The sequence below is a fragment of the Pseudoalteromonas sp. APC 3495 genome (genome assembly GCF_030407645.1).
Lineage (GTDB): Bacteria > Pseudomonadota > Gammaproteobacteria > Enterobacterales > Alteromonadaceae > Pseudoalteromonas > Pseudoalteromonas tetraodonis.
Genome location: NZ_JASDDA010000029.1, coordinates 1 through 55930, shown reverse-complemented (window position 1 = coordinate 55930; position 55930 = coordinate 1). Strand labels below are relative to the sequence as shown.

The following is a 55930-nucleotide window of genomic DNA, read 5'->3' as shown; positions in this document are numbered from 1 at the left end:
CTATGATAATTTAAACGAGTCAGGTAAAGTGGCCTGACTTAAACAAACTGGTCTCCGATGAACTCGGGGCGATTCATAGCGATATTCCAATCACTAGTCATGAAATTAGATGTGGTGTTTCATGTGACTTGAACGAGAAATTAAGAGACCATACTAGTATTTATGAGGCCAGAATTGGTGATGAAGTACTTATTAATGAAGAACTCAATAAATATATATCTGAGGGTAAGGGCCAAGGAGTCAAAGAATTCAAAAAAAGTGTAAATATACCTGGCACTAAAGAGTTTACGGTGTCATTTTGTTCTAGAACATTTAAAAAATTGGGGGATACTGAGGTATGGACTACATTAATGCCAACAGAAAATATGGAACTTGAAGTTGGCTTTCCTTCTAGCTTAGAAGTTGGTGCAAAAGCCAATCATCCTAAAAGCTTAATTAATCACCCTAAGAACCCGTATGTAAGTAGAGTTAAATATGAGCTAAAACATGGTGTATTTCCGTATCAAGGTATAACTTTTTGGTGGCATAAAAAACATCAATAGTTTAATGTTGTAAATGTGAGCATAAGCGAGTAAAATTGCCCGGCAGATTTATTGTATATAATCTGAACTTTTCCCTGCTATGCTTGTCTTATAAGATAGCCTTTGCTATAGATGTTATACACAACAGATGGAATGGAGTATAAATTATGAAAATTATACAAGATGTAGGTGTCTGGGACAGTCCCGTAGGTATATGGGATTAACTTAATTCTAAAAAACCCGCTTACGCGGGTTTTATTGTTAATATTAGATAATTTTAATTGAGGTTTGTAACTGAGTACTATCTAACAAGTTTTCTTAACACTGCCTCACTCCAACCCCCGCATGCTTCAGCCCTACAATCTGCCCTTTGCCGTTATGTGCCATGGCCAGCATATCACCGGTGTTTATGCCACTTTCAACCGCGTGTTTAGTTTTTAAATCACTGAGCAGTGACTGCTTAATCTGTACCAGTACCTCGTCATTGCAGCTGGCTATGTACCAGTCGTTGTCGACCTTTACGAGCGTGCCGTATTCTATGTGGTGTTGTTGATGGCGGCGTAAGTCGTTTGTTAATTGGGTGTCGAGCGCGCGTTTTTGTTGCGTTATGGTGCTTGCGTAGCTACCTGTTTGATCTATTTCATGCGTTGTTATAAACGAGTAGTTGTGTATGTCTATGGTGTTTAATACGGTTTTAGGGGCAGTATTTATCACGTTGTTACTGTCGAGCACTATAAAAGCCAGTAAGCCCAATGCGCAGGTAAGGCTTGTGAGTTGCAGGGCAAAGCCAAGCTTTTTAGGTTGTTTTTGGATTACGCTATGTTTTAACGCCTGTTGCTGAGCGTGCGAAAGTCTGGTGCGTGCTTTACGTTCGTTATAATGTTGTGTGAGCTTTTCATTAAACTGCTCATCAGGCTTGTTCATTATAATCTCCTAATAATTGTTTTAGGTTTTGTTTGGCGTAGCGTAGCCTTGTTTTTATGGTTTGGGCGTTGCTTTGCGTTATAAGCTCTATGTCGGCAAGGCTAAAGCCTTCTTGTTGTAAGGTGATGGCTTCGCGCTGCACAAAACTAAGTTGCTTAAGCGCAGCATTAAACGCTTCATAACTTATGTGTGTGTCGCCTATGTGTGAGTCACTACTTGTTAATTCACTTTGATTGTTATTTTGCGCAGGTAGTTGGCTGTTTTCGTCAAGCTCGACAAAGTGTTGCTGTTTGCGGTATTCGTCTATTAGGGTGTTGCGTGCGAGTTTAAATAACCAGGCTTTGGGCGTGGTTTGTGCTTGGTAAAGGTGGCGCTTTTCAATAACCTTTAGCCATGTTTGTTGGCTTACGTCGTATGCTAAATGTGTATTAGACTGGGTAACTAGGTAGTGATATAAATCGTTACTGTATAAGGCAATAAGCTGCTCTAAATGGCGGTTGTCGCCACTTTTTGCATACCGCGCCATGCAGTCTTTGCTTGGCGCTTCAAATAACCATGACTTAATACTCAATAGCATAGGCGCTTATTCCTTTACTGCGAACTGTCTAATTTAAAATCAAGCTGTACGGTTTGACCTGTTTGTAATTGTGCCACACCTTCAATTATTTTTGGACGATATTTCCAGCGTTTAATAGCGCGAAGTGCTTCGCGATCAAATATGCGTTTTGGCTCGGCATTTACTACTGTGGCATCAATCACTTCACCTGTGGGTGAAATATTAAAGCTAAGTTGCACCCAGCCTTCTATACCATCACGTGCTGCGCTAGTTGGGTATTTAGGATTTATACGCACAATGGGTGAAGCATCTCCCGTAGGGCGGGTCAGTGTTTGCTTCATATCGTCATCAAGTCTGTCAATTACTATGGGTGGTGCTGTGCTTATTGCTGTTATTGGCTCATTACTAGGTGTTACACGTGGTGGTGCTTTAGGCGGCATTTTAGGTGTGGGTGGAGGCGGTATTCTTTTAATATGCGTGGTTTGTTTATCTTCTGGTGCTTGAAAAATCTCAACAGTAATATCATCACCCAATTTGATAGGCGCTCTTTGCTCGCCACTAATTAAGTATTGCATAAAGGCAAATGCGATAAAGGTCATCGCAGCACCGCCAATAACAGCTGTTGATGTTTTGAACATGGGGTTTTTAGGGAATTCAAGTGTGTGCATAAGCCGCTCCAAATTAACTTATTATGTTGTTTCAGAGCTATAACGGCTGGCAAATAGAAAAGGGGTTAAATAGTTTTAAAATTTAATTAAAAATACAGGGGTAGTATTTAACCTATGTAAAAGGTCTCTTGATTTTTTTATTTTGGGTTGGCTAAAAGAATGTAGTTATTTTAAGGTTTGCCTGTTATTTTCTATTTTGTTTGCTCTAGGTAGATGAAATGAGAGCTTTAAGTTGCTTACCTGCTGTTGTTAAACTTTCGTTCTCAATAATGGCGGCATTATTCAGGCATGCTCATTAAAAAGGATTTATAAATGAAAAAAGCAATATTTGTTTTTTTATTATTAGTTAGTGCTTGTTCATATTTAGAAAGTGAAACAGAGCAAGCTAATCGTTTATCCAAAACATACCAAGTAGACATTCAAGCTGGTGAACCTCGTTTATTTTTTCCTGAACAATTTGCAGTCAGTGATGGAGAGCCTCCAATTCTTGAAATGGAAATGACTACGCTTGCAGATTCTTCTGAGTCACTTGATGGTATTGAGGCCGCATTAACGACCTATCCTCAAGGGTTTGTTACTGAAGTAATTGACGCTATTTACCTCTCTGGTCCTATGCTTATGGAAGGAGCTGAAGCGGGTGGGACATACTCAAGCAACTCCATAATATTAGTAAATATTTCAGATCAAAATGGCACCAACTTTAACTTCGAAAACTCATTGAAAGGAGTTCACCATGAATTTAGCTCGTTGGTTTATATGCGTTCACCTTTCGTTATATTTGCATGGCAAGCTTTGCTGCCAAAAGAGTGGAAGCCTGTATCCTCGAACTATGAGGCTTTAACGCAAGATAGAAATGTAGGACCTGATTATGAAAATGGGTTTTTATCTAGATATGGTAAAACTAATATTGAGAACGACTTTAATATTTATGCTGAATTTGCCTTTGCAGAACCTGAAAAATTGCGGGAACTTGCCGCTACCTATCCAATAATAGCTAAAAAGCTAAGTTTGTTTATTACCGCGTATACGCAGTTCTCGGCTAAATATCAGCAAGACTTTGAAAATTATTTTGCGAGAACGGGTTTAAGTGATGTTGCTGTACAGCCTGAGAATTTTGAAATGACTATCCATTTAGATTTAAGCGATATTAAGCCACAGATAAGCCAATAAAGTTTTGCTTTTTGAGCTGTTATCTCTGATTAGCATTATGCTAGAATCGGGCTTATCATATAATAAATAAGGATATTTTTGTGGATATTATCATTGGTCAAAATGTGCTGAAGAAAAAAGCGCAGCTAACTCAACTTTCCGAGCGCGCTATTGGGCGAGCTTTTAAAGAGCAAGCCGCTTTGGCAATCCAAATGACGCAGTGCAGCGCAGCGGTTTATCGCCGCTTACAACGCACCTATAAATCTACTGTAACTCCTAGGGATCAAAAGCGTGTTAAAGCCGGTGGCTTAACGACACAATCAGTTGTTTTTTCTACCAGCAATAATAGTCAAAAATCTTTTAATAGCTTACTTCCAGCTATGCGTGGGGGAGCTTCAGCACCTGGTAGTGTTGCAAAAACATCTAACGATGTTGCTATTGCTTCAAATCAGCCCCAAGCAATCAACTTATTAGCTTTATTACACCCAGTGATAAACGAAGATATTATGAAAACAGGTAATAGTGTTGAGAAAGCGGCAACTATTTTAGGCCTTGTTACCACAACAGTTGGTTTTGCTGTTCCTGGTGGCAGCGTTGCTTCTTCAATTGTGAGCTGGGTAGGTAGTGGTGCTACTTATTCAGGGTTTACTATGTCGAGAATTCGCCCTGATGCTCCTGATCGTGCGTATCATCAACTAACAAACTATATTACTTGCTTGGCTGCATGGAATAAAAAGGCATGTGAGTTAATTGATATTGCAGATCCAAATGGCAAGTGGACTTTTCGAGATATTGAAACAGGGTTTGCTTAAAATCTAAAACAATTAAGGGAGTATAATGACTCCCTTAATTGATGTTTGCTTAGCGTGTTTTTTAAAACACTTAAAAGCAGTAAAAATTAATTTTTCACGTCATCTTCGTGAAGATCTTTAAACAGCTCCCCTTGGGGATGTTCAAAAAACTCATCATCTATTTCTTCGTCATCCACAACCAACATTTGATCTTGTGCGGTAGTTTCTTCAATACGGGGATCCATAGTGGCAGCCAGTGGCGAGTTAGTTACATCGGACGTACCGACCACATAATCACTGGGTTCAGGCTGCTCTACTTTTTGTTTAGAATTAATAAACGTGAGTAATAAATACATGGTTACGGTTAATAGCGAAATAGACGCATACAATGCTTGGTGACCAAAGTAGCTCATGATCTGTGCGTTAACTGTTGAGCCTATTGCTGCCCCAGCGCCAAAAGCAACCAATAACGCTGATGACACGCCTACGCGTTCTTCGTCTTCAACTCGCGAATTGGCCAGTGCCGAACAAAGCGGATATAAAGTAAAGGCAAACAAACCAAATATAAAGGTGAGTATGTAAGCAATTAACTGTGAGCTTGGTAATAAAAACAATGCCAAACTCACAATGCCTATGGCTATGGCATTAGTACGAATTAATAAACTACGGCGAATACGGTCAGAAAGCATGCCCATTGGCCACTGTGCTAGCAGGCCGGCTAAAATAGTTAGCGACATAAAAATAGCAATTTCAGCGGCGTTAAAGCCAGATAGCTTAGCAAAAATAGGTGCTAGACCATAAAAGCTACCATTGATAATGCCTGCAAAGTGGACCGCGGTAAGCGATTGTGGCACTTTTTTAGCGTAATCAAATAGGCTCATTTTTATCGGTTTTAAGGGTTTTGGGTGAATTCTACGGGTGATAGAAATAGGAATAATACCGATTGCTAACGCCATGCACACCAAAAATAGCGGCGCATAACCTAGCTCAGGAAATTGTGCGAGCGCTAATTGCCCTAAAATCATCCCCAAGTATGAAGTGATCATATAAAACGAGAATACGCGGCCGCGTGATTCGGGGGCTGACTGTTCATTCAGCCAGCTTTCTAGCACCATGTAATTACACATCATACCTAAGCCAACAAAAAGCCTAAGGCCTAACCATATATAAAGATTATCACTCACGCCGTGAGCAGCCACACAGGCTGTCACTGCAGCAGTACTGGCGGCAAAGGTTCTGATGTGACCTACCGATTTAATAAGATGATAGCCAAGTTTTGAACCCAGTAATAAGCCAAGGTAATAACACGAGGTCATTAAGCCTATCCAAAACGTAGACGTGCCTTGTTTACCTAAATAAAGCGCTAAATAGGTAGTAAGTAAACCGGTACCAATAATTAAAAATAAATTGGCAAAGTACAGTGACGGAAATGATTTCATTAAAATGCAAATTATGAGCTAAGACAACTAGATACTAGAGCAAGCGAGAAGGTTTTCCAAGCTGTAAAAGGGAGTTTTATATGGCGCAACCCTATGCAGGCTTTAAATAGAGGTTAATGAATAAAATAATCATTTAATAATATTTTCATTTCACCGTTTTGCAGATATTCGGTAATTTTTTTGTTTATTTTTTCAAAGTCTTTTTTATAGCTTGGGTGGCAAATAATATTATCGTTAATGCTCACCGGTGAGTAGTTATTACTATAGGGTAGATGGGGGTGTATATTTAACGCTTTATAGGCAAAGTTAATATCGGGGTAAAACGCTAATATTAAGTCTACTCGCCCGAGTAATAAAAGTTGTAAGCTTTCCATTTCGCTATTTACTTCAATTACTATTTTGGCTTTTTCTTTTATTCTATCTAGCTCACGACTACTGGGCACCCCTCGAACAATGCTAATAATATCGCTGTTATTAATTTGGCCTACGTTTGAAATAACTCGCTTTGGGTTATTAGAAACCACTTTGATCAGTGCTTTGTTAAAAGGTGTGCTGTGTAAAATGTTTTTAGGTAATGTAATCCCTTCTGAGCCATCAAAGGTGTCCTCACCTGGTGCATAGCAAGCAACAGTTTGTTTTAAAAACTCAAGCTTAGCGCGTTTCATTGGCATGACTTCAATTATGTATTGATCACTCAGTTTTGTATCTGCGATTGCTTTGGTTAATAACGCATGATAAACCCCTTGGTGTTGATTATTAGCAGCGTGTTGAAACAGTCCACTTAATTCGGCAACAGCAATAATTTGTTTGGCAGCGACCTTTTGATGCACACAAACCATCAATAAAAATAACCAAAAGTACGATGTAGATAAATACTTACTACTGAGCATGACTTTAAACTAATTTATTTTTTGTAGCTTTAATATAGTCTTTGAGGGCTGAAAATACGACTGGTGATTTAATTAACGCCTCAATTTATACCTATATTACTGCAGAGTAAGCGCTACATAATAAAATAATATGACTAAGTGCCATGCTAGAATAGCGGGCTTATTGCGGGTATTATGCAAAGAAGCAATATTTAGCATTATTTATTCCACATTAGGGGAAATTAATGGCAGCAGTAATATTTTTTGGAACTAAAAATGACCAGTAATAATCAAGCTACAAATAAGCGTAAAAAAAATAATCCGCTTATCGAAATAGTCTTTAATATCATCATCCCTTCAGTCATTTTAATGAAGTTTTCTGGCCCTGAATATTTAGGCAGTGTGACTGGTTTAATTGTCGCGCTTATATTCCCTATTAGTTACGGTATTTATGATTTTATAAAAGCGGGCTCATTAAACTTCATCTCGCTTTTAGGCTTTTTAAGTACTTTGCTTACCGGTGGTATTGCCTTGTTTGAGCTAAACGTTGAGTGGTTAGCTATTAAAGAAGCAGCTATTCCGGCAATCATTGGTTTTACCGTGCTGATGTCGGGCTTTTTTGGCAAACCGTTACTAGCCAAACTTTTATTAAACTCACTTTTATTTAAGCTAGATACTATTTACGATGCCTTAGATGCACGAGGCAATACACAAAGCTTTAAACAAAAAATCACCAATGCTAATTACCTCTTAGCGCTGACCTTTGTGTTTTCATCTACGATGAATTACATCCTTGCTAAATGGATTGTTACCAGCCCTGCAGGCTCCGTTGAATTTAACGAACAGCTTGGTGAAATGACGCTATTGAGTTATCCGGTAATTGCTATTCCGTCTATGCTCATGCTCATTGGTATTTTTGTTTATGTAATTAAAGTACTAACTAAATTAACCGGTATGAAGTTTGAAGACATGGTTAATGCTGAATAGGGTTATCCATAATCTATAATAAAAAGCCGTTGTTTAATAACGGCTTTTTTGTTGATGTTTACTTATAAGTATTTATTTGTAATCTGAGTACTTCGTTCTGTGATAAGGAATAAGTTTATAATTTGGTTGTAAAAAGGTCACTAAATCAGTGAGTTCAGAAACGGTCATGGTGTCGTTAAATACCGTCATTTTAGATGCTCCATCGGGGGTTCTAGCATCAGCTCTGTAAGGCCTCGAAAAGCGGTGCGAAGGGTTAATAACCGATGTAACTAACTCAGCATAAGTGACTATTTTGGTTTTATTTCCGCCTAGTCTGATAGAAATATCGTCATGTTTTTTTATACTGTCATCTTCTACACCTGCAAGCGTATGGCATGCCAAACACTCATACTTAATAAAAACGGCTTTACCTTTTTCAGCATTTCCCTCTGGTAAGCTAAACCCCCTTGGAGAATCAACGCCTTTATCGCAACCTGCAAGTGCAATTAAGCATAAAATTATTAATGTATATTTCATGGTAGCTCCTTTGTCTTTCATTGGGTTTAGTGAGCGGCAATTGATAAACCATAGCCATAAACAACTTATGGCTAATTAGCTAAAACTAAAAGCGACCGCATTAGCGACTAAACTATGTATTTACTGCGCTGTATGATATTTGCATCTGGCTATTGTTTGTATTTTTAAGGCTTAGTAAGTAGCAAGAAAAGGTAATAAGGCTACGCTTATTATCAAGTGTTGATTTATTAAAATGCTTGAACACTCTATTGTTTTTATAAAGAGTCATTCACAATAAATGACTCATCTAGGGTCTGTTGACCTTTCAAGGTTAAATTTGCAGCAGTCTGTTTGGTATTTAGGCAAGACAGAGCCTATGTGGTGTGGTTATTCCCCATAAATAGGCGATAACGTAGCATCAATGCCAAACAGGCGCTGCCCGAAGGGTTCTGCCTAGGGACGATTTACTCTTTGTTACTCGGTTTTTACTTAGCCCACTAGGTTACAAACCTCGCGCCGCGATTAAACCGCCCCTAGTTTGAACAAATTTTAATCCACAAAGGTCAACAGACCCTAGTGTAGTTGAGGAAAAATAATAACCCTAATTATTACCTGCATTTATCTCTTCGGAGTTTTGCGATTGAAACATCGTAACCTCGTCGACATGCTGACTGACGCTGTTTTTTTGTAAGGCAATGTATAAGTCTGAATGAATATAAATACCGTCTTTACCTGAGGCGATACCAGCGGTTTTAAACCAAGAAAGTAACTGGCGTTTTCTTCCCGCTAGTTCTAATCGAATACCTCGTTTTTTAAATATCACATCTAGGTCTGCGAGCATGGCCATAACGCTTAAATCAAGATGAGTGAAGCAGGGCACAGCATCAATAATGACACATTGCGTGTCGTCTTTTTGTCTTGCATATTGCTCTAACAAGCGGCGTTTAAAATAACTGGCATTAAAATAGGTTAAAGGAGAATTAAAACGATATATAAAAACCCCTTGTACTGCTTTGGCTTTATCTGTTTCGTCTAAGCTTCTTACTACGCCTTTTATATCCACACCTAAAATGGTGTCTGATGGGCGCATAACAGTTCGAATAAATTGAAATAACCCTAGTAATACAGCAAGGGTAATTCCTGGTATAACACCAATAAACAGCACAGCAAAAAGTGTGGCTGAGGCTAAGTAAAATGCCTGCTTATCTTTAAATTTTAATTGCCAGACTGCCTTTAAATCAAGCAGGTGAACAGAGGCAATTATTAATACAATCCCGAGTGCAGCACTGGGAATAAACTCAAGCGGCGCCGTTAGAAAAAGAGCGATAACGCCAATAATAGCGGCAGCTATAATCGAAACTAATTGGGTTTTTCCGCCAGAGTCGTCGTTTACGGCTGTGCGTGAGTCGGCACCACTAACGGCAAAGCCTTGTGATAATGCTGACGCTAAATTAGCGATGCCCAAGGCTCTAAATTCTTTATCGGCATCGATGTCGTAGCCATTCTTCGCTGCAAAGCTTCGCGCCGTTAGCATCATGCTGACAAAGCTAACTATGGCTAAGTTGAGTGCTGGTACAACAAGTTCTCGAATAATACCCACGTCAAATACTGGAGTGTTAAACACAGGCAAACCACCGGTTACTGTGCCTATGGTTTTTATTTCAAACTGCTCTAAATTAAACAACCAAACGAATACCGCACCTAGTGCAATGGCAAACATAGAGGCTGGCCATGTAGGTTTTAAGCGCTTTAACACAAAGTAAACGCCGAGGGTAAATAAAGCCATTAATAAGGTGGGAATATGAGTTTGCGATAAATACGTAGGAACGCCACCTAAACGCTCAAGCAAGTAGCGCTCATCAAAGGTAAAGCCAAATACTTTAGAAAACTGACCAACAATAATGGTAATAGCAACACCGTTTAGTAACCCCATTAAAATTGGTTTAGATAAAAAGTCGGCTAATACACCTAGCTTAAAGCGGCTGGCAATAAAGCACCAAAAACCGGTCATTGCGGTCATGGTGATCACTAATTGCCAATGTTTAAAGCTATCGCCTGCAGCAAGTGGAGTAACAACGGCTGCAATAACCGCACATGTTGCGGCATCAGGACCAATAATAAGCTGTTTAGAGGTACCAAAAAGTGCATAAAGCATCATAGGTAATACGCAAGAATACAGGCCAACTGCAGCATTAACGCCTGTAAGTTGCGCATAAGCTATAGCAACAGGTAAAGCAACGGCTGCAACTGATAATGCCGCTCTAACATCATCTGCAAACCATTGGCGTTGATAATTAAATAAGGTGTGTAAACCTGGCATAAAGCTATATAGACGCGACAACACTTCAAATTCCCTGCTAATAATTAGGAGTCGATAGTAAGTTCTCTTTAATAATAAGTATAGTAACTAAACGTGTTAGATGCGCTAAATAGGGGGATTTCTAGTGTATTAATAAGAGGAATATAGTTTAAAAATAAAAAAGCCCAGCAAGTTACTGGGCTTTGTAAGTCAAATGACAGCTTTAAAAATTAGCTATTCAATTGACCAGTAGATGATTCTATGTGGGCGCGAACAAACCACTGATATTGCTCAAGCTCTGCAAGTTGCGCAATGATCATATCTTCAGATACCGGATCAAGCTCAGCAAGTGATTCTATGGCTTTACGGTGATCACCGTTAACGCCGTTATATACTTTGTCTAATGCGGCTAAGTGTTCAGTTACTAAGCCTTTACCTATGGCATAATCTTCCCATGTACGACGCTCAACAATCGATTTTGGTGTGCCAACTGGGACGCCGCCTAAAGTGGCTATACGTTCTGCTATGGTGTCGGTCATTTCACGGACGGTTTCTACTTGTGGGTCTAGCATTTCATGTACGCCAATAAAGTTTGGACCTACTACATTCCAATGAATATGTTTTAAAGTTAGCTGTAAATCAATTAGCGCTACCATGCGATTTTCTAGTACAGATATTGCTTTATTTGCTGATTCGTTTTCTACACCGGGAGCGGTAAATTCAGCGACTTTATTTGCATTATTACTGTTACTCATGATTCCTCCTACTATTTCAAAAATAGTGCTCGCTTTACTCTAGTGAGTATTTAAATTGCGATAACGAACACCTCTTGTATTTATAGAAGCAATCGTCATGCCGATAGTGACATAGTTTTAACTAACTGAAAAATAGCAGTTTAATTTTTATTTATAGTACTTGATAAAGCAGTAAGATTAAGTGCATATGAAAAATATGCACTTTTTTGTAAATTCTGCAAAACAGCAGTACTTTAAAGTGTTAGCGAATAGCGTGCCCTTTATAGTGGTTATAATGAAGGTATTATCATTGTTGATTAATGTCCTGTTACATATACTCAACTTAAAGATTCATTAAAGGAGAAGTGTATGTTGAGATTTTTTTCCATCGAGCAAGGAGTGATCAAAGAGTTAGCGCCTTTACCTGATACCCCTGTTGAAGTATCCATAAAGAATGCACATTGGATTGATACTATTAATCCAACACCGCAGGAGCAAAATGCGCTTGCAAAAACGCTCAATATAACTTTTCCAGATTCGGTAGATGTAGAAGAGATTGAAACGTCGTCTAGGTGCTTTATCGATAATGAAGGTTTACATGTGCATGCATTGTTTATGTCACCTAATGAAGGGCGATTTAATACTGTAACGGTAGCTTGTTTGTTGCAAAACAATTGCTTACTTACTATTCGTGATGAGGAATTGGCTGATTTTAGACTACTGCGCTTAAGAGCGCGCAAAGGTCAGGTGGCATGCGATACAGCAAAACAATTATTAATCACTTTATTTGATCAAAAAGTTGAAAACCACGCGGATATGCTCGAAGACATGCATCATCAATTAGAGAAGCTCAGTGCTTATGTACTTGAAGAAGATAACTCAGACTTAGAAGAGGCGGTTGGTCGCATAGCTCGCTTAGAAGATGCTAATGGTAAGGTGCGTTTATGTTTAATGGATACGCGACGCAATATTTCGTTTTTAATACGCCGTATAGGCGCGCAAAATGACGAGCGCGAATCTCTTAGAGAAATTGTACTCGACATAGAAACTTTAATGTCGCACTGTACCTTTTTGTTCGACAAGGTGAACTTTTTGATGGATTCAACACAAGGCTTTATTAATATTGAACAAAATCAAATTATTAAAACCTTTTCTATTGCCTCAGTGGTTTTCTTACCGCCTACAGTAGTGGCTAGTGTTTATGGTATGAATTTTAATATAATGCCTGAGCTACAATGGGAATGGGGTTATCCATTTGCAATTGGCATTATGTTGCTGTCGGGCTTTGCCCCTTATTTATTTTTTAAACATAAAGGGTGGTTATAATACTTTAATATTGCAAGCTGAGCGCTCAAATCATTACCCGGTATATTGATGTGCTTTTAATACTTCAAGGGGAATAATATCTAGCGCTTTTTGGTTTGTTGCTTCAAGTACAACAGGAGGAGCAACATTTGCAGCAATGGCATGATACCAACGAATCGCACATAAGCACCATTTATCGCCAGCTTTTAAGCCTGCAAAATCATATAAAGGATTAGGGCTAATTAAATCGTTACCTTGCGCCTTAGAAAATTGCAAAAATTCGTCGGTCATAATGGCGCACACACTGTGATTACCAAAGTCTGAATCTGGCACATAGCAAAACCCTTCGCGAGTATAGCCGCCATTGCCACAACATAGTTGTAGGCGAGTTCCCAGTACATTTAATTGATTAGCCATATAACAAATTACCTTTTAGTGATAACTGCTGAAAAGAGCTGCTTACCATAACAGGCTGTTAGTGACTTAGCTATATGCGAAGAGGCTTCTGGGTAGGTATTTGTTTATAAAATAGCTGCGCTTTGAGTAAATTCAAAACGCAGGTTTTTTATTGTGCTATTAAGTTAAGATAATAGCGCCGCAGCTAAGCGCACAAAATCAGAAGAGGTTAAAATACCTACCAGCTGACCTTGCTCACTAACCACAGGCATACAGCCATGGCGATTCTCTACAAAAAACTTAACCACATCTGATAATGGCTGGGCTGGAGTAACACTAATAAAGTCACTCACCATAATATCTTCTACTTTTGTGAGTTTTTCTTTGCGTTGTAATGCATTTGCGCCAAAAGTAGCCATGATCCCCATTACTTTGGCAACCATAATTTTTTGCGTAAGCATGCCAACAAATGCGCCATCTTCGTCGATAACGGGAATGTGACGAACATTTTTTTCTTTCATTAAATTATGTGCGTCGTGCAAAGTACTTTTTATATTCACTGAGAATGGGTTAGGTGTCATTAAGTCTGCAACGTTTTGACTCATGTTTATTCCTTTATAAAGCGTGTGGTATAACACATTATATTAGCGCGCTTTTTAAGCTTTGCACCTTATTGAGATCAAGGTTTTTGCAGATTTAATTCACAGGAGGGAAACAGGCATCACTTAATAAAACACCCTAAAGCGTTTTATTAAGTGATAAAAAATGACTATGGGTGAATGTTATTCGTAACCACGTTCTTTTTTAGTTTTAATAACCGCAATGTAACCGTGCCAACTAGCGTAACTAAGTAGTGGCATAATAATAATGAATCCAGCGGCACCCGCAGCAAAGCCCAGTGCCACAAGTACAAATATACAAATAGACCACACCAGCATGGCTGCAAAGTTTTCTTTAACTGCATGTATTGAAGAAACCACGGCAGTCATTATATCAACGCGTCTTTCCATCATAATTTGCGGGGTAAATGCCGAAATTGAAAACACACTAACCAGTAAAATACCGCCAATAATACTGCCTATGGTTAAAAACGCCGAAAGCTCTTCAAATGTTGGGTTTGCATGGCTTGGGTACAATGCATGAACAATTGCAGCTAAGCGCATCCAAATAACCATAATTACCATAAGTAACACGGCAAAACCCCACTCACCTACAGGGTTACGAAACATCGATTTTAATGAATGGCTTAAAGTAGGTTTATGGCCTTTTTCAAGCTCCCAAGCCACATCGTACAAACCAACCGCAAACACAGGACCTATTAAGGCAAATGCAACCGTGGCTGGCAGTATGGCAAGGTGGCTGTCGGTAAGTACAACAGAGTAAACAATCGCTACGGGAATAAGTGTGAAGATTAAACCGTAAATTAAGCTCAGCATGGGCGCGCGCGCCATATCCTTAAACGCTAACGAAAGCCAATGAAAAGCGGCAAATGTATTTACTTTGTTGCACTCTAAACAACGTGCGAATTTGGTGTCTTTTTCTATTGTGTTTGTAGTTGGCATAAAGATGCTCCTTTTTTAGTCACCTTTTAGTTTTAGAACATAGATGTTTTATTTACAACTCATAAACAACTTATACGCAAGATTTAGTTGCATTGTTCATTTGTTAATCATTTTTATTGCGTGTTAGCGATTAGGTATATTTTTGAGCACGTACTTAAAAAAGTGGGTTCGTATTTCTTTTACACAGTGGTAATCTAAACGCTGTAGCTAATTTTAAGAGACCGTAATGAAGGAAAATAAACAACAATATCAAGGAGCTTTACTGAGCAGTAAACGGTTTTTACCTCTGTTTGTGACACAGTTTTTCTCCGCTTTAAATGACAATGTTTACAAGCAATCAATCCTCCTTATTTTAATTTTTCAGGCTGCTACGGTGGCCGATGGTGCTTTTTATTCTAACGTGGCTGCGGGATTATTTATTTTGCCATTCTTTTTATTTTCGGGCATGGCTGGTCAAATTGCAGAAAAGTTGGAAAAATCAAAGTTGATCAGCATCGTAAAGTTTTGCGAAATTCCAATAATGCTGGTGGGCGTGGTATCTATTTTAACCGAGCAGGTTTGGTTAATGTTAGGTACTGTGTTTTTAATGGGTTTACAAAGCACTTTTTTTGGGCCATTAAAATACTCAATTTTACCGCAGCATGTGGCTCCTCATGAATTAACCAAAGCTAATGGGTTAGTTGAATCTGGCACTTTTGTGGCTATTTTATTGGGCACCGTATTTGGCACTTATTATATAACTCAAGCTGCAGGCCCTGTTTATATCAGTATCGCGATAGTGAGCTTGGCGGTTATTGGTTATTTGAGTAGTCGTTTTATACCAAAAAGTGCTGCGAATGATGCTAATTTAAAGGTATCGCTTAACCCTATTTCCTCGACCAAAAGTGTATTTAATGCGCTTAACGCACAAACCGAGTCGGTGGGTAAATCAGTATTGGGGATCAGTTGGTTTTGGCTTATTGGTGCAGTGATATTAACCGCGCTCCCTAACTATGTAAAACATGTAATGGGAGGCGATGAGCTGGTGGTTACCTCAGCTTTAGTGGTGTTTTCGTTGAGTATTGCATTGGGGTCTTTACTTTGTGAGAAGCTATCGCGCTCACGTATTGAGTTAGGCATTGTGCCTTTTGGGGCGCTTTTAATTAGCTTGTTTTTATATTTATTAAGCCAAGAGCCAAGCATTGAGTTTTATCGCCAAACTAATGAATCGCTGCTTACGCTTGAACAAGTGATTAATACCGGCGATATGCTCTGGCACTTTATTTGGATGGCTGGTATTGGTATAGCTGCGGGTTTTTATACGGTGCCACTGTATGCACTTATTCAGCAGCGTACTCACCCAGATAGCCGTTCACGAGTGATTGCTGCCAATAATGTACTAAACGCCTTATTTATGGTGGGCAGCGCTGTTTTAAGTATTGTTACCCTAACGCTTTTACACTGGGAGATTTCACAATTACTGTTGTTATTAGCAGGGCTTAATTTACTGATATCGCTGTACATATATAGCAAAGTGCCTGAGTTTTTCTTACGTTTTATTATTTATATTTTAGCGATTTGCATGTATCGAGTACGCACTAAGGGAACGCTTAATATGCCCGATGATGGGGCTGCCGTGGTGGTGAGTAACCATGTTAGCTTTGTTGATTGGATGTTTATTTTAGCCGCGTCACCTAGGCCAATTCGGTTTGTCGTGTTTGCCCCTATTTATTATTCACCAGCACTTAATTGGTTGTTTAAAATGGCCAAAGCCATTCCAATTGATAGTGAAAAAGCAAATCCTAAGGCGTTTAATAAAGCCTTTGACGATATCGCTCAGGCACTAGAGCGTGGAGAGCTGGTGGGAATTTTTCCTGAAGGCAAGCTCAGTGGAGATGGCGAGGTTGATGTATTTCGCCGTGGCATTGAAAAAATAATTCAGCGCACACCGGTGCCTGTTATTCCTGTCCATTTAGATGGACTATGGGGCAGTATGTTTAGTCGAAAAACAAAGTGGCGATTGCCTAGACCAAAGTGGTCGTTGGTCACTGTCACCATTGGTGAAATGGTGGCTGCACAGAAGGTTAATGCCGATGATTTGCGCGAGCGAGTGGTTGCTTTAAAATAGCTTAATAATAAAAAAGCGCTGCAATTAATTGCAGCGCTATGGTTGTATTACTTAATGGTAATTAACGGTCTAAGTTCATTACTTTAGTCCATGCCGCAACAAAGTCTTCTACAAACTTTTGCTTTGATGTATCAAAGGCATACACCTCAGCAACTGCACGTAGTTCTGAATTTGAACCAAAAATCAGATCAACCGAAGTAGCAGTGTACTTTTGCTCGCCTGATTGACGATCAAAGCCTTGATAAATCCCCGCATCTGATGACTTTTTCCAAACCGTCGACATATCTAATAAATTAACAAAGAAGTCGTTATTTAGAGTGCCTGGCTTGTCAGTAAATACGCCGTAGTCAGTGCCTTTGTAGTTTGCATCAAGCGAACGTAAGCCGCCTACTAACACGGTCATTTCTGGCACGGTTAGGTCAAGCTGATCCGCTTTATCTATTAGCATTTCAGTTGGCGATTTATAGCTTTTTTCTGCATCAAAGTAGTTTCTAAAGCCATCGGCTGGCAGCTCTAATAAACTAAATGCATTAACGTCAGTTTGCGCTTGCGTAGCATCGCCACGGCCAGCATTAAACGGTACATCTACTGTGTAACCTGCATCTTTCGCTGCTTTTTCAATCGCTGCATTACCACCTAACACAATCAGGTCGGCTAGTGACACTTGGCTTTTGCTAAAGAAACTATCATTAAAGTCGGCTTGAATCGCTTTTAATACGTTAAGTACTTTTGCGGTTTCGGCCGGATTATTTACCGCCCAATCCTTTTGTGGAGCAAGCGCAATGCGTGCACCGTTGGCACCGCCTCGCATATCAGAGTCACGGTAACTGGCAGCAGAAGCCCAGGCTACACGTACTAACTCAGGTACACTTAAGTTTGAGTCTAAAATAGCGGCTTTAAGCTTTTTCACAGCACCAGCATCAATGTTTGATTTAGTCTCTGCTGAAATTGGGTCTTGCCAAATTAAGTCTTCTTTAGGAACTTCTTTCCCTAAAAAGTTACGTGGTGGTCCCATATCTCTGTGAGTTAATTTGTACCATGCTTTAGCAAAGGCCAGTTGATACTCTTTAGGGTCATTTAAAAAGCGCTCAGCAATTTTGCGATACTCTGGGTCAAATTTTAATGCTAAGTCGGCCGTAGTCATTACCGGTGCGTTAAACTTACCTTTAATATGAGCGTCAGGTACAGCGTTGTGTAACGATTCATCCGTTGGGATCCACTGAATGGCACCTGTAGGGCTGCGAGTTTGTTTCCACTCAAAGTTAAGTAGGTTGCTTAAGTACAGTGATGACCAGCGGGTAGGTGCTTGTGTCCATGCGCCTTCTAAACCACTAGATACGGTATCTTCAGAGTGGCCTTTACCACATTTGTTTTTCCAGCCTAACCCTTGCTCTTCAATACCGGCTGCAGCAGGCTCTGCACCTACACAGTCTTTAGGTTTGTGCGCACCATGCATTTTACCAAAGGTGTGACCACCGGCGATAAGTGCCAGTGTTTCTTCATCGTTCATCGCCATGCGAGAAAACGCAACTCGAATGTTCTTAGCTGACCCAATTGGATCAGGAACCCCTTTAGGGCCTTCAGGATTTACGTAAATTAAACCCATGTGCGTTGCACCTAATGGGCGTTCTAATTTGCCGCTGGCATCTTCACGGTCGCTGGCAAGCATTTCTACTTCTGGACCCCAGTAAACCATGTCTGGTTCCCAGTCGTCAGTTCGCCCGCCGGCAAAACCATAGGTTTCAAATCCCATGTTTTCTAGAGCAACGTTACCTGCTAATACGATTAAGTCTGACCATGAAAGTGCTTCTCCGTATTTTTGTTTAATTGGCCAAAGTAAACGGCGTGCTTTATCTAGGCTTACGTTGTCTGGCCAGCTGTTAAGCGGTTCAAAACGTTGTTGACCACCGCCTGCGCCACCACGGCCATCAAGCGTACGGTAGGTGCCTGCGCTGTGCCATGTCATACGAATAAAAAATGGGCCATAGTTACCAAAATCCGCTGGCCACCAGTCTTGAGATTGCGTAAGTAGGGCGTCAATATCACTTTTTACTGTGTCTAAATCTAGGCTGTTAAATGCCTCTGCATAATTAAAGTCTGCACCATAAGGGTTAGAACGTAGATCATGATCACGAAGAGGAGATAGGTTTAGTTGATCTGGCCACCAAAATTGGTTTGTTCTGGTTGCGCCCATTTTAGCCTCACCCATGCCAACAGCACCTTGTGGCTTAGACATTTGTGGTTTTTCTTGGCTAAAAGCAGAGCCAGACATAAGTGCCATACTTATAAATCCAACAAGTGCTTTTTTAGTAAATGATCGGTTTTTCATTGTCAGCTTCCTTAAAGTTAACGAATTTCGTTATATACAAAGCGTATTACTATTATTAAAAATAGAATCTAATAATTTAAAAATTAGTGAGCTTTTACTCCATTCAAGTTGTTGTTTACAAAGCTTGAATGACTAAGCAGTGCGAATAGTATAGTAGAGGGGCTAAAAACCGTGTGCGAAATAAACCGATTGATACAATCTATAAAAATGATTTATTAAAGTTAAATGATTAAATAAACAAATCACTAAAGAGCTTTGAAAGTGGCAGACATAAAAAAGCCCAGCGTAGGCTGGGCTATTAGATTAAAATCTGTGTTATTGATTTTTCATTAATTTACTGGTGATCACACCTGAGGTCATAGAGCCCGATACGTTGAGTGCTGTGCGTGCCATATCTATTAAGGGTTCAATAGAAATAAGTAAAGCCACAACCTCTATAGGTAATCCCATGGTAGGCAATACAACCAACGCTGCGAAGGTAGCACCACCACCAACACCTGCAATACCAAACGAGCTAATAACCACAATACCAATTAGCGGTAAAATAAACTCAAATGTAAGTGGGTCTATCCCCACACTTGGCGCAACCATCATTGCGAGCATCGCAGGATAAATACCAGCACAGCCGTTTTGACCAATAGTGGCACCAAAAGAAGCCGATAAGTTTGCAATTGCCGGAGGTACTTTTAACTGGTTAATTTGCACATCGACATTCATAGGAATGGAGGCCGCTGAGCTACGTGAGCTAAATGCAAAGGTCAGTACTGGCCAGATTTTTTCAAAATAATGCTTTGGATTTACACCCACAAAGCTAAGCAATAAGCCATGCACAACAAACATCAATAAAATAGCTACATACGAGGCAAGAATAAAGGCAAGTAAATTTAAAATATCGTTACTGCTAGAGTTTGCCACGACGCTTGCCATTAGGCCCGCAACACCATAAGGCGTTAGTGCAATCACCATGCGAACTAAGCTCATTACCGTAGCTTGTAGGGCGTTTACACCGTTACGAATTGGGCTGGCAAGTTCTGTTTTTTCCAGCATTACTTTACGTGCAGCTATACCAACAAGGACACCAAATATAACCGTGGCAATAATAGAGGTTGAACGTTGATTACTTAAATCAGCAAAGGGGTTTTCAGGAATAAAGCTCAGTAGCATTTGCGGCACGCTTAAGTCGGCTACATTCGCAGCTTTGCTTTGTAGGGTGTCCATTCTAGCGGCTTCTCGAGTACCCGAAACAAGCCCTTCAATACTGAGGTCAAATCCATAGGTGACAGCAATACCCACCAAAGCGGCAATTGCTGTGGTAAAGAGTAAAACAGAAATACTAATAAATGATATTTTACCTAAAGAGCCTTGGTTTTCGAGCTTTACCACTGCGGCAATCATAAAAATTAATACCAATGGCATGATGATCATTTTTAATAAACCGACATAGCCTTTACCCACCACGCTTACCCAGCTGAGTATTTCTTTAATCGTCTCTGGAGAGTGGGCAAATAAAAACTGTAGGGCTAAGCCAAAGGTGCTACCAAGCACTAAGCCAAATAAAACGGTACGAGATAAAGAGCTGCTTTTTTGCGAAAAAAGATAAATCGCGAACAGCAAACCGACAAATAATGCCAACATTAATAATACAGCAAGCGACATAGTACCCTCTTTTATAGCTGTGAATTAGCGCGGCACTTTAACGCTTTGTAAGACGTTAACAAAATACGCTTTCGCTATGGTATAGAATTAAAATGAATATAGTAATAATATTAAAGTATAACGAATGAGCACATTGTTGAAAAAATTAACCCATATGATTGTATTTTCTTTAATTTATGGCGTTTACTAGATGAAAGTAAGATCTTAACTACAGTTAAAATCGTAACCTTAGTACGCGGTAATAAGTTAATTTGTTCACTTTAGTTTTTATTTAAAAGAGGGAGTAGAGGTATGTTAAAGGCAATAATGGCACTGGTGATGGTTTTAGTGGTTAGTGGGTGTTCAACCCAATACCCAAACCAAGCACTACTTGGTAAGCAATTTCCTACTGTGACGGGAGAAAGCTTAGAGCAAAAGTCATTCACCATTCCTGAGGACTTTAACAACCCCAATACGTTGCTGTTAATTGGTTATAAACAAGATAGCCAGTTTGATATTGATCGTTGGCTTATTGGTTTAGATATGAGCGCAGTGAATGTGACCGCTTATGAGTTGCCCACTATTCAGGGTATGGTTCCTCGCATGTTTAGTACCTTAATCGATAGCGGTATGCGCAAAGGGATCCCAAAAGAGTTGTGGGGTGGGGTGATCACAATTTACAAAGATGGCGATAAGGTTCAGGCATTTACTGGTAACGAAAACCCGAATAACAGCCGCGTAATACTGCTTGATGAGAGTGGCAAAATTATTTACTTTTACGACCGTGGCTTTTCGGTCTCCGCGTTAAATAATTTAAAAGCAGTGATTGAAAAGCAATAGTTTGCAGATAAAATTAGTTGCCTTTGGGCACGCTATGACTAAACGTTAGCGTGCCACGTTATAAAAGCATTATTCGCTTACGTTGTTTCTGCCTTTCTTTTTAGCTCTATAAAGCGCTAAATCAGCATTTTTTAGAGCCTCGTCAAAGGTTTGTTTTGCTGTTCTTTGTGCTACGCCAATAGAAACAGTCACGTTCACCGTTTTATTGTCGCTTGGCTGTTTACCTTTGCGAGATTTTTTATCGGTGCGTTTTGGGTTTCTGATCACCATGTCGTAAGTTGCAATATTTTGACGCAGTGTTTCTAGTTCAGGAATTGACTGCTCAGCTGTTTTTCTTGGAAATACAACGGTAAATTCCTCTCCGCCATAGCGGTAAATCTTGCCACCCCCTTTAACGCCACTCATTTTTGCTGCCACTAGCTTAAGTACTTGGTCGCCAATATCATGGCCATAGGTGTCGTTGAATTTTTTAAAGTGGTCAATATCGAGCATAGCAACAGTGTATTTTCGCCCTAATGATAGAGCAAGCTGATTAAGTGCGCGGCGCGTTGGTAAGCTCGTTAAATCGTCTCTGTAAGCTAAATAATAAGAGTCGGTACTCACCGCTAATAAATACAGAGAAGCCATAAATACAGCAATGACAGACCAAGGAAAATCAATAACATGTTGTTGGTTAAGGCACCACACAATAAAAGTGATGAGTAACGCCGTTTGCGTCAGGTTATGTGTTCTTACGCTTTGCCAAATGAGTAAGCTGCCAATGAGCGACAGTGGTAAAGCTATGGGTAAATAAGGAAGCAGTTGAGTATAAACAGAAGGTTGTAATGATAGCCCTTGTAAATGCAGACTCAGTGCCAGCCACGCAAATGCTGCGCCGCCACATAGAATAATTAATAAGGTTCGGGTCGCAGTGTGTATTGATAAAAGTGCGCGATCTTTTATCACGGCTAACAACATTAATAAACTTGCAGCGCATAGTAAAACCCAATCAGATTGCGCTTTAAGCCAACTTGACCAGGGCAAAGCATACTCAAGTGAACATAAATAAAGTAACCAAAACGCGCACAAAATAGCAACTCGACTTCGATTAAACTGAGTGGCAAATATAGCGGTAATAATCAGTAATGGATAAACAAGATTATTAATAAGAGAGAGCTTACTTTGCCATTGGGTTTGAAATTGAGTTAATAACAAAAATAATCCACACACGGCTAAAAGACTCAAAGAAGTTGATTTAACTCCTGCTAATTTTAACAACCCATGCTCCAAAGACCGATGCCTAAAAAAATAAAAGCTTATTGTATTGATATATAAAAAATATTACTACTTTAATGCTTGTTAATTATTTAAACACAATACTTTAAAACTAATTTTAATGTTTTTTATCGACATTTTTTAACCAAATGTATGACATTTTAGTAAATGTAAAAATAGTGAGCAGATTAAATTCAACAAGGTGGGAGACGATGTAAAAAGCGTTTAAACATTGAATAAGGCCATCCATGGCCTATTAATTAATCGTTTTTGTAGTAAGGGTAGTCACTGTAACCTTGCTCAGTCCCGCCATACATAGTGGATGCATCGGCTTCATTTAATGGCCATTGATTTTTTATGCGCGCTGGTAAATCAGGGTTTGCAATAAAAGGGCGACCAAAAGCAAATAAATCACCGTAGCCTTTAGCTAACATCGCCACCGCTTTTTCAACAGTGTACTTACCAGCGTAAATAATACGCCCAGAAAATTCAGCTCTAGCTGCTTGATAAAATTGCTCTGGTAAATCAGGAGCATTGTCCCAATCAGCTTCTGCAATTGAAAGGTAAGCAATACCGGCTTGTTCAAGTACTTTAATCGCTTCAATGTAGGTATGATGCGGGTTTGATTCTACTAACCCTAAATAAACACGGGTTTCATCAGTACTGCTAAATAAGGGCGCAAATCTAACCCCTAAGCGCTCAGGGCCTACTACGTCACTTACTGCCGCGACAATTTCTTTTAAAAAGCGCAGGCGATTAGTAAGAGAGCCGCCGTATTCATCATCTCGTTTATTGGTGTGCTCAGAAATAAACTGATTTACTAAATACCCATTAGCACAATGCAGTTCTACGCCATCAAACCCCGCTTCTAGCGCATTACGGGCAGCTTGTGCATACATGCCAACAAGCTCTTTTACTTCATCGGTTGTCAAAGCTTGTGGTTCACTTGGGTTGGCTAAAGCGCCTTGAGCCGGTCCTGTTTCAATAAAGACTTTAACGCTATCAGCTATTAGAGCTGAGGGGGCAATAGGTTTGGCTTCATTAGGCTGTAAGCTGGTGTGTGAAACGCGGCCAACATGCCAAAGTTGAGCAAAAATAATTCCACCTTCTGCATGTACTGCATCAGTTACTTTTTTCCAACCAGCTATTTGTTGATTAGAATGAATGCCCGGTGTCCAGGCATACCCTTGTCCTCTTGGTTCAATTTGAGTGCCTTCGGTAACCATAAAACCAGCACTAGCACGCTGTGCATAATATGTGGCCATCACATCGTTGGGGATATTGCCAGGAACTGTGCTGCGTGAGCGTGTAAGTGGCGGCATTACAATACGGTTTTTAAGTGTGTATGGGCCTAAATTGATTGATGAAAATAGACTGTCGATATTTTTACTTGGTTGACTCATTTTAATACCTTTTAAATTAATAATGCTGTTTAGCGCCAATTACAATGCTGGTGAGCATAGGGATTAAAAGGTACAATTTGAAACAATGCTTTTTTGTTTAAGATACAATTATGAATGGTATATCTCGGCTTGATATAAAACAATTACGAATATTGAGTGCATTACTTAAACTAAAAAATGTGTCGGATGTGGCCCGCAAAATGGGCTTAACCCAGCAGGCTATTAGTGAGCAGCTGCGAAAATTGCGTGACTTATTTGACGATCGGCTTTTTATTCGCCAAGGCAATACAATGGTTGCAACACCTAAAGCAATTGCACTAGAGAAGCCCATTAATCAAATATTAACTCAGGTAGAAGCGTTATTAATACCTAAACAATTTATCCCAAGTAGCTACAAGGGCGTATTTACAATAAGTGCGACTGATTACGCTATAGCAGCTCTTTTGCCACAATTATTAGAAATAACAAGACGCGAAGCGCCAGGATTAAAGCTGATTATTCGTGACTTTGCCTCTGATAATGTTAATCAATTAATAAGTGCAGGAGAGCTGGATTTATTAATTAGTTTTCCTGAATTTATCCCTGCAAACTTAATCTATGACACATTATTTGAAGAACAACATATTTGTATTGCGGGGAAAAACACGGTGTTTTCTTCATCGACGTTGAGCCTTGCTGAAGTGGCCGCACACCCTCAATTAGTGGTTTCAGCGTCACGTGCTAACTTACGAGGCTCTCACGACCAATGGTTTGCTGATAAGGGTTATGCGCGCAATATTGTTATGTCAGTGCCTGGCTTTTCATTTGTCCCCGATTTGCTTTGCAGTACTGACTTAATTGCTTTTTACCCATCGCGTTTACTGCCAAACGCCAAAGTGAAACAGCTTGAAGTTGAATTATTACCACCGCCATTTAAGGTGATTGCAGCGTGGCATCCACGTTCAAATAACAGCGATATTCACCAGTGGTTAATAGCGCAATTAAAACGGATTTAGTACTATTTAATTAGTTGACGAATATCGTTCCCTGTTGGTGCCTCATGGGCACGTAACGAAAAGGCGGGTAATATCGCTAATATATGGTCAAATATATCTGACTGAATATTTTCATACTCACCCCAATTAGTTGTATTGGTAAATGCATAAATCTCAATGGGTAAGCCATTTTTAGTTGGCTCTAGCTGCCTTACCATCAGTGTCATTCCCTGATGAATATGTGGATGCTGTTTTAATAGCGCGACTAAATAATGACGAAATGTGCCAACATTAGTGAGCCGACGACCATTTAACGTACAGCTCATATCTATTTTTTTCGTGGTATTTTGCTCGTTGATAACCGGTAGGGTAATTTCGAGGTAGTGACTTAATAAATCTGCTTTTTTCAGCGCGGTGATTTCTTGCTCATCTAAAAAGCGCACACTGCTCATTTCTATATGGATACTCCGTTTTATGCGCCGCCCACCGGATTCTGACATACCGCGCCAGTTTTTAAATGAGTCAGAAATTAGCGCATAGGTTGGAATAGTGGTAATGGTTTTGTCCCAATTTCTTACTTTAACTGTGGTCAAGGCTATATCAATCACATCGCCATCTGCGCCGTATTTGGGCATTTCTAACCAATCACCAACCGCAAGCATATTGTTTGCTGAAAGCTGAATACCGGCCACCAGCCCTAAAATAGCGTCTTTAAACACCAGTAGCAGTACAGCCGATAGCGCACCTAAACCACTGAGTAATATTAACGGGGATTTATTCATTAATAATGAAATCGCTAAAATACCGGTTAATACGCTGGCGATCAGTTTAATTGTTTGTAAAAAACCACGTAATGGAAAGTGAGCTGCAATGGGTTGCCTGTCAGATATTGCTTGAAAAATATTGAGCATAGAAAACAGCGAGAGCAGTGCAAATAAAATGATCCACTGATCAGTAAACATCTCAATGATATGTAAAAAAGCCGTTCCTTCTGGAACCCAGAGCCTAGCTTGTATAACAACCACAGCACCTTGTAAAACAAAGGAAATATTACGTGTTAATTTAAGCGCTAAGTCGGCAGGCGTGTGGGTATCGGTTTGAACAACTTTATCACTAAAGCGGCCTTTAAGTAGTCGTTTTGAAACTGACCTTAAGATGAGGTGCAATATGAGCGCAAATAAGCCAACCCAGCACAGTACTAATATGTTGTACCATAAATGCGCACTCCCAGGAAAATAAAGACTAAACCATTGCAGTAAAAATTCTCGCAGCTGCGATCGTATTTCAGTCATTTATATTCCCAAGAGATTTATTTGCGTGAGTTTCATCTATTTAATGAAATCTAGTTAAGCAGATGGGGCGAGAAAAGTCTATTTAAGCCGCGCTTAAATAGACGTTTTAAAAATAATATTTATATTTTATTTTCAGCAAGTTGCAGAGTTAACTCCTCAAAAATACTCGGATCGTCAATGGTTGATGGAATTTGTAGTTCTTCACCATCAATAAGTTGACGTAAGTTTTTGCGTAAAATTTTACCTGAGCGTGTTTTTGGTAAGCGCTCTACACACATAATATTTTTAAGACACGCAATAGCGCCGATTTGATTACGCACGGTTCGCACCAATTGCTGCTCTACTTCTTTATGCGATCCATGAAAATCATTTTTTAACACTACCATGGCCATGGGGTTTTGACCCTTGAGCGCATCATTAACACCAAATACGGCACATTCAGCAACCGCGGGATGAGCGGCTACAATTTCTTCCATTTCACCGGTTGATAAACGATGCCCCGCGACATTAATCACATCATCGGTGCGGCCCATAATAAATAGGTAGCCATCATCATCAATATAACCGCCGTCGCCAGAAAGATAATAGCCTTCATATTCACTTAAATAACCGGCTTTAAAGCGCTCGGTATTTTGCCAAATAGTGGGTAAACATCCTGGCGGTAAGGGCAGTTTAATAACGACTGCACCTTGTTCATTGGGGGCGCATTCGTCACCATTCATATCTAAAATACGTACGTCAAACCCAGGAGTCGCAACCGTTGAACTGCCTGCTTTTGTAGGTAGGTGCTCAATGCCGACAGGATTACAGGCTATCGCCCAACCAGTTTCTGTTTGCCACCAATGATCAAGCACAGGTAGGCCTGTTTTTTCTTTGAGCCAATCGTAGGTGGGAGGATCTAAGCGCTCGCCAGCTAAAAACAAGCGTTTCAGACTTGAAGTATCGTATTGTTTAAACCCATCGGCATTAGGGTCTTCTTTTTTTATCGCTCTAAAGGCTGTCGGTGCGCTAAATAAAGCCGTTACTTTATACTGTTCAACCACTCGCCAAAATGCACTGGCATCTGGGGTTCTAACTGGTTTACCTTCAAATAAAATAGTGGCGCAGCGGTACATAAGCGGGGCATACACAATGTACGAATGGCCTACAACCCAACCAATATCCGAAGCGGCCCAAAACACGTCACCAGGTTTCATACCGTATACGGTTTCCATGCTGTAATGCATGGCCACGGCATGGCCGCCATTTTCACGAACAACCCCCTTGGGAGTACCCGTTGTGCCTGACGTGTATAAAATATAAAGCGGGTGATCGCCACTTACCGGAACGGGATCAACGCCAGTAGCTGTTTGCATTGCAACAGCCCAGTCAATATCACGCTCAGGCATAAGTGGTGCAGTTACTTGCTCACGCTGATAAATTATACAATTTTCTACTTTATACGAGGCTGATTCGAGCGCGTTATCAAGTAACTCTTTGTATTCAATTACGGTATTCACTTCCACACCGCAAGAAGCACTGAGTACTAACTTAGGCTTGGCGTCATCAATTCTTACGGCAAGCTCATGCGCTGCAAACCCGCCAAATACGACCGAATGAATAGCGCCGATGCGGGCGCAGGCTAACATACCAATTACGGCCTCGGGGATCATGGGCATATAAATAACCACGCGGTCGCCTTTTGTTACGCCTAAAGACTGCATTACTCCTGCGAATTTAGCGACTTCTTGTTGCAGTTCAAAGTAGCTGTAGCTGCGCGCGGTATTGGTTACGGGTGAGTCATAAATTAACGCTGTTTCATCACCATGGCCTGCAATAACATGCTGATCTACCGCTAAAAAGCAGCTATTAAGTTGGCCGTCGGCAAACCAGTGATATAAACCGTTTTCATCTTGTGTGTAAGCTGTTTCGGGAGCCTGGTACCAAGGGAGGCGTTTACTTTGCGATAACCAAAACGCTGCCGGGTTTTGTTTAAACTCGTTGTAGTGTTGTTTGTATTCACCTGACATAAAGGCTCCTGAGCAAAATTTAATATAACTTTATTTAAAACTAAGCGCTTTTTATCAGGAGTGATATTCGACTATGGTCGGTTAAATAATGAACGGATTGTGTGGTTTTTAGCTAACGCTATGGTTTATAACGAACTAACGACTAGTTTGATGATTTAAATGAGGTAACATATAAAAATGATGAACTATTTAATGTGGTAATAATGAGTCAAGTTGTCAGAGTAGGCGTTGCAGTGATAGTAATGCATGATAATAAAATTTTACTCGGTGAGCGAATAGGCGCACATGGTGCAAATACCTGGGCAACCCCTGGGGGGCATTTAGAATTTGGTGAAACGGTTGAGCAATGTGCAGTGCGCGAAGTCGCAGAAGAGACAGGGCTTACTGTTACTAATATTCGTAAACTCGATTTTACCAACGATATTTTTAGCGCTGAGAACAAGCACTATATTACCTTATATATGCAGGCAAAGTATCAAGGTGGCGAGCCTGTGAATAAAGAGCCTAACAAATGTTTACAGTGGCGTTGGTGCGATATTAATAACTTACCTTCACCTTTATTTACTTCATTGAAAAATTACTTAACGCAAGGCGTTTTACCTACTCAAGACTAAAGGCGCTTTGGAATAGGGAGCTGCCATTTATTTAAAATTTGTTGGTATTCACCGCTTTCTTTTATCGCGTTTAATCTATCAGTAATGATTTTCGCTGTTTGCGGGTTAAGCTGCTTACTTGCTGCAAAGTGAAGAGAAGAAGGTAGCTCATCTAAATGTATACGCTTAGTAATTAAGCTTGGGTCGAGCCCTGCTCGCTTTAACTCGTTTTCAAGAGTGAGGGTGTTAGTCACCACAAAATCGATACGATTTTTATACAGCATTCTCCATAGCTGCTGGTAGTAACTGACTAAGACTAAATTCTCACTTTCAGTAAAGCCTTGAGCTTCTAAATAAGCCTGCGCAGAATAACCGCGAATAGTGGCTACTTTGTATTCTTTGGCAAAGTTTAAGTGAATCACTTCATCGTTATGACTGCGTAAACTTACTAGGTATGCATCTGCAAAATACACTTTTCCCAGCCACTTAAACTGGCTGTTTCTGTTTGGCGTTTTTAACAGTGACAGCATGATGGCATTAGGATTGGCTTGTTGTTGTTGAAACATACGCGCCATCGGCATTATTTCAAACGTTGCTGTTAAAGCCGTGCCTTTTAATACTGCTTTAGCGATATCTACTAAGGCACCCTGCGCTTCACCTTGAGGGTTTTTAAAATGATAAGGGGGCAAATCTTCAGCGATGAAGGTAACCGGGTTTGCGTGACAGACCGCACTATAAAAAACCAATACAAAAACAGTTAACATCATACGCAAACGCATAAATAATTGTCTTTAAAGCAATACATGAGGCTAGTGTAAATAAAATCAATAAAAAGGTACACGTTAAATGTGTGTTTTAGGTAATCAAATTGTTTAATTATTGTTTTTTATAAATTGACGAGGTGAGCATTGATACCAGCGCTTAAAGGCGCGATTAAAAGAGCTTTGATCATTAAACCCCAACATAGTTGCAATACTGCTTAGCGAATAATGAGGAATATATGTTAACAAACGGCGTTTTTGCTCTCGCTCAAGAAGAGCGGCAAAATTGGTGTTTTCTTGCTTTAGATGACGTTGCACTGTGCGCGGGGTCATATTTAAAGCACTAGCCGTTCTGATCAGTGAACAGTCCTGCAAATCATATTTAGCCATTAAAATATGATTAATTTTTTCTGTTAATAATTGCTGACTTTTAAACTGGGATAGCTGTTGCTCTGACATTTGCTTTAGCACAGCGTTAATCTGGGAGTTATCGGTTTTAAAAGGAAGGGTTAAGTAACTACTTGGAAACTCTACTTGATTAAAGTTAGCGCCAGCTTTTACTGGGCAATTAAACCATTGCGCTAATTGTTGTAACTCACTGTCTGAAAAATGTGCTGTAAAATAAACGCAACTAGGCGAAAGCTGAGGATTAAGCAGTTGGCGTATAACACTTACCCACGCGGTCATATTTCGTAATACGGCCTGTGGGCTGCACTGTGGGTCTGCTAACCAAGTTACCTTGCAAAGTGTTTGTTGCTGTTCAAACTCAGCACGCCCTATGTTAGCCACTAGGCTGTCGTAACTCAGTAGTGCAGTAATGGCACTGGCTAGATTAGTACTCGATTCAATTAAATACCCAAGTACACCAAAATCAGCGGTACGTATTTGTTTTCCTAATTCAAACCCGAATAAGGAGTCATCTAGCGTTTGCTGTGCATAACTAAGCAGCGCATTATAGCTTTTTAAGCTAATACGTGGTGCTAATTGTTGTGTTTGCTTATTTGTATATTCATCAAATTCAATGGCCGTTAGTATCTCTTTGCTATCTAATCCTTTGCTTTGAAGATAATCCAAACAGCTAGAAAAGTAATGATCGGCTAAGGTTTTCATTTGTCGCCTAAAGCTAAAAAACAGTCATCTAATCGCAAGTTTGCCATGCAATATTTTTATATGCTAGAGATCTATAAAAATAATATGGGGCACACAATGATTGAGATAAACGTTAAACATAGTGTGGCAGCAACGCCTGAACAATTACGCACCTTATTATTAGCGCATGCTGATTTGGGGCGCTTTTTTAATGCGCAGTTTGAAGTGTTAACACCGCAAGACTTTGGTGAAATAAGTGGTGGAAAAGGCACCATTAGACAAATAAAAATGCAAGGTACAACATTTAAGGAGCAAATAATAACGGCCGATAATAGCCACATTTGTTACCGCATTTTAGGGGATAAACCCGTTGCACAGCACCGTGGTGATATTTACTTAAAAGCTAATAATACTCAGCCATCACTCACCGAGATCAGCTACCATATTCGTTGTATTGCGCCTTTGTGGTTACCCGACTTTATACTGGCTTTTTTTATAAAAAAAGATGTTAGCCAAGCACTTAAAAAAATAGCCAGCTATTTTCAGGAGAAACGTCATGAGCATTGAAATTATTTTATTGGCACTGAGCCCTATTTTTTTGCTGTTTGTAGGGGTTGAGTTTATAAAATTTAGACGTTACTACGATATAAAAGACAGCTTAGCCAACGCGTTACTTGCTTTATTACATCAAGGCGCTGATGCCATTGCGTTATTATTATTAATGCCGTTTTTTTATTGGTTGTATCAGTTTCGGCTATTTGATATTGAATTGACGCTATTTACTGTATTAGGCGCTTTTTTACTGCAAGACTTTTTATACTATTGGTTTCATCGTGCATCACATCATATTCATTGGTTATGGGCCGCTCATGTAGTGCATCATAGTTCTACTAAAATGAACTTTACCACGGCATTTAGGCAAAGTTTAATGTATCCGCTGGCGGGAATGTGGCTATTTTGGTTGCCGATGATATTAATAGGCTTTGAGCCTGTGATTGTGTTTGCGGTGGTGGCACTTAATTTGGCTTATCAATTTTTTGTACACACGCAAGTGGTAAAAAAGCTCGGTTGGTTTGAAGCATTATTTAATACCCCATCGCATCATCGGGTGCACCACGCTATAAATAATGGCTACTTAGATAAAAACTTCGCTGGCGTTTTAATTATTTGGGATAAATTATTTGGCACTTATGTAGAAGAGGATGAAAACAAGCCCTGTAAATACGGCATTATTGGTCAATTAAACAGTAATAACCCAATCAAAATCACCTTTCATCAGTGGCAGTATTTATTTAAAAGTACTTACCAAGCTAAAGGGTTAAAAGCCAAGTTAAACGTGTTGTTTGGCTACCCAACAAGCTCTCAAAGTAGTAATAAGTAAGCCCATTTTTATATAAAAAAAGCCAGGAGCAAATAGCATCACTCCTGGCTTATCTCACAGTAAAATTTAGTTATTTGGCCGTTGTGATCACTGTATCAATTAAGTGTACAACGCCATTACTAGTGTAAATATCAGTGGTTGTTACATTGCTGCCAGCTACTTGTAGTGATGTAGCCGGTAAGCTTACTTGCCACCAAATATCGTTCACAGCTTGACCATTATTCTGACCAACTGCCGTATCACCTGAGAAGGTATATAAAGGGCGGCCAAGGTAAGCTACTTGCATGCTGTCATCTGAGCGAGCAATCAATGATAAACCCGGAATATTTTCAATCGATGCCGCAGTGCCTAACACGGGTGGCCACGTTGTTGCACAAGCTGCTTCACATACGCTCATTGCCTCACCTAAGTCGTTATCAAATACATACACGGTTTTACCAGGCATTGCATCGGCCATACCCGTTACTAAACGATTATTTGTTGCATCATAAGCTACGCTGTCTGTTGCTGTATTTTCAGTACTGGTAAAATCTACCACGTTTACGCTTAGCATATTATCAGCAAGTGTAGTGACCATTTTACCATTGGCTGCAAATGCATCGGTACTTCCAACTTGAGCGCCTAATACATGTTGAGTCAAAACATCTGTTAGTGCAGCGGTGTCAGCCAATAAGGCATCTAAATCAGCGGAAGGGATTTTACTAAATGCCGCATTTGTTGGTGCAAATACAGTAAATGATTGAGTGGTATCGTTAAACGTATCAACTAACCCTGCTGCTTGCAGTGCTGTTACTAATGTAGATAATGCAGGCGTTTCTGTGGCAACTGTTGCAATAGTTTTAGTTGGTGTGCCGACTTCAGCCGGTGGCATAATCACTTTATTTAATACATGAATAACGCCGTTGCTAGCGGTTACATTTGCCTCTGTGATTGCCGAATCATTGATAAATAGCGAGCTATTTACATAAGAAATAGCAGCCATGTCGCCATTGGCCATTTCTACTTTGTTACTATTGCTATTAGCAATGGCTACAGCGTCATCAGATAAAACAGTGGCGTCAGGGAATACATGGTAAAGCAAGATATCACGAAGTGTATCTGTATCAGCTAACAGCGCATTAATTGTATCCTGACCGAGCGCTGCAAATGCATCATCCGTAGGAGCAAATACACTAAAAGTGTTATCTGGATCAGCAACTAACGTATCTAAGCCTGTTGCCGTTAGCGCAGCAAGAAGTGTGGTAAAGTTACCATTTGCACTGGCTATATCAGCAATTGTTCCTGCGCTTTGCGGTAAGGTTACATCAGAAATAATAACCGAATCGATTACATGGATAACACCGTTAGAAGTCATAATATCTTTAACAATGATGTTTGCACCGCCAAACGACAACATATTTGTATCTGCGTTTATCGCAATTGGAAGTGTATTGCCTAATAGCGTTTCAGCTGACTGGCCGTTTAAAGACATTGCAGTGACTGAATCAACTGACCCAACAAGTACATGCTGCTTTAAAACATCCGCTAAAACGGTAGGGTTTGCCAGCAGTGTATTTAAAAAACCACTACCAATTGCTTCAAATGCAGCGTCGGTAGGCGCAAAAACGGTGAACTCTTTCGACGTATCCGCCAGTGCCGATGTTAAGCCTGCAGCGTCAAGTGCGGCAAGCAAAGTACTAAAGTTGCCTGCTTGTTGAGCTGTTTCAACAATATTGTTGGTTGGTGGTGTTTCTGAAACCGTTTTTGGTGTAAGTACTGCGTCAATAACATGAATAATACCGTTGTCGGTTTTAATGTCGGTCATTGTTACCGTGCTGGTATTAACTAATAAGCTTTCACCATTTAAAGACAGTGCAATACTTTGTCCGTTTACCGTTTCAACGGTTGACCCAGCTAAACCAATTGCTGCTTGCGCATCTACTCTGCCAGAGATCACATGGTAAGTTAAAATTGAGCTTAAAGTATCAGGATCAGCTAATAAATTATTGATAGTTTCTTCACCTAATAACGCAAATGCATCATCAGTAGGAGCAAAAACGGTATAGCTGTTAGTTAAGTCGTCTAGTGTTTCATCTAGACCTGTTGCTTCTAAAGCTGCAACAAGGGTAGTGAATTCTCCAGAGTCCTGTGCGGCATCAAAAACAGAAACTGCTGGTTGTGGATCTACAGTGACAGGGGCGTTGTTATCGTCGTCGCTACTACAACCTTGAATGAGTAACAAGGGAAGTATGATAGCACCGAGCTTAAATACTTTATTCATAATTTTTCCTTTAATTGAATGTTACAGTGTTACAGCTTTGTGAACTCTACGTAGCCAAACTCTGTATTGATCAAAAAAAGGAGCATTATTTTTGTACGATTTAATAGGTGTAAGATTTAATTGAACTTTTATTCAAGTAAGTCTTAAATTTTAGTTTTTTTACTGCGAGGCGCACCCAGTAAAATAAAAAGGTGGCAAATACACACTGATAAAAATGCACTAATTCCCAAAGCGCCACCAAAGCCATCAAGAATGGGAACCAAATAGGCAAAAAACAATGAAAATATAATTGCTGAACTGGCAAGCGTATAAACACCAAAGCGGTGAGGGGCGCTCATGCCAATAAAGGTGCCGCCAAAAAAAACGATACTATAGAGTTCTGCGTTGAGGCTCAGCTGTGCAAAAATCAAATAGGCAATAATTGAGAGTGCAGCGGAGGCTCTTATGGCATCAAAGCGGTTATGCTTTGCTAAATAAAAGGTAAAAAAAGCACCAGCCAAGGCTAATACTGGGTATGTAATAGTCATATCAGCAATCCTTTAGCTAAAACAAACAGGGCTACACTGGCAAATGCAATACTGCCTAATCGTCCGCCAAATCCTGCAAATACATTAAGTGTTAGTGTATATAAAACAGCGCCAATGGCAGAAATAATAGCGATTTCCCAATAGTTGCTAATTAAGCTGGTGGAACACATACCGGCAAAACTACCTGCATAAATGGAGGCATAAGGGTGGTTTTGATAACGTGCAGGAAACGGAATAAATGAGCCGATAAGGCCTGTTAAAGCAGCAGACACAACAATAGGTAATGCCAATGTGGTATGCATTATAAAGCACGACAAGCAGCCGATAAAAAAGGTGATGAATTTTAAAAGTATGAATTTAGTCATAAGGCGCACATCATAAAGGTTCAGTTTTAGCTTTAATAGTTAAAATCGACGATTTAAGACTAAAAGCGATATATGGCTTCCAAAAGAGCAAATAACCGTGGCTTTAAATTAAATGTACGCAATGAATGACTAAAAATAATGCCGTTAATGTTCTATAAATTACAAATTATGTATAATGCAGCATATTTCATATATTAAAAGTTATAACCTAAGGTAATTTATGTCTAACTGTTTGCATTTGGCTATTCCAGCTGGTGATCTTGAAAAAGCGAAAGCGTTTTATTGTGACGTGCTTGGTTGTAAAACGGGTAATAGTGAAGCTGGGCGATGGGTAGACATTGATTTTTGGGGTAACGAGTTAACGCTTCATCAAAGCACAGAGCGCTTACCAACAGTGCGTCATGATGTTGATATGGGCGCAGTAGCTGTACCGCATTTTGGTATTCACTTATCTGAAGATGAATTTCAGGCGTTAAAAACTCGGATTGCGGCTGCTGGTCTCGAATATTTAGATAAGCCTTACCGCCGTTTTGTAGGTGATGAATTTGAGCAAGAAACGTTTTTTATTGAAGATCCAAATGGTAACGTTTTAGAAATGAAAACCATGGTAAACCCAGAAGTCTTATTCAAAAAAGGCGAGTAATGATTATGCGCCTAAACGATTACTTTAGGCGTTTTCTCTAGTGTAGGTTTGCTTAGCCTGCGCTTTTCGTAATGACTTTTTTTGATACATTGCTTCATCACCGGCTTTTAAAACCTCATCTAAATTTTTAGGCGCTTCGCTATAGTTTATTTGCCCTACGCTTGCGTAAATAGCGATGGTGTTGCCTTGGTGTTCTAAGCTAAGCGCATTTAATTTTTGTTCAAGGGTCGCAACTCGCTGGTTAATTTTATCTTTGCTGGTAAATAATGCCATAGCCACAAACTCATCTCCGCCTAAGCGGCCAACTGCGTCTTCACTGCGCATATGCTGACTAATTGACTCTGCCACCGTGCAAAGTACTTTATCGCCAACATCATGGCCGTAGGTATCATTTATTGCTTTAAATCGGTCTAAATCGATATATAAAAAACACAATACGCCACCACGTTGAGCGTGTTTTTTTAATAACTCATTGGCTTTTAAACTCCAGCCTCGGCGGTTATAAATATGACAAAGATGATCGTAATTAGCGTGCTGTTCAGCCTGTTTTTTAGCATAACTGAGCCGTTGAATTCGCTTACCAACTGCAATAGCAAGAAGCAGAGATTCAATCGTAAAAGCAATCACAAACCCATAACGCTGTATAAAAGGACTGTATTCGGTTAGTAACACTCTAAATATCATGCTGATAAATACACAGCTTAAGGCAATAAATACCAAGCTGGCTTCGTTAACGCCTTGTTTAGCTTGCACAGCTGAGAGTATAAAAATGGTCATCACAATCAGTAGTGACAAATAGCCAGTAACGATTGTGGTGATATTAGTAATAGCGGGTAAATCTAAAGCTATTTTTTGTAAGCACAAAGTCAGTACACATAACGCGATAATTTTTAATGCATAACTTAATTTGCGCCAATACTCAGGTAGCTCTAATAGTGCGCTCATAAACCAAGTAGCACTGACTATAGTTAAACCAATGCTTAATGTATAAAGGTGGCTGATATATGCAGAAAAGTAGCCATTGGTAAATAAATAGGGCTGGCCTTCTTGTAAAAAAATAAAGCTAGCGATACAAAAAAGATAGAGGCCATACAGTTTAAAAATAGCGTCTTTAATGCCATAACCTATTATTAAAGCATAAAAAATAAGCGTTGCGCATAATCCATAAAACACCCCAAATATTAAATTGTACAACTGCACCTTTTCAATAAACTGCTGTGAGTCTAGCCAAGTAAACCGGGGATTATAGCTGGCAGTAGTGGTTAAAGTTAGCTTTGCATTAAAGCTGCCTTGTTCCATTAAAATAGCCATTTGATTTGTTTTTAAAGGGGCTTTTAATTGGTTATTTTGTTGCCACGAAAAACTTTCAAGTGCAGGGCGAGTAAACGTAAAAACACCGCTTTGGTTTAGCGTACATACCAACTCAAATTGGTTAATGCCTTTTTCTAGTTTTATGTCTGCAGCAATACCTTGCGATAAGGGAATGGACACACTGTTTGTAATAGATTTTAAATTGCAGCTATCTTTTGCAATAGCTGTATTGCAGATAAGAAAAATAAAAAATAAAGCACCGCAAAGTTTAATACATAAGGAGGTGGTTGTATGTAAGTGCTTCCTTATTGTTACGGTGTTATTGAGCATAGTAGGGTTATAAAAATGGCAGTTACCCTATATTAACAAAGCGTGTTATCTTTGCTAGTAAAAGTTAATAATAAAGTTTGATATAGCGCATGAATGGGTAAATCTTATTTTTATAACTGTATTTCACTCGGAGTTTTATTAAAGTGGCGTTTAAACTCACGGCTAAACTGTGATGCACTGGTGTAACCTACCTTAAAAGCAGCTTCATTTGCTTTGCTGCCCGCTGTGGTAATTAACTCTTTTGCTTTAGCTAAACGTACTTTTTTTAAGTATTGTAAGGGAGATTCAAACGTTACCTGTCTAAATGCACGATGAAAAGAGGATACGCTCATATTTACCTCTTCTGCTAAACCTTCAACAGTAATAGGGTTTGCATAGTCCTGATGCATCGTTGCTAGTGTGCGAGCTATACGCGCATAATGGCCATCATGCATAGCTAGGCCTATTAAAGTATTCCCTTGGGGGCCGCAAAGGACACGATACACTAGCTCTTTTACTATATCTTCGCCGAATACCTCAGCCTCAAGTGGATTATTTAAAACCGTTAGTAACCTACATGTTACCTGCTCCATTGCGCAGTCTAGCTTTGCTGATTGTACTGCGCCAATGTTCGCGCTGGAGACAGATAAAGGCTGGTGCTGCATCATCTGATTAACCAGCTTGTGCAACATGACAGGGTTTATATCTATAGCTATGCCCATAACCGGTAAGTCATTATCGGTAAACGCTTCACACTCTAATGGGACAGGTACACCTAGTACCAAGTAATCACCTTCTCCGTATTTTATTTGATGTTCTGGGAAATGAATTATTTTATGGCCTTGGCCAACCACGATTATGCCTGAATTATAAATAAGCGGCTGGCGCGGTGAACTTTTGGTAGCGCGATGAAAATACACCCCAGGAATAATTGTTTCCATGGTGCCCTCAAAGCTTAGTAAATTATTGTGCTCGGCGTATTGTTGCAACATTTTGGCTATGATGGGCATAAAAGTATCTGTAATTAAAATATTTTGCGTAAAATAACAGTGCTGGTAGTTTTAGGCAAGCTTTAGGCAGTTATTGGGCTTTTTATATATTAACTTTGCTACTAATATGCATCCATCAAAGCTTTACTTGATATGTGACTAAGTAAAGCATTATGAAATTAACCGTCACCTAGGAGCAAAATAATGAAATTTAGCTACGTAAATCCCACTCTCATCCAATTTGGCCAACAGCAAATTGCCGCACTTAGCGACTTGATCGCAAAAGATCAAAAAGTATTAGTTGTTTATGGCGGCGGCTCAATTAAAAAGAACGGCGTGTATGACCAAGTTGCTGCCGCACTTGAAGGTTTTGATTGGGTAGAATTCTCGGGCGTGGGTGCTAACCCAACAATTGAAGTACTTGACCAAGCGGTTAAAATTTGTAAAGAACAAGATATCGACTTTGTATTAGGTGTCGGCGGCGGCTCTGTAATAGACGGCGTTAAATACATTGCGGCTTCTGCAGTATACGACGGCGAAGGTTGGGACATTCCTACTGGTAAGCATACAATTACTAGCGCATTACCAATTGGTGCCGTATTAACGCTACCAGCTACAGGTTCTGAATCTAATCAAAACTCAGTGGTAAGCAAAGAAGCGACTAAGCAAAAATTGCCGTTTGCTTCACCAGAAGTACTGCCTAAATTTGCGATTATGGATCCTGATGTAATGAAAACATTACCACAGCGCCAGCTTGTAAATGGCTTAGTTGATGCGTGGGTGCATACTTGTGAGCAATACCTTACGTTCCCTGAAGGCGCATTGGTACAAGAAGGATACGCAGAGGCACTGTTAAAAACGCTCAAAACACTGGGCGATAACTTTGAAAACCAAGACGATGCATGGCGTGCAAACCTTATGTGGGCAGCTAACCAAGCACTTAATGGCTTAATTGGTTCTGGCGTATCGCAAGATTGGGCAACCCACATGATTGGTCATGAGCTTACTGCTGCCTATGGTGTTGACCATGCGCGTTCGCTTGCTATTGTTCAGCCTTCTTTATTGCGCAATCAATTTGCAGTTAAAAAAGCGAAACTAGAGCAAATGGGTAAAAACGTATTTGGCCTTGAGCAAACAGACGATTTAGCGGAGCAAACAATTCAAGCGATTGAAGCGTTTTACCACAGCCTTGAGGTTGCAACACAGCTAACTGAACATGGTGATGATAAAGCGGCTGCCATTGATAATATTATTGGCAAACTAGAAGCACATGGCATGGTTGCCCTTGGTGAAAACCAAGCGATTACGCTAAAAGAAAGCCGTGAAATTTTAGAACACGCGGTTGCTTAAGCGTTAATTTTAAAAAACCACTGGCTGTTAAAGCCGGTGGTTTTTTGTTTTATAGTTAACCTCAGTAAACGCAATTGGCGCCATTAATTGATAAAAAGCCCTTTATTGTCGTTTGTCGCTAATATACTATGTGGCTTCAATTGGTTAGGTTTATTTAAGTCAATTTTAGGCTGAGAAGATAGCTAAATTATGCGCTCAAATCGTTTGTTAATGGTCATGTTACTCGTGCTTGTGCACAGCTTTATAAGTTGTGATGGCGCTGCATACCATTTACAAGAAGACGTTGAGCATGTAAGTAACGCATTATCACAAAACACTATAACCGCTGATAATGACCAAGGACAAAGCGATAATCAGCCACCGGTTGAGATTCATGCACACCAACATTGTCACTGTGGCTATTACAGCACACTTAGTCACGCTATTATTCCTCAACAAAGTAAACCCTCAGTACTTGTGTATTACCATGGTTTAAATTATCCACCTGATGTACCCCCACCGAATTCATTTAGCTAGTTTTTAATTTAATTTAATTTCAATTAATTATTGTGCTTTTAGCTGCCTGCGCGTAAGCGTTCTATGGGCTGATATAGGCATGTTTAAATTGCTAACTATTTTACACTGTCGCTATTTTTAGCGTAGGTTGTCAATGGTTTGCAAGTGAACTCTGTTTATTAAAAAACGGACAAGCTATATGAATAAAAAACCAATTATGCTGGTGGTGATGCTGTGCGCGCTACCTGCTTTTAGTGCGTTTGCAAATGTTAAAACGTTAACCCTAAAACAAGCGTTGATAAATACCGAGCAACAAAATCCGCTATTAAAGCGCTATCCTTATCATCAAAAAATACTCAGCGCGCTTAAATCTCAAGCGGCGCTTTCGCCTAATCCTGTCTTAAATGTAGAAGCCGAAAACCTATTAGGAACTAACGATGCGCGTGGTGTGCAAGGGGCTGAAATAACCTTGTCATTTAGCCAGCTTATAGAGCTTGGAGATAAACGCCAAAGCCGTATAAATTACGCAACGGCGAACATTAAAGCCCAAGCAATACAATATCAAAATACTCGGTTAGCTTTATTAGCAACCACTGGTGAGCGATATTACGAGGCGCTTAAATTTCAAACCTTACTTACGCTTAACAGCGAACGACAACACGTGGTGAGCCAAGCTCTCAAAGCAATAAAGCAACGGGCTAACGCTGGCGCTGTATCGCAAGCCGATGTAACCCGTATGCGTTATGCGTTATGCGCTAAGCCAAGTTGAGCTTGAGAAAGCTAAGCTAAATAGCGAATTTGAGCGAGCGCGTTTATCGCTCAATGAGCTGTGGAATGAGCAACATGACTACACGAATTTCGCAGGAAATATGGCTACCTTAATACCGCTTAAATCTGAGCAAGCGTTACTCAATGCAGTTAACCAAGCGCCTGAGTTTGCCATGTTGCAGCAACAATACTTACAGCAAGCGGCCAACTTAACGCTGCAAAAAGCTAACGGGCAAAGCGACATTAATGTAGGTGCGGGCCTGCGCTACAATCAGCAAAGCGATACCAGTTCGTTGCTGTTTTCGTTTTCTATGCCATTGCAATTGAGTAACCCAAATAGCGGTAATTTTGAAGCGGCTAACAGTCAGTTGGCATTGTTACGTGAGCAGCAAGGGCAATTACGGGTTCAGTTACGCCAACAAGTTCGTACCTTGTACGCCTATTACCAAGGCAAAACGTTACAGGCGCAGTTGCTATCAGAGCAGGTTATTCCACAAGCCCAAACACTCATTGAGCAAAGTTTAAAAAGCTATCAACGCGGACAAATTTCGGTGTTGCAATTGCTCGATGCTCAACAAGCTCTATTTGACTCTAAACGCGCACTTATCAATACCTATGCAGCGCTATATCAAACGCACCTTACTCTTGAGCGTTTAACTGGCCAATCTTTAACTGGGACTTTTCAATCATGAACAACACGTTTATCGCACTATTAATATTTCTTTCGTTTACAACGAGCGTTATAAGTACACATGTATTTGCCTCAGCAGAGCATGGGCAAATGCAGCAATCCCAAAAACAAGGTGCCCATGGCGGCTTTTTATTAACTAACGCAAAGCTCACTCTTGAGTTAAAGCTGCGAGAATTGGCAGGTAAAGTTGAGCTGCGCGTATATGGTTATGAGCAAAATCAGCCGATAGATATAAACGATTTAAGCATCGAAATGAACTTAAAACGATTAGTAGAAGCGCCGCAAAAAATACAATTTACGCGTGAGAATGAGTACCTTGTTAGCACGCAACCCATAAATGAGCCACATTCGTTTTCGCTTTTCATTACTGCCAATTATAAAGGTGAACACGTTAGTTTTGAGTACACCCAACACGAAGGCCGCACTGTGCTTAGTGAGCGAGCGATTAAAGGTGCGGGTATTGAAACGCAGATAGCAAAAAGTGGCGAAGTTGATATTTCCGACACGCTGTTTGGTGTTATTGCACCGACACAGCACGGCACAGTAGAAGTGATGGCGCCATATACCGGATTGATCAGCGATATTTTTGTCAGCATTGGTCAAACGGTTCAAAAAGGTGAGGTACTGGCCAGTGTCACCAACCGTGAAACATTACAAAACTACAGTATTAAAAGCCCCATTAGCGGTGTGGTAACCGAGCAATATTTAAAGCGTGGCGAACTGGCAAGTACTCGCGCGCTTATGCAAGTCGTGAACCTTGATAAAGTATGGGTTGAGCTCTCAGCCTTTCCTGAAAACATCGAAAACCTAGCCATTGGTCAAAGTGCCACGGTGTACGATTTACATCACCATTTAAATGCCCAAGGTAAGGTGTTTTTTATAGCGCCTATGATGACCGGCGGGCACATTGCACGTGCCCGTATAGCACTTAATAACCCTGATGGTCATTGGCGTCCGGGCATGCATGTTAATACTGATGTCAGTATCGATAAGGTTAATGCTAACGTGCGTGTAAAGCCTGAGGCTATTCAAGAGTTTAACGGCATGGCGAGTGTGTTTGTGCGTAAAAATAATGTGTTTGAAGTACGCCCGGTTACTTTAGGCGCAAAAAATAGCGAGTGGGTTGAAGTCATCGCAGGTTTAAGCCCAGGTAGCGAGTACGTCACTGCCAATAGCTATGTGATCAAAGCCGATATTTTAAAAAGCGGCGCAAGTCACGCTCACTAGGAGGTACCATGATTAACTGGATTGTTTCTTTTGCGGTTAAACGCCGCATGATGGTGCTTGCGCTAACATTTTTATTTGCTGGGTTTGGTGTGTATAACATCCAAAACTTAGCGGTAGATGCTGTCCCCGATATTACCAATGTACAAGTGCAAATTAATTCTAAAGCGCCTGGTTTTACCCCGCTTGAAGTTGAGCAGCGCATCACTTACTTAGTCGAAACGGCGATGGCGGGTATTCCTAAGCTTGATTACACCCGTTCGCTTTCTCGCTATGGGCTTTCTCAAGTAACTGTTATTTTTGATGAAGGCACCGATATTTATTGGGCGCGTCAGCAAATTGGTGAACGTATTCAAAGTATTCGCGCCGATTTACCTAATAATATTGAGCCAAACCTTGGACCTATTGCCAGTGGTTTAGGTGAAATATTTACCTATAGCGTGCATGCAAAACCCGATGCGTTAAAAAGTGATGGTACGGCGTATAACGCCGAAGACTTACGTACTTTGCAAGACTGGGTTATTCGTCCGCAGCTTTTAAAAGTAAAAGGCGTAACCGAAATAAACAGCCAAGGTGGCTTTGAGCGCCAGTACCAGGTTGGGCCCATGCCAGAAAAGCTCATCGCTTATAAGCTAACAATCAAGGATGTGATTAGTGCGCTTGAGCTTAATAACAGCAACCGTGGCGCTGGTTATATAGAGCGCTTTGACGGCCAATATTTAGTGCGCTCGCCTGGGCAATTAAAAACCTTAGCCGATATAGCAAACACCGTTATCGCCAAGCGTGATGATGCTCCTGTGCGAATTAAAGACGTGGCAAATGTGTATTTAGGAAAAGAGCTCAGAACCGGCGCGGCTACCTATAATGGCGAAGAAACCGTACTAGGCACGGCAATGATGCTAATAGGTGAAAACAGCCGTGTGGTCGCCAAAGCCATGGCTGATAAGTTGATAGAGGTACAAAAAAGCTTACCTGCAGGGGTTATCGTTGAGCCTGTCTATGACCGTACCAACCTGGTTGATAAAACCATTGCCACAGTTCAAAAAAATCTGTTTGAAGGGGCGGTATTAGTTATCGTCATTTTACTGTTATTGCTCGGGAACATCACTGGTGCGCTTATTACCGCCATGGTTATTCCGCTGAGTATGCTATTTGCTATTACTGGTATGGTGGGCAATCGAGTCTCGGGTAACTTAATGAGCTTAGGCGCAATCGATTTTGGATTAATTGTAGATGGCGCGGTGATTGTGGTTGAAAACTGCCTTCGTCAATTAGGGATGGCTCAACATAAACATGGGCGCTTACTTACACTCAGTGAGCGTTTAAAGGTTGTCACTTCAGCCACCAAAGAAGTGTTTAGCCCCGCCGTATTTGGTATTTTAATTATTATGTTGGTGTATTTACCGCTATTTGCGCTCAGTGGTGTTGAGGGCAAAATGTTTCAGCCTATGGCGTTTACTGTTGTTGCTGCGTTAATAGGTGCACTTATTTTTGCTGTTACCTTTGTGCCGGCGGCAATTGCCGTATTTGTGCGTGGTAAAGTAGATGAAAGCGAAAATGCAGTAATGCATGGTGTTAAAAAAATCTACAAGCCACTGCTTAACTTATCGCTTAAATTACCGTGGGTGATGGTGAGCATTGCCACGGTTTTAGTACTAGTACTTGGCTTTAAAGTTAAAAATATGGGCGCCGAATTTTTACCCCAGCTAGATGAAGGTGATATTGCAATGCATGCGCTGCGTATTACTGGCACCGGTATTGAACAATCGGTGCAAATGCAAAAGCAGTTGGAGCAGGCTTTATTAGCACAACCCGAAATTGCGAACGTATTTTCGAAGATTGGTACTGCGGATGTAGCCAGCGATCCTATGCCGCCAAATGTTGCCGACACCTTTTTAATGTTAAAGCCGTCCGAGCAATGGCCAAACCCATCACTGAGTAAAGACGCGTTAGTGCAGCAAATTCGTCATCGCGTGAATGAGGTACCGGGTAATAACTATGAATTTACCCAGCCTATAGAAATGCGCTTTAACGAGTTAATTGCTGGTGTGCGTGCCGATGTAGCGCTGCGTATTTATGGTGACGATTTAGCCATACTTAAGCAGTTTGGCGAAAAAGCCACTGGTTTAATGCGAAATATTACCGGTGCTACTGATGTTCGTTTAGAACAAATACAGGGGCTGCCTACACTTTCTGTTACTCCAATGCGAGACCAAATGGCGTTATTAGGATTAACTGTAAACGACATTCAACAAACGCTTGCCGCTGCCGTTGGTGGGGTGCAAACAGGGCTCATTTATGAGGGCGATAAGCGCTTTTCGTTACTAGTACGCTTAGATAAGCGTTGGTCTGATGATGTCTCTGCGCTTGCGCGTTTACCTATTGCATTACCTCAAAGTAGTAACCCTGAGCTTGCATTTGTACCGCTTGGAGAAGTGGCTACAATCAGCATTGAAAAAGGGCCGAATCAAATAAACCGCGAAAGTGGTAAGCGTAATGTGGTAGTAACGGCCAATGTAGCGGGGCGCGATTTAGCAAGCTTTGTCAGTGATGCCCAAGCGAAAATGAACGCACAACTTAACCTACCTAGCGGTTACTGGCTTGAATACGGCGGTACGTTTGAGCAATTACAATCGGCGAGTAAACGTTTGTCGTTGGTTGTGCCTGTGACTTTATTGCTTATTTTTGGCTTACTTTATAGTGCTTTTGGCTCGCTGCGTGATTCACTCATTATATTCAGCGGTGTACCTCTGGCACTGACCGGTGGGGTATTGGCGTTATTGCTACGAGATATGCCGCTTTCTATTTCAGCGGGTGTGGGTTTTATTGCCCTAAGTGGTGTTGCGGTATTAAACGGTGTAGTGATGTTGTCGTTTATTAAGCAGTTACGAAACGAAGGGTTAAGTTTATACCATGCAATACACAGCGGCGCATTACAGCGATTACGCCCCGTGCTGATGACCGCGCTTGTGGCAAGTTTAGGCTTTATACCTATGGCGCTCAATACCGGTACCGGCTCTGAGGTGCAAAGGCCATTAGCAACCGTGGTTGTAGGCGGTATTATGTCATCTACCTTACTAACGCTATTAATTTTGCCAGCACTTTATAAGTTAGTGCATACAAAATTTAAAAAGCCGCAAACAGCTTAACTAATTACCAATTAGGTAATAACGTAAAAAGCAGCTGAAGTGTCAGCTGCTTTTTCGTTGTTATTAAGTAAAGCGTGCAGTTTAATTATATTGAAACAGGTTATCCCAGCGTTCATCTAATATGGCTTTTGCGTGCTCTAGATTTATCGCGTTATATAGGGTGTTTGTGCAGGTTACTAAATGCATACGTTCAAGTTTTTCAAGCGCATCACTAATTTCAAAATCTAGCTCGCATTGATACTTAGTTTTAAACCACGTCTCTATTTGCTCATCAAGCGCGTGTGCGCTTAAGCCATTTTTAGATTTTAGTAAAAACGTATACGCAAGCAGGGCTTCTTTAATGTCTTCTTCTTCGGCAGCGTCTATCAGAGTGTGGAATACACCGGCGTTGTTATCTAGGTTTTTAAAGTAGAGATTATCGCTCAACGCTTTCATAAATTTAATTTTGCGGTTTTTAAATTTACTCCACTCTTTAAAAACAAAACTACCAAATACCCCAATACCAATCGCTAACGTAATAAAGTGCTGCTGAGTCATGGTAACGGCTTCATCTCTAAACCCTCCCCAAAATGCAAACAAAGCAAACAATAAAAGTAATGAGGCGCCCAGTTTGGTAACTAACACCACCGCACCGCCAATAAGTGCAGATGAGCCAATAATAATTTTATCAATCGGGCGCATCCGCACTTCGCTATTAGGAAATAGCATTTCTAAGTCAGCTTTTGGCACATTTTGAAATAGTTTTACTATGGTAGAACTTGGCTCAAACCCCATAGGTAGTTTATTTTTTGATTCAAAATAGGCTTTATCTTTAAAGCGAATAAATACCGCTACGCGGTCGTAGTTGGTAAAATGCAGTGGCTTTTTACGTAACCCCCAAAAGCTGGTTATGGTTTCGGTGAGTTGCGATTCGCCTCTGCGATAAAAGACCACTTCTTCAAAGTCGTCAAACTCTACCTCTAGGCGTACCTTAAAAAGCGATTCTTCGTTGAGTGCATCTTGTAGGTCTTCATTGGTAATCACTTCAAAATTAGCCGCATTTAATACGTTGGCAAAATCTTTAGCAAAATCGCGTTGGCACTGGGCTTTTTGCTCCTTCGAGACAGGAGCTAACGAGCGAGTGTCGCTATTAGGATCAAACGGTGCGTAATTGTTTTTTAGTGACTCAAGGGTTGAGTGGTAATTATAATGAATCAGGCTGGCGAGCACGTCGCAAAACTGTTTGAAAGAGGTTTGTTGTGCACTATCGGCAAGCTCTTGGCTGCACATGCCTATGATATCTTGCTTTCTAAAAGGAATAAAACGCGCAGTTTGCATAATTAATAATTGTCAGAAAAGTATAATGGCATTGAGCAATAATAAAGTACTCTGGGAAGTATTACTATTTTGCCAATGTTAAATCTATAAATAATAAGGCGTTATATTTTCAGGTTAGATTAACCTAACTGTGCGATGATGCCAGTACCCGCTAAAAATATTAATCTCAGTAGTTAAAAGGATGTTTAATGGCTATACAAAAAAAGCTCAAGCAAAAAACACGTCAGTTTATTGAGTCTAAAAATATGCTCAGCGGTATTACGTTTGCCTCATTTTTAGAATCCACCATAGTGCCCATTCCACTTGAAGCAGTACTGGTGCCATTAATGCAGGCAAGGCGTGAAAAACTGTGGCAAATTGCCCTTATGGCCACAATCGGCTGTGTTATTGGGGCGTTGTTTGGTTATGCGTTGGGTTATTATTTATTTGATGTAGTGGGCGATTGGATCATTAATACCTTTTCTAGTCCTGAACAGTTTGAAAACGTTAAGCAAAAAATGCAGGCACAAGGTTTTTGGTTTGTATTAAGCTTAGGTATTGTGCCTATTCCGTTTCAAATTGCGATGTTGGCCGCTGGTGCAACTAAGTATTCGCTGGCACTGTTTTTAGTGGCATCTGCGATTGCGCGCTCTATACGCTATTTTGGATTAGCGTTAGTGGTATATTATGCAGGCAATCAAGCTGAGCGACTTATCAGTAAACATAAAACTAAAACCATGATTGGGTTAACTATTTTAGTTGCTATTGGCTGGGTTGTTAGCACACTAATATAAATCAATCCGTTTTATAATTTGTGGTATAGTTTTTAATAGTAATTATAAAAATAATGTAAATATCGCCTATGATGAACCCGGAAAAAGTGAGTTTAAAGTTAAGCCATTTTGTTAAAATTACCAGATTAAATAAGCTGTTAATTTTGATGACGCTGGCGTTTATTATCGCTTTCTCAATTTTTTCGTTGATGTACTTTCCCCGATTAGACATAACCCAAAACCTCTATGGCTTTACCACTGACTTTATTAATTTAGTGGTGATTTTTGCTATTTTTTTTGTAGTGCAATGTTCACGGTTAGCTAAAAAAGCCTATTTATACGTCAGTATCGGTTTAATGCTATGGATTGTAGGCTCTACTGCCGATGTGCTCGATGAAGTGATACGTCAGCCTTTTTGGATAAGCAATTACGTAGAAGACTTATGTCGCACATTAGGTATGCTAATTACCGCTTATGGTTTATTTAAAACCATGCACTTTATGCAGCGAATGCACAACCGGTTAGCGCAAGAGTTTATTATGGATGATTTAACCAAAGTGTATAACCGTCGCTGCTTTTATCAGCATGTGAAGGGGGTTGTTAATAATCCTTACACTGTTTTAATTATAGATCTCGACCACTTTAAACGTATTAATGACGATTATGGCCACGATGTGGGCGATAAGGTGCTTAAACAGTTTGCTGATAAAGTGAACCGTCTTTTTAAAGATGAAAATATTTTTGCTCGTATAGGTGGTGAGGAGTTTGCCGCTTACCTGCCTAGTTATGAGCTTGATGAAGTACTTAACTTTTCGCAGACTATTCTAGAGACGGCTCGTACTATTACAGTACAAAATCAGCGTTCTTTAACGGTCAGTATCGGTATTGCACATCGTACAAGCGACCAGACCTTTGATAATGTAATGAAACGTGCTGATCAAGCATTATACCGCGCTAAAAAAGCAGGCCGTGATCGCCTTGAGGTTGCTTAACCATCGTAATTTTATGGTATAAGCTTTGTTTGTAATTTTTTTGGGTACTTGTTTTGTAAAATAAAAAAGGGACTGTATGGATGAGTTAATCGGATTAGCAATCATTATATCTATTGCGATTGTTGCAGGAGGCGTATGTGGTTTAGTTGCCTTAGTGCAATTAAACGGCTTAAAACAAGAGATTGCAGTATTAAAATTCAAGCTATCACAGTATGAGTTAAACCCAAATACAGTCCCTAGCAAATCCCCTGTAAACACACAACCAGATAACGCAAAACCTTTAAACCGCGCAGACATTCCTGCCTCTGATTATAGACCTGCGAGCATTAAACATACGCCACTACCTAAAGTAGCAATTAAAAAGCCATCGAGTATTGAACTGCTTTTTAAACAATTACGTGCAGGCTTTGAACAAAACTGGATGACTTGGATTGGTGCTATTGCTTTGGCTTTAGGTGGCGTGTTTTTAGCCAAATACAGTTTAGAGGCGGGGTTACTTTCACCTGCAATGAGGCTCAGTGCCGGTGGATTATTTGGCATTGGCTTAATCGCAGCAGCGTATTATTTACATTATAAACGTATCGTTTTTGAAGGCTTTAATAATTACATTCCTGCAGCCCTTGCCAGTGGCGGCTTTATGACTTGCTTTGCCTTAATGTTTTTGGCCTATAACAGCTTTACCATGCTAAGTGCTGAGTGGGCATTTATTGGCTTAGCAGTGATTGCTCTTTGCGCCAGTGCAATGGCGATTAAGTTAGGTCCTTTACTTGCTGTAATTGGCATTATAGGCGCATACAGTGTTCCTATTTGGGTAAATACGGGCAGTGGTCAGTTATTTTCTTTACTTATTTATGTTGCCCTTGTGAGTGTTGCCGCAGCGGTTGTGGCACATAAAGTACAGCGAGTGTGGTTGTGGTATTTACTATGGGTAGGGCATATAGGCTGGTACTTGGTTGGACTCACTCTATTTAACTACGACACAGTGTGGTTAATAGGCGCTTATGCGTTACTAAGTATTTTAGGCTTAATAGCTATTGCACGTTTAGGTTTGGGCTTTAATACCCTTGAAGTGCGCCCGCACAGCTTCAAACGATTAGTTAACTTATTTCCAGATCACGGATTATTACTGGCCTTTATGGCGCCTTTAATGATTGCCATGCTATTGAGTTTGTTTAATTTACAATGGCAAATCGTGGCGTTGTTAAGCATCGCTTTGTTACTATTTTTAGTGTTAAAAAATAGCCGTTGGGATGCATGGCAAGGGGTTTCTTTAGTGATTGCGCTGTTACTAGTGATCAGTGCTAAACAAACTTATGCCTTTGATGATGCGTTATTTATTTTTAAAAACGAATATGGGCTAGGCTTATTACTTGCTCTGGGGTTAAGTGGCTATGGACTCTATTTTGGTAATAAATACCCAAAACGATTAGCTTTTCATTTGCTTGCTTCATTAAGTGTGTTTGCATTAGTTGGCACTTTGTATGCGATGATCCCAAATACGGCTTTAGCAACCGCTTATCCACTTTGGGCGGTATTGTTATGTTTAATGAGTGCGGTGTTAATTAAATTTACGCAAAATAATACAACCTTATGGCAGCGTTTTAGTTATTGGGTGGGAGCAAACGCCAATATCACTTTAGCAATTACTATGCTACTGAGCGATAGCGGCCTTACCATTGCACTGGCTGTTCAAGTATTACTGCTGAGCTTATTAATAAAAAAATACAGTGTGGCTATGCCACACTGGCCAATAAAAGCCCTTGTGGCGGCATTACTTTTACGCCTTACCTTATCGCCGTGGACGCCTAGTTATGATGATCTAACTATCTTTGGTTTGCATTGGAGCTTAGTTGTTTACCCGCTGTGTATTGGGTTATTTTTTGCAGCGGCTAAATGTTTTAATACTTCAAAACTAAAAATATGGTTAGAGGGGGCGGCACTGCATTGTTTAGCGTTATTTGTGACAACCGAAACCAGTTATCAACTGGTAGGGCACTACCCTCAGTTGTTTTCTTTAAGTTTTTATGAGCAAGTTTTGCTCAGCTGTAACTTGCTTGCTTTAGGCTGCGTTTATTTATATCGCGCGCAAAGTGCAGGGCAGCTGGGTAAGTTATACCGCACTGCAGGTTTGATTTTATCAGCGTTAGCTGGCTTGTTATTAATCAATACAACGCTGGATAATAATCCGTTATTAATGCGTCTTTATGTTGCTGAAACGCCAATATTTAACTGGGTGATTTTAATTTGGTTGGTACCGAGCCTACTGGCGTTATGGTTAGCGAGTTTAGTTAAATCGTTAAATGCTAAATTGAGTCAAATTACACTCGGAGTGTCTGGTTTATTAGCCCTGTTAGCTATCAATACCTTGATCCGCCAATATTGGCAAGGTGGCTTTATTTATCTTGATAAAGCAACCAGTGACGCCGAACTATATAGCTATTCGGTTATTTGGTTGTTACTCGGCGCACTGGTCGTGATAGCCGGGCATTTAAAACAGCAACGGTTACTGCAAAATGTTGGTCTTGGTATTCTTGGCGCTGTAATTGTTAAGGTATTTTTAATTGATATGGCAAACTTAACGGGACTTCTAAAAGCATTATCGTTTATTGGCTTAGGGCTGTCGCTGGTAGGGCTAAGTTGGTTGTTCCAAAAAATCAGAAAGCGCAGTCATAGTTAAGTTTAAGCCCAGTACTTACTGGGCTTAAACTCTTATTAATCGTCAAGTACTGTGATTCAGCAGTGCTTTAAGTTTGCCTGGTTTTACTGGCTTACTCAGGTAATGAATATTTTCGGCTTTGGTGGTTTGTTTTAGCTCGGTGTCACGCACAGCGGTAATTAAAATAGCCGGAATATCGCTTTGCCAAATCTCGCGTAGCGCTTTAATTAATGTAATCCCATCCCAATCATTACCTAATTGATAGTCCATTAAAATAACATCAGGTGCCCTCTGTTCTTTTGCATAAGTTAACACCGCGTCTACTTTATCGAATAGGGTGTAATTTGCCTGCCAGCGCTTCATTAGGCTGGCCATGGCGGCAAGGTTTTCAGGATCGTCGTCAACGGCAATAATATTTATCGCGGCGCGGTTGTCGACTATATTTTGACTGGTTTGTTTTTGCTGTACTAATTGCGTATCACCATAAGGCACTTCAATGCTAAATCGGCTGCCTTTATTAGGTAATGAAACCACATCAATCGGCAGGCTCAATAAATCAGCCATACGTTTAACCACCCCTAAACCTAAGCCAACGCCTTTATTATCGCCCGCTTCAATTCGGTAAAAGTCGTTAAATATTTTTGCTTGTTCAATATCGCTAATGCCAGGGCCGGTATCCCATACTTCAATCCGTAAACTGTGTTTTCTGTTTCTGCAGGCAATTAACACTCGGCCATTTTCGGTGTATTTAATTGCATTAGACAGCAAGTTTTGTAGTATTCGACGCAAGTAAGTAATGTCGCTGTGTACTATTTGTTTATTTGAACGCACTTTAAATGAAAGCCCTTTATCGCTCGATAAAATCGCATATTCGCTTTTAAGGGGGTCTAAAATATCATCAATGCAAAAGTGACGAGGATTTGGGGTCATCGCCCCTTGCTCTAGCTTGGCAATTTCTAATAAAGCCGACATTAAATGCACGGTGGAATCGAGGCTATCACCTAGCTTATTAAAGTTATTTTTATTGGTGCTATCTAACTGAGTTTCATCAATGGCGGCGAGATATAATCGTGCCGCATTGAGCGGCTGTAAAATATCATGGCTAGCCAGTGCTAAAAAGCGGGTTTTACTATCATTCGCCTGTTCTGCTTCGCGTTTGGCTAAAGTAAGTGCTTGCTCTGTTTGTACGCGACTATCGATTTGTGCTTGCAGGTTACTATTAATGGTTTGCACCTCTTGGGTACGCGCTTCAATACGGTTTTCTAAGTCCATATTGATTTCTTCGAGCGCATTTTGCGTACTAATATGATTGGTAATATCAGAAAAGCTTGTTACAAACCCCCCATCAGGCAATGGGTTGCCTATCATTTCGTAAACTTGGCCATTACGACGATGGCGAATAAAGTGATGTGAACTGCCATTTTTTAAATGCTGAACACGCTTATCAACATGGCGCTCGATTTCACCGGGGCCGCATTCACCGCGCTCTGCGTTATAACGGATTATTTCTTCAATTGGCTGGCCAACTTGTAAAAAACCTTCAGGGTAATTAAACATTTCGCTGTAGCGCTTATTCCAAGCAACGAGGTTGAGATCTTTATCTACCACAGAGAGTCCGTGGCTTAAGTTTTCTAGTGAAGTAAATAATAAGTTTTGATTAAACTGCAGTGCCTGTGTGGTTTCATCAAAAAAGTTTACTACTTCTTCAAACGCCATGCGTTTCCCAGATGATACTGTATGAATAAGTGCTTGCGCAGAGGAAGCACCCAATACACCAGTTAGTGCGCGTTCGCAGTAGGCAATAAAATCAGCGCGAGGGTGTGCGTTGTTGTCGTTTAAATCATGATGAAGTGCGTAATGCGATAAAATTTGTTGGCTACGCTGAATGCCTAAAAAGGTTTGCAGTAAAATTTTAAAGTCGTATACCGTGGCTTTTACGTTTTTATTTAAGCGACGAGATAAAATGGCCTGATCTTTGGGATTAACAAATGCTGCCGCTTGAATTTTATCAATTAAGCGCTCTTCAGCTCCCAAGGAAAAGCTAATATAACAGCCAATATTAGCAAACAACGCAATTAAGGTGCCTCTAGTTATAAGCGTTTGCTGTAGCTCACTGTCTAGTGGGTTAGGGGCTTCTAAAATAGGTAGCATCAAAAATAGCACCCAACAAATGACTCCTGCGAGTAGCCCGGCATAAACACCATAAGCATGGCCTTTTCGCCAATATAACCCACCCACAATAGCAGGCAATAATTGCGACACCAATGAGAAAGCCACTAACCCCATACTGGCCAGCGCACTGCCACTACCAAACCATTGCTGATAGAAGTAGGCTAAAATAAGCACCCCAGCAATGGTAAAGCGGCGCACCAATAAAATGCGGGATTTATAGCTGCTGGTGATTAAATTACGTTTAAATTTACGACGCAACATTAAGGGTAGCACCACGTCGTTGGAGATCATGGTGCTTAGCGTAAGCGTTGCAACAACAATCATGGCTGTGGCAGCAGAAAGCCCACCTATAAACACAAAGGTGGTTAAAAAAGCGTTATCGTGCAGCATAGGCAGTGCCAGTACAAAGCTGTCAGGTGATAAACTACGACCAATTTCTGGATGAATAGCAGCGGTGGCTATAGGTAAAATCATTGCAGCGGTCAATAACAAGTACAATGGAAAAGCCCAGCGAGCAGTAAATAAATGGCGCTTATCTTGGTTATCAACCACGGTGACATGAAATTGCCGTGGCAAACAAATAATAGCGGCCGCCGCCATCAGCGACTGACCTACAAAGTTAAAGCTAAAAAAGTCAAACTGCGCCCAATGCAGCCAAATTGACTCGGCGACTTGGCCAGAACTTTCTGCGGGTAAATTAAATAAGCTATATATTGCAAGCCCTGCTACAGCAGCCAGAGCAAACAGCTTTATTAGCGACTCAAACGCAACAGCGAGCATTAAACCTGAACGGTATTCGGTTACATCAACTTTGCGCGTACCAAAAAATATAGCAAATAGCGCCATCATTAACGTGGCCGATAGCGCTAAAATATCCCCTGATATCTGATTGCTGTTTTGTAGGAGTAAAAAGCTAGAGCTGAGTGCTTTTAATTGCAATGCAATGTACGGAATGGTGGCCAATAAGGCGATTATTGTCACCATAATGGCGGTGGTTTGACGCTTACCATAGCGGGCTGAAATAAAGTCGGCAATAGTGGTGATATTTTGTTTTTTACTCACCAGTACCAGTTTACGTAAAAAGCCTTGACCGAAAAAAAACAATAAAGCGGGGCCTAACAATATAGGTAAAAAACTCCAGCTGCTGGTCGCTGCTGTGCCTACTGAGCCGTAGTAAGTCCATGAAGTGCAATAAATACCTAGTGCAAATGAATACACAAACGGGTGATGACTAATACGCTTGGCAAGTGGCGTGGTTTTATCCCCCCAATTAGCCAGCCAAAACAGCACGCCTATGTAGCCAAAGGCAACAATGAGTAGTACAGCCGTCATGTTTATTTAACCTTGTAGAATATTTTTATAATTTGCCATAACTATACCCAAACTATTTCAAGATGCGAGCGTCAGTTGGCGTTTGAGGTAGTTTGGGTTTTTACAATACTTGGTTGCGGGTTAAATAGGGGGGTATACATTTTATTTATATTATCTATAAATAAAATAAAGCATTGATTTTTAATGATTTATTTTATTTATAGATAATATAAATAAAATAAAGCATTGATTTTTAATGATTTATTTTAAATTGGTTATTTAGTTAG

45 protein-coding genes and 1 pseudogene are annotated in these 55930 nt (G+C 40.3%); 20 read left to right on the top strand and 26 right to left on the bottom strand.

Annotation, left to right across the window (positions count from 1 at the left end; genetic code table 11):
- Positions 1–128: 128 nt before the first annotated feature.
- Positions 129–542, top strand: coding sequence for a hypothetical protein (locus QL984_RS12465; RefSeq protein WP_290172843.1), 414 nt, complete (start codon positions 129–131; stop codon positions 540–542).
- Between the two features lie 297 nt (positions 543–839).
- Here QL984_RS12465 and QL984_RS12460 read toward each other — a convergent pair whose 3' ends face one another.
- The 3 genes from QL984_RS12460 to QL984_RS12450 are packed head-to-tail and all read right to left on the bottom strand — an operon-like array spanning position 840 to position 2669.
- A complete protein-coding gene (locus QL984_RS12460) occupies positions 840–1445 on the bottom strand; it encodes a hypothetical protein (protein ID WP_290172842.1) in 606 nt (201 codons plus the stop codon).
- Positions 1432–2022, bottom strand: coding sequence for a sigma-70 family RNA polymerase sigma factor (locus tag QL984_RS12455; RefSeq protein WP_131691640.1), 591 nt, complete (start codon positions 2020–2022; stop codon positions 1432–1434). The genes QL984_RS12460 and QL984_RS12455 overlap by 14 nt, the downstream gene beginning before the upstream one ends.
- Positions 2023–2036: 14 nt before the next feature.
- Entirely contained in the window at positions 2037–2669 is a 633-nt protein-coding gene (locus QL984_RS12450; protein ID WP_290172841.1) for an energy transducer TonB, read from the bottom strand.
- A 312-nt stretch (positions 2670–2981) separates the two neighbouring features.
- Here QL984_RS12450 and QL984_RS12445 point away from each other — a divergent pair, with 312 nt between their 5' ends.
- Both QL984_RS12445 and QL984_RS12440 read left to right on the top strand, forming a co-directional pair.
- The gene (locus QL984_RS12445; protein ID WP_290172840.1) at positions 2982–3839 is read left to right on the top strand and encodes a hypothetical protein; all 858 of its coding nucleotides are present in this window, start codon (positions 2982–2984) and stop codon (positions 3837–3839) included.
- 80 nt (positions 3840–3919) lie between these two features.
- Positions 3920–4630, top strand: coding sequence for a hypothetical protein (locus QL984_RS12440; protein ID WP_010387555.1), 711 nt, complete (start codon positions 3920–3922; stop codon positions 4628–4630).
- Between the two features lie 86 nt (positions 4631–4716).
- Here QL984_RS12440 and QL984_RS12435 read toward each other — a convergent pair whose 3' ends face one another.
- Positions 4717–6048: an MFS transporter gene (locus QL984_RS12435; RefSeq protein ID WP_016900508.1), complete on the bottom strand. Its 1332-nt coding sequence runs from the start codon at positions 6046–6048 to the stop codon at positions 4717–4719.
- Between the two features lie 113 nt (positions 6049–6161).
- Entirely contained in the window at positions 6162–6938 is a 777-nt protein-coding gene (locus QL984_RS12430; protein ID WP_290172839.1) for a hypothetical protein, read from the bottom strand.
- Positions 6939–7193: 255 nt separating this feature from the next.
- Here QL984_RS12430 and QL984_RS12425 point away from each other — a divergent pair, with 255 nt between their 5' ends.
- Positions 7194–7904, top strand: a complete 711-nt coding sequence (locus tag QL984_RS12425) for a VC0807 family protein (RefSeq protein ID WP_028835687.1) — start codon at positions 7194–7196, stop codon at positions 7902–7904.
- A gap of 72 nt (positions 7905–7976) precedes the next feature.
- Here QL984_RS12425 and QL984_RS12420 read toward each other — a convergent pair whose 3' ends face one another.
- The 3 genes from QL984_RS12420 to dps all read right to left on the bottom strand — a co-directional run bounded on the left by QL984_RS12420 (position 7977) and on the right by dps (position 11453).
- A complete protein-coding gene (locus QL984_RS12420) occupies positions 7977–8420 on the bottom strand; it encodes a c-type cytochrome (RefSeq protein WP_028835688.1) in 444 nt (147 codons plus the stop codon).
- Positions 8421–9000: 580 nt separating this feature from the next.
- Positions 9001–10743, bottom strand: coding sequence for a SulP family inorganic anion transporter (locus QL984_RS12415; protein ID WP_024601437.1), 1743 nt, complete (start codon positions 10741–10743; stop codon positions 9001–9003).
- A 185-nt stretch (positions 10744–10928) separates the two neighbouring features.
- Positions 10929–11453 (bottom strand): DNA starvation/stationary phase protection protein Dps, encoded by a 525-nt coding sequence (gene dps, locus QL984_RS12410; RefSeq protein ID WP_016900503.1) that lies wholly within the window; start codon positions 11451–11453, stop codon positions 10929–10931.
- 348 nt (positions 11454–11801) lie between these two features.
- Between dps and corA the strand changes: the two genes are divergently transcribed.
- Positions 11802–12758, top strand: a complete 957-nt coding sequence (gene corA / locus QL984_RS12405) for a magnesium/cobalt transporter CorA (protein ID WP_016900502.1) — start codon at positions 11802–11804, stop codon at positions 12756–12758.
- Positions 12759–12791: 33 nt separating this feature from the next.
- On the opposite strand, the gene QL984_RS12400 is transcribed toward corA, so the two are convergent.
- The 3 genes from QL984_RS12400 to QL984_RS12390 form a co-directional block, all read right to left on the bottom strand.
- Complete coding sequence (locus QL984_RS12400; protein WP_016900500.1) at positions 12792–13154, bottom strand: DUF2237 domain-containing protein; 363 nt, start codon at positions 13152–13154, stop codon at positions 12792–12794.
- A gap of 164 nt (positions 13155–13318) precedes the next feature.
- Positions 13319–13738: a CBS domain-containing protein gene (locus tag QL984_RS12395; RefSeq protein ID WP_016900499.1), complete on the bottom strand. Its 420-nt coding sequence runs from the start codon at positions 13736–13738 to the stop codon at positions 13319–13321.
- Between the two features lie 177 nt (positions 13739–13915).
- On the bottom strand, positions 13916–14695 hold the full coding sequence (locus QL984_RS12390) for a DUF2189 domain-containing protein (protein ID WP_016900498.1): 780 nt from the start codon (positions 14693–14695) through the stop codon (positions 13916–13918).
- 226 nt (positions 14696–14921) lie between these two features.
- On the opposite strand from QL984_RS12390, the gene QL984_RS12385 reads away from it, so the two are divergent.
- Positions 14922–16802 carry an MFS transporter gene (locus QL984_RS12385; protein ID WP_024601434.1) on the top strand — a complete coding sequence of 627 codons (1881 nt, stop codon included), beginning with the start codon at positions 14922–14924 and terminating at the stop codon, positions 16800–16802.
- A 61-nt stretch (positions 16803–16863) separates the two neighbouring features.
- Here the strand turns inward: QL984_RS12385 and katG are convergent, their stop codons facing one another.
- Both katG and QL984_RS12375 read right to left on the bottom strand, forming a co-directional pair.
- Positions 16864–19131 carry a catalase/peroxidase HPI gene (gene katG, locus QL984_RS12380; RefSeq protein ID WP_290172837.1) on the bottom strand — a complete coding sequence of 756 codons (2268 nt, stop codon included), beginning with the start codon at positions 19129–19131 and terminating at the stop codon, positions 16864–16866.
- A 315-nt stretch (positions 19132–19446) separates the two neighbouring features.
- Positions 19447–20787: an L-cystine transporter gene (locus tag QL984_RS12375; protein WP_290172836.1), complete on the bottom strand. Its 1341-nt coding sequence runs from the start codon at positions 20785–20787 to the stop codon at positions 19447–19449.
- A 291-nt stretch (positions 20788–21078) separates the two neighbouring features.
- Between QL984_RS12375 and QL984_RS12370 the strand changes: the two genes are divergently transcribed.
- The gene (locus tag QL984_RS12370; RefSeq protein ID WP_008111407.1) at positions 21079–21606 is read left to right on the top strand and encodes a hypothetical protein; all 528 of its coding nucleotides are present in this window, start codon (positions 21079–21081) and stop codon (positions 21604–21606) included.
- Between the two features lie 69 nt (positions 21607–21675).
- On the opposite strand, the gene QL984_RS12365 is transcribed toward QL984_RS12370, so the two are convergent.
- Together QL984_RS12365 and QL984_RS12360 are read right to left on the bottom strand one after the other, a co-directional pair.
- Entirely contained in the window at positions 21676–22863 is a 1188-nt protein-coding gene (locus QL984_RS12365) for a GGDEF domain-containing protein (RefSeq protein ID WP_290172835.1), read from the bottom strand.
- A gap of 257 nt (positions 22864–23120) precedes the next feature.
- Positions 23121–24263, bottom strand: a complete 1143-nt coding sequence (locus QL984_RS12360) for an alkene reductase (protein ID WP_290172834.1) — start codon at positions 24261–24263, stop codon at positions 23121–23123.
- 110 nt (positions 24264–24373) lie between these two features.
- Between QL984_RS12360 and QL984_RS12355 the strand changes: the two genes are divergently transcribed.
- Complete coding sequence (locus tag QL984_RS12355) at positions 24374–25258, top strand: LysR family transcriptional regulator (RefSeq protein WP_024601320.1); 885 nt, start codon at positions 24374–24376, stop codon at positions 25256–25258.
- Positions 25259–25260: 2 nt separating this feature from the next.
- On the opposite strand, the gene QL984_RS12350 is transcribed toward QL984_RS12355, so the two are convergent.
- Both QL984_RS12350 and QL984_RS12345 read right to left on the bottom strand, forming a co-directional pair.
- On the bottom strand, positions 25261–26529 hold the full coding sequence (locus tag QL984_RS12350) for a mechanosensitive ion channel domain-containing protein (RefSeq protein WP_290172833.1): 1269 nt from the start codon (positions 26527–26529) through the stop codon (positions 25261–25263).
- 119 nt (positions 26530–26648) lie between these two features.
- A complete protein-coding gene (locus QL984_RS12345) occupies positions 26649–28538 on the bottom strand; it encodes an AMP-binding protein (RefSeq protein ID WP_024601318.1) in 1890 nt (629 codons plus the stop codon).
- A gap of 203 nt (positions 28539–28741) precedes the next feature.
- Here QL984_RS12345 and QL984_RS12340 point away from each other — a divergent pair, with 203 nt between their 5' ends.
- Complete coding sequence (locus QL984_RS12340) at positions 28742–29152, top strand: NUDIX hydrolase (RefSeq protein ID WP_290172832.1); 411 nt, start codon at positions 28742–28744, stop codon at positions 29150–29152.
- Here QL984_RS12340 and QL984_RS12335 read toward each other — a convergent pair.
- On the bottom strand, positions 29149–29910 hold the full coding sequence (locus QL984_RS12335) for a transporter substrate-binding domain-containing protein (RefSeq protein WP_290172831.1): 762 nt from the start codon (positions 29908–29910) through the stop codon (positions 29149–29151). The two genes, QL984_RS12340 and QL984_RS12335, sit on opposite strands and share 4 nt — an antisense overlap.
- A 93-nt stretch (positions 29911–30003) precedes the next feature.
- Positions 30004–31002 (bottom strand): AraC family transcriptional regulator, encoded by a 999-nt coding sequence (locus tag QL984_RS12330; RefSeq protein ID WP_290172830.1) that lies wholly within the window; start codon positions 31000–31002, stop codon positions 30004–30006.
- A gap of 96 nt (positions 31003–31098) precedes the next feature.
- Between QL984_RS12330 and QL984_RS12325 the strand changes: the two genes are divergently transcribed.
- Together QL984_RS12325 and QL984_RS12320 are read left to right on the top strand one after the other, a co-directional pair.
- Positions 31099–31548, top strand: coding sequence for an SRPBCC family protein (locus QL984_RS12325; RefSeq protein ID WP_024601314.1), 450 nt, complete (start codon positions 31099–31101; stop codon positions 31546–31548).
- Positions 31538–32362 (top strand): sterol desaturase family protein, encoded by an 825-nt coding sequence (locus QL984_RS12320; protein ID WP_008111422.1) that lies wholly within the window; start codon positions 31538–31540, stop codon positions 32360–32362. The genes QL984_RS12325 and QL984_RS12320 overlap by 11 nt, the downstream gene beginning before the upstream one ends.
- A 70-nt stretch (positions 32363–32432) precedes the next feature.
- Here the strand turns inward: QL984_RS12320 and QL984_RS12315 are convergent, their stop codons facing one another.
- From QL984_RS12315 to QL984_RS12305, 3 genes are all read right to left on the bottom strand, one after another.
- Entirely contained in the window at positions 32433–34622 is a 2190-nt protein-coding gene (locus QL984_RS12315) for a fasciclin domain-containing protein (protein ID WP_290172829.1), read from the bottom strand.
- A 143-nt stretch (positions 34623–34765) separates the two neighbouring features.
- Positions 34766–35149: a hypothetical protein gene (locus tag QL984_RS12310; protein WP_008111424.1), complete on the bottom strand. Its 384-nt coding sequence runs from the start codon at positions 35147–35149 to the stop codon at positions 34766–34768.
- On the bottom strand, positions 35146–35451 hold the full coding sequence (locus QL984_RS12305; RefSeq protein ID WP_008111425.1) for a hypothetical protein: 306 nt from the start codon (positions 35449–35451) through the stop codon (positions 35146–35148). The genes QL984_RS12310 and QL984_RS12305 overlap by 4 nt, the downstream gene beginning before the upstream one ends.
- A 283-nt stretch (positions 35452–35734) precedes the next feature.
- Here QL984_RS12305 and QL984_RS12300 point away from each other — a divergent pair, with 283 nt between their 5' ends.
- Positions 35735–36157, top strand: a complete 423-nt coding sequence (locus QL984_RS12300) for a VOC family protein (protein WP_024601311.1) — start codon at positions 35735–35737, stop codon at positions 36155–36157.
- 24 nt (positions 36158–36181) lie between these two features.
- Here QL984_RS12300 and QL984_RS12295 read toward each other — a convergent pair whose 3' ends face one another.
- Positions 36182–37648, bottom strand: coding sequence for a diguanylate cyclase (locus QL984_RS12295; RefSeq protein ID WP_290172828.1), 1467 nt, complete (start codon positions 37646–37648; stop codon positions 36182–36184).
- Between the two features lie 260 nt (positions 37649–37908).
- Positions 37909–38787 (bottom strand): AraC family transcriptional regulator, encoded by an 879-nt coding sequence (locus QL984_RS12290; RefSeq protein WP_024601309.1) that lies wholly within the window; start codon positions 38785–38787, stop codon positions 37909–37911.
- Positions 38788–38970: 183 nt separating this feature from the next.
- Here QL984_RS12290 and QL984_RS12285 point away from each other — a divergent pair, with 183 nt between their 5' ends.
- From QL984_RS12285 to QL984_RS12260, 5 genes and pseudogenes are all read left to right on the top strand, one after another.
- Complete coding sequence (locus QL984_RS12285; protein WP_013465765.1) at positions 38971–40116, top strand: iron-containing alcohol dehydrogenase; 1146 nt, start codon at positions 38971–38973, stop codon at positions 40114–40116.
- 189 nt (positions 40117–40305) lie between these two features.
- On the top strand, positions 40306–40632 hold the full coding sequence (locus QL984_RS12280) for a hypothetical protein (RefSeq protein ID WP_013465764.1): 327 nt from the start codon (positions 40306–40308) through the stop codon (positions 40630–40632).
- 178 nt (positions 40633–40810) lie between these two features.
- Positions 40811–42071: pseudogene (locus tag QL984_RS18480) on the top strand (TolC family protein).
- Positions 42068–43297 (top strand): efflux RND transporter periplasmic adaptor subunit, encoded by a 1230-nt coding sequence (locus QL984_RS12265; protein ID WP_290172825.1) that lies wholly within the window; start codon positions 42068–42070, stop codon positions 43295–43297. Before QL984_RS18480 ends, QL984_RS12265 begins: the two are co-directional and overlap by 4 nt.
- Positions 43298–43305: 8 nt before the next feature.
- Positions 43306–46443, top strand: a complete 3138-nt coding sequence (locus QL984_RS12260; protein WP_290172824.1) for a CusA/CzcA family heavy metal efflux RND transporter — start codon at positions 43306–43308, stop codon at positions 46441–46443.
- 81 nt (positions 46444–46524) lie between these two features.
- Here QL984_RS12260 and QL984_RS12255 read toward each other — a convergent pair whose 3' ends face one another.
- On the bottom strand, positions 46525–47760 hold the full coding sequence (locus tag QL984_RS12255) for a TMEM143 family protein (RefSeq protein WP_013465759.1): 1236 nt from the start codon (positions 47758–47760) through the stop codon (positions 46525–46527).
- A 188-nt stretch (positions 47761–47948) separates the two neighbouring features.
- Between QL984_RS12255 and QL984_RS12250 the strand changes: the two genes are divergently transcribed.
- From QL984_RS12250 to QL984_RS12240, 3 genes are all read left to right on the top strand, one after another.
- Positions 47949–48533, top strand: coding sequence for a VTT domain-containing protein (locus tag QL984_RS12250; RefSeq protein WP_013465758.1), 585 nt, complete (start codon positions 47949–47951; stop codon positions 48531–48533).
- Positions 48534–48604: 71 nt separating this feature from the next.
- Entirely contained in the window at positions 48605–49504 is a 900-nt protein-coding gene (locus tag QL984_RS12245; RefSeq protein WP_024602348.1) for a GGDEF domain-containing protein, read from the top strand.
- 76 nt (positions 49505–49580) lie between these two features.
- The gene (locus QL984_RS12240) at positions 49581–52181 is read left to right on the top strand and encodes a DUF2339 domain-containing protein (RefSeq protein WP_290172823.1); all 2601 of its coding nucleotides are present in this window, start codon (positions 49581–49583) and stop codon (positions 52179–52181) included.
- Positions 52182–52223: 42 nt separating this feature from the next.
- Here the strand turns inward: QL984_RS12240 and QL984_RS12235 are convergent, their stop codons facing one another.
- Positions 52224–55664, bottom strand: a complete 3441-nt coding sequence (locus QL984_RS12235) for a PAS-domain containing protein (protein WP_036956595.1) — start codon at positions 55662–55664, stop codon at positions 52224–52226.
- Positions 55665–55930: the final 266 nt, after the last annotated feature.

Excerpts from the sequence above, each read along its gene's own strand:
- QL984_RS12330 (WP_290172830.1), bottom strand. The coding sequence starts at position 31,002 with ATGAAAACCTTAGCCGATCATTACTTTTCTAGCTGTTTGGATTATCTT.
- QL984_RS12320 (WP_008111422.1), top strand. The coding sequence starts at position 31,538 with ATGAGCATTGAAATTATTTTATTGGCACTGAGCCCTATTTTTTTGCTG.
- QL984_RS12360 (WP_290172834.1), bottom strand. The coding sequence starts at position 24,263 with ATGAGTCAACCAAGTAAAAATATCGACAGTCTATTTTCATCAATCAAT.
- QL984_RS12335 (WP_290172831.1), bottom strand. The coding sequence starts at position 29,910 with ATGCGTTTGCGTATGATGTTAACTGTTTTTGTATTGGTTTTTTATAGT.
- QL984_RS12355 (WP_024601320.1), top strand. The coding sequence starts at position 24,374 with ATGAATGGTATATCTCGGCTTGATATAAAACAATTACGAATATTGAGT.
- QL984_RS12385 (WP_024601434.1), top strand. The coding sequence starts at position 14,922 with ATGAAGGAAAATAAACAACAATATCAAGGAGCTTTACTGAGCAGTAAA.
- QL984_RS12455 (WP_131691640.1), bottom strand. The coding sequence starts at position 2,022 with ATGCTATTGAGTATTAAGTCATGGTTATTTGAAGCGCCAAGCAAAGAC.
- QL984_RS12340 (WP_290172832.1), top strand. The coding sequence starts at position 28,742 with ATGAGTCAAGTTGTCAGAGTAGGCGTTGCAGTGATAGTAATGCATGAT.
- QL984_RS12430 (WP_290172839.1), bottom strand. The coding sequence starts at position 6,938 with ATGCTCAGTAGTAAGTATTTATCTACATCGTACTTTTGGTTATTTTTA.
- QL984_RS12435 (WP_016900508.1), bottom strand. The coding sequence starts at position 6,048 with ATGAAATCATTTCCGTCACTGTACTTTGCCAATTTATTTTTAATTATT.
- QL984_RS12300 (WP_024601311.1), top strand. The coding sequence starts at position 35,735 with ATGTCTAACTGTTTGCATTTGGCTATTCCAGCTGGTGATCTTGAAAAA.
- QL984_RS12235 (WP_036956595.1), bottom strand. The coding sequence starts at position 55,664 with ATGACGGCTGTACTACTCATTGTTGCCTTTGGCTACATAGGCGTGCTG.
- QL984_RS12420 (WP_028835688.1), bottom strand. The coding sequence starts at position 8,420 with ATGAAATATACATTAATAATTTTATGCTTAATTGCACTTGCAGGTTGC.
- QL984_RS12245 (WP_024602348.1), top strand. The coding sequence starts at position 48,605 with ATGAACCCGGAAAAAGTGAGTTTAAAGTTAAGCCATTTTGTTAAAATT.
- QL984_RS12250 (WP_013465758.1), top strand. The coding sequence starts at position 47,949 with ATGGCTATACAAAAAAAGCTCAAGCAAAAAACACGTCAGTTTATTGAG.
- QL984_RS12305 (WP_008111425.1), bottom strand. The coding sequence starts at position 35,451 with ATGCATACCACATTGGCATTACCTATTGTTGTGTCTGCTGCTTTAACA.
- katG (WP_290172837.1), bottom strand. The coding sequence starts at position 19,131 with ATGAAAAACCGATCATTTACTAAAAAAGCACTTGTTGGATTTATAAGT.
- QL984_RS12325 (WP_024601314.1), top strand. The coding sequence starts at position 31,099 with ATGATTGAGATAAACGTTAAACATAGTGTGGCAGCAACGCCTGAACAA.
- QL984_RS12285 (WP_013465765.1), top strand. The coding sequence starts at position 38,971 with ATGAAATTTAGCTACGTAAATCCCACTCTCATCCAATTTGGCCAACAG.
- QL984_RS12265 (WP_290172825.1), top strand. The coding sequence starts at position 42,068 with ATGAACAACACGTTTATCGCACTATTAATATTTCTTTCGTTTACAACG.
- QL984_RS12390 (WP_016900498.1), bottom strand. The coding sequence starts at position 14,695 with ATGCCAACTACAAACACAATAGAAAAAGACACCAAATTCGCACGTTGT.
- QL984_RS12290 (WP_024601309.1), bottom strand. The coding sequence starts at position 38,787 with ATGCCCATCATAGCCAAAATGTTGCAACAATACGCCGAGCACAATAAT.
- QL984_RS12370 (WP_008111407.1), top strand. The coding sequence starts at position 21,079 with ATGTTAAAGGCAATAATGGCACTGGTGATGGTTTTAGTGGTTAGTGGG.
- QL984_RS12280 (WP_013465764.1), top strand. The coding sequence starts at position 40,306 with ATGCGCTCAAATCGTTTGTTAATGGTCATGTTACTCGTGCTTGTGCAC.
- QL984_RS12395 (WP_016900499.1), bottom strand. The coding sequence starts at position 13,738 with ATGAGTCAAAACGTTGCAGACTTAATGACACCTAACCCATTCTCAGTG.
- QL984_RS12240 (WP_290172823.1), top strand. The coding sequence starts at position 49,581 with ATGGATGAGTTAATCGGATTAGCAATCATTATATCTATTGCGATTGTT.
- QL984_RS12450 (WP_290172841.1), bottom strand. The coding sequence starts at position 2,669 with ATGCACACACTTGAATTCCCTAAAAACCCCATGTTCAAAACATCAACA.
- QL984_RS12345 (WP_024601318.1), bottom strand. The coding sequence starts at position 28,538 with ATGTCAGGTGAATACAAACAACACTACAACGAGTTTAAACAAAACCCG.
- corA (WP_016900502.1), top strand. The coding sequence starts at position 11,802 with ATGTTGAGATTTTTTTCCATCGAGCAAGGAGTGATCAAAGAGTTAGCG.
- QL984_RS12400 (WP_016900500.1), bottom strand. The coding sequence starts at position 13,154 with ATGGCTAATCAATTAAATGTACTGGGAACTCGCCTACAACTATGTTGT.
- QL984_RS12350 (WP_290172833.1), bottom strand. The coding sequence starts at position 26,529 with ATGACTGAAATACGATCGCAGCTGCGAGAATTTTTACTGCAATGGTTT.
- QL984_RS12310 (WP_008111424.1), bottom strand. The coding sequence starts at position 35,149 with ATGACTATTACATACCCAGTATTAGCCTTGGCTGGTGCTTTTTTTACC.
- QL984_RS12460 (WP_290172842.1), bottom strand. The coding sequence starts at position 1,445 with ATGAACAAGCCTGATGAGCAGTTTAATGAAAAGCTCACACAACATTAT.
- QL984_RS12445 (WP_290172840.1), top strand. The coding sequence starts at position 2,982 with ATGAAAAAAGCAATATTTGTTTTTTTATTATTAGTTAGTGCTTGTTCA.
- QL984_RS12315 (WP_290172829.1), bottom strand. The coding sequence starts at position 34,622 with ATGAATAAAGTATTTAAGCTCGGTGCTATCATACTTCCCTTGTTACTC.
- QL984_RS12375 (WP_290172836.1), bottom strand. The coding sequence starts at position 20,787 with ATGTCGCTTGCTGTATTATTAATGTTGGCATTATTTGTCGGTTTGCTG.
- QL984_RS12260 (WP_290172824.1), top strand. The coding sequence starts at position 43,306 with ATGATTAACTGGATTGTTTCTTTTGCGGTTAAACGCCGCATGATGGTG.
- dps (WP_016900503.1), bottom strand. The coding sequence starts at position 11,453 with ATGAGTAACAGTAATAATGCAAATAAAGTCGCTGAATTTACCGCTCCC.
- QL984_RS12255 (WP_013465759.1), bottom strand. The coding sequence starts at position 47,760 with ATGCAAACTGCGCGTTTTATTCCTTTTAGAAAGCAAGATATCATAGGC.
- QL984_RS12425 (WP_028835687.1), top strand. The coding sequence starts at position 7,194 with ATGACCAGTAATAATCAAGCTACAAATAAGCGTAAAAAAAATAATCCG.